Here is a 57,671-nt window from a genome sequence, read left to right on the forward strand (position 1 = left end):
TTGCAGTAGTTTTATATTATTTACAAACTTCAGATAATGCTGGATTTATTGGTATAACATTAAAAGCAGGGGGAATTTTTGCTGGGCTTTTAGTGTTTTTTCTAATTTGGAAAAGTTATCAGAGATTATCCCAGAATATTAATTTTGAAGAAATGAAAAGGGAGAATGAATTTATAAAAAGTGTATTAAATCAAATGCCTGTTGGAGTAATGACTTACGATACTGATTTAAGGGCTTCCTATTTAAATAAAAAGTACATGGAGTTTACGGGTCTTAATAAAGAACAAGTGTTAGGTTTAACGCCGGAACTGATAGCAGCTAAAATTTATGTTTCTAATAATATTAAACCTATAGTTTGTGAGCTGCATTCAATGAATAAAAGCTCAATAAAAAATAGGATTCTTCCTATAAAACATAAGTCTGGGAAAATAGTAAAACTCAAGTTTGATGGCTATAAACTAAAAGATCAGGGCTATTTAGTCTTAATTTCAGAAGCTAAAAAAGAACAAGAGTTAGAAAACCTGCAGCTTCAGACCCAAACTATTTTAGATTCAGTAGACAATCTTGTTTTATTAACTGATAAAAACGAAAAGATAATAATGTGCAACAATAAAATATCCCAGCAAAGTGGTCTAACCAAGGAAGTTATTATTGGGCAGGATCTGGAAGAGTTTTTGCAAAAACTAAAGATAAAAGTAAAAGAATTAAAAAATACCAGTGAGAAAGAATTAGAAAACTATGAAATAATCTATAGAACTGTTGATGATAAAGTTAAGGTTGCAGTCGTACATACAGCTAGCATTTGTAATGTGGATCAGGAGACTATTGGCAAAATCTTTGTGGCTTCTGACATAACTAGTTTTAAAATGGACCAGGAGAAAATCAAGCAGCAGGAAAAGCTTGCAATTATTGGCCAAATGGCTGCAGGAGTTGTTCATGAAATTAGAAATCCACTTACGTCCATTAAAGGCTTTAGTCAGCTAATAAACCATATAACAAGCGACAAGCGGATTAAAGAATATGTTGGCGTCATTGAAAGCGAGGCTAATAATCTAAATAATTTTATTACAGAGTTTTTGTTATTTACTAAACCTAGAGACCCTGTATTTAAATACATTTCAATACGTGAAATAATAGACTCAATGTATATAATGCTGGATAATCAGGCATTTATGAAAAGAATAAAGTTAGAAATAGTTTATGATGAGGAAGATAGAGTAATTAAGGTTGATGAAAACCAAATAAAGCAGGTAATCCTGAATATAGTTCAAAACGCCTTTGATGCTCTCCTGGAAAGAGAAAATCCCAAGGTAATTATTAGAACAGGCTATGTTAGTGATAGTAATGAGGTATTTATTGCAATTTCAGATAATGGAGTAGGAATGTCACAGTTTGAAATTGCCAGGTTAGGCTCACCTTTTTTTACGACAAAGGAAACAGGGACAGGCCTTGGCCTTAGTGTATGCTACCAGATAGTCAAGGAGCATGGTGGGCGCATAGTAGTGGAAAGCATGAACAATAAAGGTACGACCTTTGTAATATATCTTCCCTGTGCTAGAACTAGAGAATAAGCAGCTTGCCAGGTCCTGGAAAGCTGTTTTCTATATTTAGCTGTAGATTTGGCAATAAATATCTATCCAATTGAAGGAACTTATTAAAAAATGGAGAATACATATGTACAGTTATTCTAAATAGGGTTTAGCATTAATAAACATACAAATTTTATTTAATTGTGCAAGGCAGGCCTCTTCAGCAGCAGAAGGTGCTATATTGAAATAAGATCAAATACAAAGGGAGGATTTTTTAAAATGATGCAGAGGGTTAAAGCGGCCATAATTGGTCCCGGCAATATTGGCATTGATTTAATGTATAAAATAATGGAAAGCAAATATGTTGAGCTGGATATGATGGTAGGAATAGACCCAAATTCAGAAGGTTTAAGACTTGCTAGAGAAAATGGCTTTAGAACATCCCATGAAGGCATTTCTGCAATTCTTGGCAATGATGAAATTAAAATAGTTTTTGATTCTACTGGTGCCAGGCCACATCTAAAGCATGCTCCCTTACTAGAAAAGTCTGGGAAAATTGCCATAGATTTAACACCAGCTGCAGTTGGTCCCTATGTGGTGCCGCCTGTAAATCTGGATGAGCATATTGATAGTCCAAATATTAATCTGGTTACCTGTGGGGGCCAGGCAACCATTCCCATGGTTGCAGCAGTGAGTCAGGTAGCAGAAGTTGAATATGCTGAGATAGTAGCCACTATCAGCAGTAAAAGTGCTGGGCCTGGTACTCGTCAAAATATTGATGAATTCACCCAGACCACAGCCAGGGGAATTGAAATAGTTGGCAAGGCTAAAAAGGGCAAGGCAATTATCATTCTTAATCCAGCTGAACCACCTATTATGATGAGAGATACAATCTATACCAGAGTAAAGAATCCAGATAAAAAGGCCATTAGAGAATCAGTACTTACCATGGTGGCCAGGGTCCAGGAATATGTTCCAGGTTATAAACTAAAGATGCCCCCAATAATTGACGGGGATAAGGTTACAATTATAGTAGAGGTAGAAGGTGCCGGTCATTATCTTCCCAGGTATTCAGGCAACCTGGACATAATTACTGCGGCTGCAGCAGCTGTTGGAGACAAAATTGCCCGGAAAATCTCAAGACATATAGACAAGGAGGTAATCTAGATGCAAAAGCATATAAGAATAGTTGACACAACCCTACGTGATGGAATGCATGCTGTCAGCCATCAGTTCACACCAGAGGACATGGCACAAATAGCTGCAGCATTGGATGAGGCGGGAGTTGATACCATAGAAATTGGCCATGGAGATGGATTGGGAGGAACCTCATATCAATATGGATTTGCCATTGCTTCCGATGAGGAGTACTTAAAGGCAGTGTCAGATGTGCTAAAAAATGCCAGGCTTGATGTACTGCTATTACCAGGAATAGGCACAAAAAAGGACTTGGAATTTGCCGCTAAGTATAATACTAAAGTTGCTAGAATAGCAACCCATGTTACTGAGGCAGATGTTGGGGAACAGCATATTAAGCTGGCCAAGGAGCTGGGAATGGAAGCTATAGGATTTCTCATGATGTCCCACATGGTACCCCCTGAAAAGATTGTAGAACAAGCCAAGCTTTTTGAAAGCTATGGAGCTGATGTTGTTTATGTTACTGATTCTGCGGGAGCAATGGTTCCCCAGGAGGTGGCTGTTAAGATTAGAGCTGTTAAGGAAGCTGTGAGCATTCCAGTTGGCCATCATGCCCATAACAACTTAAGTCTAGCTCTGGCCAATACCCTGGCTGCCATTGAGGCAGGAGCGGACATGGTTGATGGTACATGCAAGGGCTTGGGAGCAGGTGCCGGCAACACACAAACTGAGGTATTGGTGGCGGTTCTGGATAAACTCGGATACAAAACTGGAGTTGACCTATATAAAATTATGGATGTGGCAGATGATATAGTTGCACCTAAAATGAAAAGACCGCAGGTTATTGATAAGAACTCCCTCAGCATAGGGTATGCTGGAGTATACGGCAGTTTTCTTTTACATGCCCTGCGTGCTTCAGAGAAGTTTGGAATTGACGCAAGGGATATCTTGGTTGAACTGGGCAGGAGAAAGACAGTTGGAGGACAAGAGGACATGATAATTGATGTGGCTTATGAATTAAGCACCAGGCAAAACAGCCTCTAAAAACCTCTCGCCATGTAATAAACCATGTAATATATAATGAGGAGGCAGGAATATGGGGGAGGACAAAAACATTATCAAATCAGTTGATAAAGCATTTCGTATCATAGAGCTCATGGCACAGGAAAGCAGACCAATGGGTGTTACAGAAATCAGCAAAAGGTTAAAAATAAACAAAAGCACAGTTCATGCAACCCTAAACACCCTGCTGGGTAAGGGTTATTTCGAACAGGATGCTGAAGGCGGCAAATATAGACTGGGGATTGCATTCGCTCAAATTGCAAATGCTTCCCTAAACAGCATGGATTTTCGAAATAAGGCAAAACCTGTTATCGCCCGTCTATCAAAACAGATCAATGAGACTGTTCATATGGTCATACTGCGCCAGGGTAAAGTAGTTTATATTGAAAAGCAGGAAAGTGTCCAGTCAATGAGAATTCATACAGAAATAGGCAAGAGTCAACCCTGTCACTGTACAGGTGTGGGAAAGGTCATGCTGGCCTGGATGGATCCTGAGGAAAGTAAGCAGTTAATTAGAGAACATGGCCTTCCCAGGCTTACAGACAAGACCATAACAGATGAAGCTGCCTTATACAAGCACCTGGAGGAGATCAGGCAAAAGGGCTATGCAATAGACGATGAGGAAAATGAGAAAGGTCTGAGATGTGTAGCGGCACCCATTATGGACTATTCTGGCAGGGTTATTGCTGCAATAAGCATTGCCGGACCAACAACCAGAATTTCCACGGATTCTCTAGAGAAAATGGCGGAGCTAGTAGTGGAGGCCGGCCTGGAGATTTCTAGCAAATTAGGGTCAGGCTTGACAAATTGACATTTTAATAGCTATAAAAACTTTTAAAAACATGCTGCAGGGTGATAATAATGAATCAAGCAATACGAAATAAAATTAACCAGATATTTGATTTAGAAATTTTAGATGAACAGCACTACGAGTGGGGAGATCTTTACTGGCTTCAGCTGGATTCTAATGGCCTAAAAACCCAGCCAACTCTTTCTTTTGCAACTGTATTTCCAGGTAAAGAGCAGGAAATTCACACCCATGCTGGTTATGTGGAAATACTGCATGGTATAGAAGGGGAAAGTATTCATATAATCAATGGAAAAGAGCTAGTTCTTACAAAAGGGAAGCTCGGCTATGTTCCTGATGGTGCCCAACATTACCTTATTAATAAATCAGATAAACCATCCCAGTTTTTAAGTATAGTTTATCCTGCCCTGCCGGCACCATTGAATGAGATGGAAACAATAGATGGCCTGGAATTATATGATATAGATCAATTAGTTAACCTTAATACAATAGCTGATAAATTTGCCCAGAGCGTTAAACTAGCTGTTACTTTGGTGGACAGCAATGGCGTTTTTTTAGCTGAACCAAAAAGCTTTCCTGATTTTTGTTCTCTTTGTATAAAGCAGAAAACGGGTAATTGTGTTCTCTGTACGGAAAAGGGTGAAAAAAAGGGTAAAGAGCTGGTAGTATTTAAATGTAAATTTAAAGTATATTCAATACAATCACCTATTATAATCAATAACAGGTTGCTGGGCTACCTGGGATGTGGTTATGGCAGGGTAGAGACGCCTGCAGATGCTGATGAACTATTGCTCAAAAACTCCTTTTCCGGAAGAGATTATCCTTTAGCCCATAAGGCTTATGTAAATCTAGGCATTATTAACAGGAACCACTTGAAATCTGTCGCAGAAACCCTTTCACTAGTTGGAGCATCTCTTGTGCAGATGATTATAGATTCGGCCAGAAGCAAGCAAATTAGTGCTTATAAGCTCAGCCTGGTAAAAGAAGAGCAGAGAAAAGCGGAACTTGAAAGTTCATTAAACGAGGCCAGGCTAAAATTTCTAGAATCCCAGGTTAACCCTCATTTCCTGTTTAATACGTTAAATACAATTGCTCAAACCTCTTTTATGGAAGGTGCTGCAACTGCATCAAATCTTACCTATGCCTTGTCTAATCTTTTAAGAAGGAGCCTGGGTAAAACACAATCTCTTATTTCAATAGAAGAAGAGATAGAGCAAATAAATGACTATTTACTGATACAAAAGACAAGATTTCCAAGGAAGTTTACCGTTAGAATGGATATCAAAGAAGAAGTTTTATCTACAAAGGTTCCAAATATGACCTTGATGGTTCTAGTTGAAAATGCTATTTTGCATGGATTTTCCAATATTAGGTGGCACGGCATGCTTGAAATCAATGGATATATGAGGAACAACAGGGTTGTTATAGATGTTATTGATAATGGAGCAGGCGTTAAAGACGAAGTGATAAATGAGGTAAGGGAGTTAACAGGTAATAGCTTTAACCCCATATCACCAATGAAGGGAATTGGCTTAAAAAATATTTACAAGCGGCTTGAATACTATTATGGAGAAAAATTCAGTTTCTGTCTTGAAAGATTAAATAAGGGCGGAACCAAAGCAACTATAGAACTGCCAGCTGAAACGGCTATAGAGAACACGTAAACATGACTTTCTATTTTCATTTTTGTTTGCAAGAACACCAATGTTTATCCATGTTAATGAGCTATTTATTATTAAAGTTTAACGAGGAGAAAAAGTATGTACAAAATTCTAATTGTTGATGATGAAACAGTTGAATTACAGTTTCTCCGACATGTGATTGAAAAGTATAATCTGCCTCTAAATATTTGTGGGGAAGCTGAGGATGGTCTTGAAGCAATAGAACTAGCTGACAAGCTTAAACCGGATTTTGTTATTATTGATATTTCCATGCCCCATAAAAATGGTTTAGAGGCAGCAGCTATTATTAAGCAAAAGCATCCATGGATTAAAATATATATTTTAACTGCTTATGAAAAATTTGATTATGCAAAAAAAGCCATTGAAATAGATGTGGAAGATTATTTAACCAAACCCATAAGCCCAGATAAATTGATTAATGTCTTGAAAAAGGGCATAAAAAGCAAACTTAAAGAAAAGCTGGAGAAGTGTAAGGCTTCAAGGCTCCATAGTAATATTAAGGCATTAGAACCAAAGATAAAGAAGCAGTTGGTGTTAGATCTAATTTCTGGCGGGGTAAAGACAGATAGGCAGAGGGCAGCTAAAAAATTACTAGGCATCAAAACTGACCAGTTTAATCAGATACTTGCAGCCCAATTTTTTGATAGAAAGAATAGGAGAGTGGTTACCAACGAAGCAACTCTGACAAATATTGGAACAGCAATTGACATGGAGTTAAAATCTGCTTTATATAGTGTCTTGGCTGATGGCAGGTTAGTATTCTTGCTGGAAGGAACAGTGCACAGGGATACCATGGAAAGTATTCAAAAATGGTGTTTAATGCATGGGTATGATGTTTTTGCTGGAGCAGCCATCCTGGAAAAGGGATGTGACATTTATTCAGCTTATAAAATTGCTGAAGAAACCGCTGAAAATGCTTTGTTCTGGCATAGATGCGGGTTCTTTTCAAAAAAAGATACTAGCAGCACAACACCCAATGTTGCGGAGGTTCAAAATAAGGTATTTACTTCCCTCCTTCAAAAAGACTACAGTCATGCAATGGAAATGATTAAGGAAATTTTATCTGAGATGAGAACCAAGGGTTTAACAAAGGAGAAAGCTGTTAAATATGTCGGGGATTTGCTTACCCTCGTGGTTTGCGAATCAGCAAAGAATATATTACTGCAGGAAGAAATGGAGTTTTTTAGAGAACAAATTTTAGCGCTAAATAGGAAATCTGCTAATGTAGATGACTTGACATTGGGTATAGGTGAGATTTTAGAGGAATTGCTTAAGAGAATGGTACCAGACAAGTTATCAGCTCCAGAGTACTATGTTAATTGGGTTATTGACTATCTTAAGAAAAATTATCATTTAGAGGTTACCTTAGATGAGGCTGCTGGAAAGCTCTTTTTAAACCCTTCTTATTTGAGCAGAATTTTTAAAAAGCAAACGGGACAAGGGTTTAATGAGTTTTTAACCAAGATACGCATAGAAAAGGCAAAGGCTTTACTTATGACAGGAAAATTCTCAGTAGGTGAGGTTGGTAGACAGGTGGGAATATATGACCCTAGCTATTTTAGCAGCATATTCAAAAAACATACAGATATTAGCCCAAGCAAATTGGTTGAAGATTCTAAAAGTAAATAATCTTATAGTCAATGTCAAAAAACTCCCAAGGTAATTTCTAATTATTATTGAACTAGATAAATACAACAAGTAATAAACAACCCTTCTCCTCTTAAAAACTATATATTACTTTTATCAATAAGTTTGTCCGGCTAACTCGGACAAACTTATGAAAAGTAAGAGAGTTGGCAGGAGCGGAATTTATTACAAAGATATATTTAAAAATATTTAAATATATCTAATTATTAGTTAAATATGGGAGGTTAGGAAATTGAAAAAAGTCTTATTATTTTGTGTTGTTGTGGTAATGATGCTAGCCTTGGCTGCATGTAACGGCAATGATAAGGCACAAGATCCCGGGAAGGATGTAGATGATCCTAAAAAAGTTGTTTTAAGGTTAGGCATGACTGCTGAAGCTGACAGTCACTATGGTAAAGGCGCAAAAGTTTTTGCAGATAAAGTAGCTGAGTACACAGGTGGTCAGGTTGAAGTGCAGATATTTCCAAGCAGCCAACTAGGAAATGAAAGAGATCTTGTTGAAGGTGTTGGTGTTGGTACAATTGAAATGTGTTTAACGTCTACCGGTCCACTACCCAATTTCTCTTCTGACTTCATGTTGTTTGATCTGCCTTTTATTGTAACCGATAGACAAAAGGCTTATGAAGTTATGGATGGTACAATTGGACAAGAGATACTTGGAAGTTTAGCCCCCATGGGAATTAAAGCTCTAGGGTTTTGGGAAAATGGGTTCCGTAACATAACAAATAACAGGGCTCCTATTGTTAGTCCAGAAGATGTGCGCGGTATGAAAATTAGAACCATGGAAAATCCAATCCACCTTGAAACATTCCGACATCTAGGTGCGCAGCCTACACCAATGGCCTGGGGTGAAGTATTTATAGCTCTGCAGCAGGGAACAATTGATGGACAAGAAAATCCGCTAGTTATTCTTTATACCGCAAAAATCTATGAAGTCCAAAAACATGTTTCTTTAACTGGTCATTTTTATTCGCCTGCTGTAATGTCAATTAACAAAAATCTTTTCGATGGTTTTTCAGCTGACATTCAAGAAGCTATCTTAAAGGCTGAAAAGGAAGCTAGAGATTGGGAAAGGCAGTATAGTGCCCAGTTAGATACTGAATTAGTTCAAACCCTTACAGATGCTGGAATGATTGTCACTGAAGTAGACAAGGACGAATGGCAAAGAGCATGTGCCCCAGTTTATGAAAAGTTCATGGATAAAATAAAGCCAGAATATATTGAAGCTTTACTAGGTCAGTAATTGAAAAGTAAATAGAGTACAGATGGACTTCTGTACTCTATTTTTTTAAAAAATGGCAAAGGAGTAAGCTAATGAATAAGATAGCAGGCTTTATAGATAATTTTGAAGAAAATCTTATTGCTATTTTACTTCCTTTAATGGTTTTACTGGTTTTTGCAGCAACCTTTTTTAGGTATACAGGTTTGTTGATTCTTCCATGGGCTGAGGAATTGGCAAGATACATGATGATATGGATTATTTATTTAGGAATAGGAACGGGAGCTAAAAAAAATTCGCACTTTGCTGTAGAGGCTTTTTATAAGCTTATGCCCCAAAAGACCCATAAATACTTTAAGATTTTAAGGACCATTATTATTATAGTTTTCTGTACCACAGTAATAGGTCTGTCAACTAAATTAATCAAGGCCCAAATGGCCATGGGTCAAAGCTCTCCCTCACTGGGCATACCAATATGGGTTGCTTATTTGGCTGTACCAATTGGCTGTACTTTAATGGCTCTAAGGTCAGTCCAATACATCATACTTCAATGGAGAGACAACCGACTAATGGATTTAGATAAGGTGGTGAAATAAATGGCCCTGGTACTCTTTGGAACGCTATTTTTTATGTTAATAATAAATGTGCCCATTGGTATTTCCATGGGTATGGCTGTTCTTGCAGCCTTGACATTTGTTGACACCACAACATCCAGCATGATAATTGCTCAAAGAATGTTCACTGCAGTTGATAACTTTCCATTTATGGCTGTTCCCTTTTTTATTCTAGCTGGGGATTTAATGGAAAGGGGGGGCATCTCAAAGAGGCTGATAAACTTTGCAAAGGCTTTACTTGGAAGACTGCCTGCCAGCTTATCAATTATCACCACAACAGCCTCTGCTTTTTTTGGAGCTATATCAGGATCAAACCCGGCTACAGTTGCTGCCATTGGCGGACTAATGATACCTGCCATGGCTAAAGCTGGGTATCCCAAGGATAAGGCTGCCGCTGTTGCTGCAGCATCAGGAACCCTTGGAGTTGTTATTCCTCCAAGTATTTCAATGATTACCTATGCTGTTGTTGCTTCTGTATCTGTAGGCACAATGTTTATTGCAGGTATTGTACCGGGGTTGTTATTGGCATGTGGAATAATATTTGTCAGTGTCCTAACATGCAGAAAATACGAAAAGGGCGGTGCAGATAGTACTGGTACTGTTCCCTTATTCAAAGCCCTTAGAGAAGCCATTTGGGCATTATTAATGCCAGTTATAATCCTGGGTGGCATATATGGTGGAGTTTTTACACCTACAGAAGCAGCTGCGGTATCTTGTGTTTACGCTTTTTTTGTAAGCAGGTTTATTTATAAGGAATTACAATACTCTGAGCTTAGGGGTATTTTTGCAAAGTCTGCAACTAGTACAGCAATTGTTTTGTTTATTGTAGCAATTTCATCATCCTTTTCATGGCTAATGACCAGTGCAGGAGTTCCAGGTCAAATTGCTAGCTTTATGTTGGATTCATTTCAGAACAAGTATATAATTTTCATAATGATAAATGTAAGCTTATTATTCCTGGGTTGCTTCCTTGAGACCCAGTCAATTATTTTATTGATGACTCCAATACTGCTGCCCCTGGCAATACAGTTAGGCATTCACCCTATTGCCCTGGGACTTATAATTATAGTTAACACCTCCGTAGGAATGATTACCCCACCCATGGCGGTGAACCTATTTGTTGCCAGTGGAATATCAAAGGTTTCCATTGAACAAATAAGCAAAAGAATTGTTCCTTACTTTCTGGTTCTAGTTGGAATTCTTCTAATGTTAACTTATTTTTCAGAAATACTAATGTGGTTACCCAATTTACTAGGTAAATAATGTAAGAATATACTCAAAAATACAAGATAGAAGGAGGAACAGTAAATGAGAAGTCACGTTACTACAAAGGGTTTAGAAAGGGCTACCCACAGGGCGTTATACTATTCCATGGGGTTGCTGCCGGAGGACTTAGATAAGCCCCTGGTTGCAATAGTAAATTCACAAAATGAAACCATGCCCGGACATATTCATTTGGACAGCATAGCTAAAGCAGTTAGAGAAGGAATAATAGCGGCAGGAGGTACACCCATTGAATTTCCCACCATTGGCATCTGTGATGGCATAGCCCAGGGAAACTATGGTATGCATTATCCCCTGGCCAGCAGGGAGTTAATAGCAGACTCCATTGAAGTCATGGTAAATGCTCACTCATATGACGCCATGGTTTTAATAACAAACTGTGACAAGATTACTCCAGGCATGTTAATGGCAGCGGTAAGACTAAATATTCCTGCCATTATGATTAGTGGTGGACCAATGGCTACTGGTTGTATAGACGGGAATGAAGTAGGCTATTCAGACCTCATGGCAGCCCAGGGGGATGTTGCCAGGGGAAATATGACAATGGAAGAGCTGGCAAGAATTGAAAGAGAAGCTCTGCCAGGATGTGGGGCCTGCAACCTGCTGGGCACTGCAAATTCAATGAATTTCTTAACAGAAGCATTAGGAATGTGTCTGCCTGGAAGCTCTATACCAGCAGTCTCAGGTCAAAGAATAGCATTGGCAAAGCAGACAGGGAAAAAGATTATGGAACTTCATAAAAAGAACATCCTGCCCAGGGATATTGTGACTGCTAAATCATTAGAAAATGCTATAGTGGTTGACCTTGCCATTGGTGGTTCAACAAATACAGTACTGCACTTGACGGCCCTAGCCCATGAAGCAGGCATTGAATTTGATATTAATTCCTTTGCTGATATGGCAAAAAAGGTTCCCCATCTTGTAAAAATGAAACCTGCAAGGGGTGGTCACTACCCAACTGACGTGCACAAGGCTGGAGGTATTACCGCAGTAATGGCCCAGCTATGTGAAGCAGGACTGCTTCATAAGGATCTCATGACAACCAGTGGAAGGATAGTTGCAGACAATGTGGAGGGTGCAAAAGTAATAGATGCAAATATAATCAAACCAATGGATAAGCCCTATTCAGCTACAGGGGGAATTCAGCTGTTATATGGAAACCTGGCCCCAGAGGGTTCAGTATGCAAAAGGGCTGCTGTAGCACCAGAAATGTTGAAACACAGGGGACCTGCCAGGGTATTTGATCAAGAGGAGCCTGCAGTTGCTGCCATTTATGGAGGAAAAATCAATCCTGGCGATATAGTGGTAGTTAGATATGAGGGCCCAAAGGGCGGTCCAGGCATGAGAGAAATGCTCACAGCAACTGCCGCAATAGTGGGTATGGGATTAGACGAGCAGGTGGGACTTATAACTGACGGAAGATTCTCCGGTGCTACCTCTGGAGCAGCAATTGGCCATATCTCCCCTGAAGCAGCTGAGGGCGGACCAATTGCCTTGATTGAAGAAGGAGACATGATTAACATTGATATACCTGGGGGAACACTAACCTTGGAAATAAGTGATGAAGAATTGACACAAAGGAAAGCAAAATGGGTTAAGAGAACTCCCAATGTCCAAAAGGGAAGCTATCTAGATAGATATGAAAAAATAGTAACTTCAGCAATGAGTGGTGCTGTATTCAAAAGGTAAAAATTAAAGGGGGCAATTGATTTGGCCAAGAAAAAAGTGACTATACCGGAAATAATGGAGATGAAAAAAACAGGCAGAAAATTTAAGATGATAACAGTTTATGACTATCCCATGGCTTCAATGGTGGATCAATCAAAGGCAGAGCTAATACTAGTGGGAGATTCACTGGGAATGGTAATCCAGGGACATGAAGGTACAGTTCCAGTTAACATTGAAGATGTAATATACCACGTTAAAGCTGTGAGAAAGGGAGCACCTAATACATTTATAGTAGGTGACATGCCGTTTTTATCATACCAGGTGAGTACAGAAGAAGCCATTAGAAATGCCGGTACTTTGCTAAAAATTGGTGCAGACTGCGTGAAGATGGAAGGCGGCATGAAGGTAGTTGAAAGGGTAAGAGCTGTTGTAGACGCCGGCATTCCTGTTATTGCTCATATTGGGTTAACTCCCCAAACAGCAGCATTAGTTGGCGGTTTTAAAGTACAGGGCAAAAGTGCAGAAGCAGCTGAAAGGCTTTTAAAGGAAGCCCTGGCCCTGGAAGAGGCTGGAGCATTTGCCATAGTCCTTGAATGCCTGCCCACAGGTCTGGCCAGGCTAATAGATGAAAAATTATCAATACCTACAATCGGCTGTGGAGCAGGACCCTACACTACAGGACAAAACTTAAATGCATATGACCTGCTGGGCATATTTGACAAATTTGTGCCCAAATTCGTCAAACAGTATGCCCAGATGGGCCAGCAGATGGTAGAAGTATTTGATACTTGGTGCACAGAAATAGATGAAGGCAAATTCCCAGAGAAAAAGCACGAATTCACAATGAATGACGAGGATCTGGAAAGGCTTTACTAGAGGGTCAGGCTTGACAAATTGACATTTCTAAAATTGCAGTAAACTTTCGTTAATTTAATAAGCAGGTGGGGCAACGCTGATTGCTCCACCTGCTTCATGCTTACTCTATTTGGATAAAACAGTTATATTCGAGCAAGATCGAAACGGTCTGCGTTCATCACCTTATTCCATGCAGCAATAAAATCCTGCACGAACTTCTCCTGGGCATCATCGCTTGCGTATACCTCAGCAATGGCCCGCAGCTCAGAATTCGAACCGAATATCAAGTCAACTCGAGTTCCAGTCCATTTTAGCTGGTCTGTCTTAAAATCTCTTCCTTCAAAGATATCGCTGTCTTCTGATGAAGCTTTCCATTTTGTACCCATGTCAAGAAGATTTACAAAAAAGTCATTAGTGAGACTTCCAGGTTTATCAGTAAAAACACCATGGGGAGAATTTTTGTAGTTAGCGTTTAATACCCGCATACCACCAATTAAAACTGTCATCTCAGGTGCTGTCAAGCCCAGGAGCTGTGCTTTATCAACAAGCATTTCCTCAGCAGTAACAGCATATTTGGCCTTACTATAGTTGCGGAAACCATCTGCTTTGGGTTCCAGTACCGAGAATGAAAATACATCGGTTTGTTCCTGCAGTGCATCTGTGCGGCCCGGTGTAAAAGGAACAGATATATCAAATCCAGCATTCTTAGCTCCCTGCTCGACACCTGCGCATCCTGCTAAAACAATCAGGTCAGCAAGGGAAACCCTTTTTTGGTCTGCCTGTTCACTGTTGAAAGCATCCCGGATTTTTTCAAGGGTTTGCAATACAGTTTGCAGTTGTTCTGGCTGGTTTACTTCCCAATCCTTCTGTGGTGCCAAGCGAATGCGGGCGCCATTGGCTCCGCCGCGCTTATCTGAGCCGCGGAAGGTCGATGCTGATGACCACGCAGTATAGACCAGCTCAGATATCGACAATCCTGATTGAAGAACCCTGCCCTTAAGATCTACAATATCCCCTTCATCAATCAGTTCATGATCAACTGCAGGCACCGGATCTTGCCAGATCAGTACCTCTGATGGAACCTCCGGGCCGAGATAGCGGGATACTGGCCCCATGTCACGGTGAGTCAACTTGAACCATGCACGGGCAAAAGCATCAGCAAATTCCTCTGGATTCTCCTGAAAACGCTTGGCTATTGGCTTATAGATGGGATCCATCCTCAAGGCAAGGTCGGCCGTGGTCATGATTGTTGAATACTTTTTAGAAGGATCATGGCCATCTGTTACAAGATCTTCATCATCAGGATTGACCGGAACCCACTGCCAGGCACCAGCAGGGCTCTTAACAAGATTCCAGTCATATTTAAACAGAATGTCTAAGTATTTGTTATCCCATATTGTCGGGGTGGGGGTCCATGCACCATTGATACCGCTTGAGATTGTATCACTTCCTTTACCGCTGCCCATGCTGTTTTTCCAACCAAGACCCTGTTCTTCAATACTGGCACCTTCGGGCTCTGGACCTACATGGGTCGGACTGCCTGCTCCGTGACATCTGCCAAATGTATGACCCCCTGCAACCAGGGCCACAGTTTCCTCATCGTTCATGGCCATACGTGCAAAAGTCTCACGTACGTCTTTAGCGGAAGCAAGAACATTCGGTTCACCATTTGGTCCTTCTGGATTCACATAAATTAGACCCATCTGCACAGCAGCCAGAGGATTCTCAAGTTCCCTTTCACCAGTATAACGTTTATCCCCAAGCCATTCATCCTCGGAACCCCAGTAAATATCTTCTTCAGGCTCCCAAACGTCCTCACGACCGCCAGCAAAACCAAAAGTTTTAAATCCCATTGACTCCAATGCGCAATTTCCTGCAAGAATCATTAAGTCTGCCCAGGAAATCTTTTTGCCATATTTTTTCTTAATAGGCCAAAGCAGCCGGCGTGCTTTATCTAGGTTGATATTATCCGGCCAGCTGTTTAGAGGAGCAAAACGCTGAGTTCCAGAGCCTGCACCACCACGGCCATCGCCCATACGGTATGTGCCGGCACTGTGCCACGCCATCCTGATGAAAAGTCCCCCATAGTGGCCATAATCTGCAGGCCACCATTCCTGAGAATCAGTCATTAAGTCATATAAGTCCTTTTTCACTGCCTCAAGGTCCAATTTTTTGAATTCTTCAGCATAATTGAATGTTTCACCCATAGGATTTCTTTTTACCGGATTCTGATGAAGCATTTTAAGATTAAGTTGATTGGGCCACCAGTCCCGATTCGTTGTGCCACCGCCGGCAGTCTTATGCCTAGCCGTTCCTGTTACCGGGCATTTGCCTTCTCCACTCATAAATATTCCCCCTTAAGTTTATTTTTATTTGAAAGGCACCTGGGACAGGTACCCTTAAAATAAACGTCTTTGCTTGCTATATGGAACTCCTTTAAATCATCAGATGTAAAATCATCAATATTGACATTAAAATTATAGATCGTTTCACAAGTGATACATTTGAAATGACCATGGCTTTCAGTGATAATATCATATCTAGCTTCTTGGTCTTCGCCAACAACTGTCTTTATTAAACCCGCTTCAAGAAATAAATTTAATATGTTATATACAGTAGATTTTGATAAAGTGGGAAGTTTACTTTTCAGATCATTGAATATTTGCTCTACCGTGGGGTGGCATTGATTTTTTACTAGATAATCTAAAACCATCATTCTTTGATGTGAGGGGCGAACATTTTTGTTTATCAATTCATTTGATAGATTTTTAAATAAAGTATTCATGGTTAAACCACATTAAGTAAGCTTTTACACGCTAAAACTGTTAAGCAATTCTTATTGAACAAAAATTCCATTTGCCTTTTGGCAAAAACACCTTAAAATGAACTGAGCAAAGATTAGATAAAGAAGTTAAGCCTAAGCCTGAAACTCTATTTATCAGCTTTTTGATATTGTAGGCTGCAACTTTAAAGCCAAACCAGAATTTTGAGCGCACTAATCCCCTAACAGGCATATAATCTACCTGGTATTTTCTTCTAAATACAGAAGGGATACCCTCGACTCCTGCTCTTTGGCTTACAAGCTTATTGTATTCAGCGTCATCCATTTTTGCACGTTGTAAATCAGTATTGTATCTCTTAGCACTAAATCTAACTACATTATCTTTTTTCTGCTCTTTCATAGGACACTTGTCCTTATGTGGACAGTCTTGACATTGCTCTTTACTAAATTTTGCTGTATATGATTTGCCTTTTTCATCATAATAAGCTTCAATTGGTTCCTGATTGTTAGGGCATCTATTTACTACATTTTTATCTTCATCAATGCTAAAGCTGCTGTAACTTAGTTTGTCTGTTGCTGGTTTTCTACCAACTAGCTCGCCTGGGATTAGCTCAATGCCTTTAGATGCTGCGTTTTCTGCTTTTTCTTGTTTATAATAGGCGCCATCTACTATCAATTGTATTTTTTCTGAACTTGTTTCTTCTAGCTTAGAAATGGTATCATCTGCAAACTTAGAGTCACTATAGGTATTTGGTTTTAGGTCGTATGAGGTTATTATACTGTTTTTTTCGTTAAAGCTCTCTGCTACATTTGCCACATATCCTGTGTTTTTCCCATATTTTTTGCGGTATGTGGCGTCTGGGTCTGTTGGATTTTGTAGGCTGTCTGGTGCTATTTCTTTTCCTGCTTTGGGAATAGATTTTCCTGTTTCATCTTGGGTTAATTGTTCTTTAAGCATCCTGGTGAGTAATTGATATTCTTCTGTTTGTGTAACAGTTTCACCAATGTGTGAGCCAGCTTGATGTAATCCTTGGGCTTGTTTTAAAAGAAATTCTAGCTTGCTTTCTGACTCAATATCTCTTGTTCGATAAATTGTTTCGTTCTTATGACCGCTTTCTAGGTAAGCTTTATATTCTTCTGCAATAGCATCACCAGCTACTTTGTTTAAGAGCTTTACAAATCTGGCATTTACTGAATAAACTAGTTCTATGCGGCTTAGCTTTTTACAGGATGAGCTAACCATAAATGAGTCCATTCGTACTTTTTTGTTATCTATTTCAAGATATTTAGCTATAATTTCAGCCTGTTCTTCTACTTCCTGCTTTATTAAGTCAATGCCGGTTTCCTTTTCGTAGTTATATAATCTAGTCCTAAAGTTAGTTAAGGTGTTAATTGAAACAGGCTGTTGTTCAAAGCTAGTGGTTCTTAATGCATATTGAAATCTGGTGTCAAAATGTAGTGAGCCTATTAGGTCCTCATCGGTTAGTCCAAATATCTCTTTTAGGATCAATAATCCTATAATGATATTTACTGGTGTGTTTGGTCTGGTAGCATGGTTATCGCTGTATAATACAGCAAACCGTTCTTCTTTTATGTTAGGAAATATATATTCTTGGAATGTATGGGCCCAGCTTTTTAGTAATATTTTCTTAAGGTATTGGGGCATTGTATTTATTGGGTCCATCATTGTAATCTGTTGTGAATTATTCCTGCAAAACATGTATTCCTCACTCCTCCAAGGGTTCTGATATTTATATTATATCAGATTTACCCTTTTCTGTAAGGGATTTCATGCTTTTTGTGGGACAATCATTCATATATTTAAACCAACTTTCATAAAAGAATGAATCAAAAGTAATAATAATTATTATTACTATATAAATTGTAACGAAAGAATTTCTACTTGTCAATATAAGTTATTATAGCAAACATATAAAAACTGGATAAAACTGGCGTTCTGCTAGCAGCACCGTTGCAAGCCAAAGCTTGTTTTATATATAACTTAAATGGCTATAATAACCTTATAATAATAAAGATGGGGTGTTTACAATGAAAGACAGGATTGCCATGGGTTTTATAGCAGGTATCATAGCAGGAGTTTTCATGAATTTAATAGACTATATTGGTGTTTATGTTGTAGGTTTTGATGATGTACTTCTCCTCGAATGGGCAGCTGTATTAATGTATGGAAGGCCTCAAGAAAACATGCTGGAGGCATCACTAGCACAGGCTGGACAGCTTGTATTTTCTGGTTTCTTGGGAATATTTTTTGCATATATTATGTTAAAGATTACAAGTGGAAACTACTTATTCAAGGGCTGGTTGTATGGAATATTGACATGGTTTTTTATATATGCACTTACCATAGTATTCCAGGTGCCTTTTTTAACTAGACATCCTTTTGAAGCTGTTGTAGTCCACATCATTGCCTCCTCTGTATACGGATTAGTTCTAGCTGAAGCACTAAAAAGGCTTGACCAGGGGGTAGGTTTGATAAACTGAAAAAAGTTATATTTGCTTAGCTACTAAAAATTTAAGCAGCTCTGTATTTATTTTGTTTTTAGTAGGCCATGGAATTACCAAGTTCCTATGGATTTTAATATTGACCTTTTATTTATAACTGTTATATTATATATATAACAGTTATATCTTTTATAACAAGCATTAAGGAGGCTAATGATGATTATAAAAATAGATCTGCAGTCGGAAATTCCAATCTACACCCAGCTTCAAAACAGCATTATTGAAGGGATTGTCACAGGTGAACTAAAACCTGGTGAAGCGCTCCCATCTGTGCGCAATATGGCCTCAGATATTGGAATAAACATGCATACAGTTAACAAGGCTTATAATTTGCTTAGACAGGAGGGGTTTATCCAGAGCCATAGGCAAAAGGGTGTTGTGATAAATCCAGATGGCATGCCCCAGGTGACTGAAGAATATCTGGAAAAGCTCAAGCAAGTACTTGGACCCATAATTGCTGAAGCCTTATGCAGGGGAATGGAAGCCGAAGACTTTAATACATTATGCAGTGGAATTTATAGTAATTTACAGGAGAAAAGGAGGCAGGTTTAAATGGACTTTATATTCTTACTGGTCACGTATAGCATCTATCTTATTTTAGGCATTCTTATGGGCTTTATGCCGTATCTTACAAGAAAAACGGAAAGCTTTGGTGTGACCATACCTGAGGATACTTATTATTGTCAGGAATTAAGAAATATGCGAAAAAAGTACTCACTACAAGCTGCTCTGATATATGTGCCATTGACAATATGTTCAATAATACTGTCATTTAATGCAGCAGAGGAACGAGCATCACTTATTTATGGAATAGGCCTTGTACTTTTAATTGGACTTCTTTTTGCTTTATATTTAAAATACCATTTTCAAATGAAAAAATTTAAGTCCCAAAAAAAGTGGGGTGAAGAAAAACCAAAGGCCATTATCATAGATACAGGCTTCCGAAATAAAAAACTAACCTATTCCAATGCCTGGTTTATAATCCCCACAATAATAATGATGGCTACACTTGCAGTAACCCTTGTTTATTTTGATAGAATCCCTGAAAGGATACCTCTGCAATATAATTTTTCCGGTGAGGTAACCAGATGGGCTGAAAAATCACCAAGATCAGTGTTTTGGATTCCTGTTCAGCAGCTTATGATGATAGGCTTATTTGCATTTATAAACTATACAATATCCAGGGCAAAGCAACAAATAGACCCAAGTAATCCCGAAAAGTCTCTTGTGCAAAATCAAATCTTTAGACTCAGATGGTCGGCATATATTATTGCCACAGGAACATTTATGGTGTTAATTTTTACAGTAGTTCAGCTATCCTTTATATTTAACATAAGTCCCCAAATAGTATGGTCTGTACCCATGGTTATAACTGCCTTACTTGTCATAGGGGCAGCTGCAATAAGCATAACCACTGGGCAGGGCGGAAGCCGAGTGGTTGTAGGCGATGGGACAAAAAGAGAAGAAATTGACAGAGATGATGACAAATATTGGAAGTTAGGACAGTTTTACTTTAACCCCAATGATCCTACCATCTTTCTGGAAAAACGTTTTGGCATAGGTTGGACTATAAATTTTGCTAGTATAAAGGCATGGTTGATACTTTTAGGAGTAATTGGCTTGATAATTGGTATCCAGTTTCTATTTAGAGTATAAGTAAAAACAGGCCTGGCTGGCTTATTGCCCTAACATTAATAAACCTTCTGCTGATTAGTTATGATAAATACATTTCTAAAGAGCCGATTATAAAGTGATTAATAAGCTATGGAATATTTCACTGGCACATTTAACCTAGAGATTTAAAGAGTCTGTCTATTTATTTTTCCCCTTTGATAAAGTACAATAAATACTTGGAGGAAATAATTATAGGGGGATAACATGAAACTACTTAAATCTAGAAAAATTGTAGCCCTTGCACTAGTAACAGCCATTGTTCTAATTTTACTGCATATAAATGCTGGAAGCTATAAAATGCCAGAGGGCTATGCTTTTGCAAAAGAAGTGTGGCAGCAAAAGGGCGTGGACGATCCTTTTGGCAGAGAAGTGGACGGATCCAATGCTAACCCTTATGACGTGATTGTCTGGGGCAGTGATCCTGAAGGCATTGCGGCAGCCCTTTCTGCAGCCAGAAATGGTCTGCATACCCTGCTCATTGACCATAGAGATAGGGTTGGAGGATTGTTTATTGTTGGTGAGCTTAACTTTATTGACATGAATTATGATGATAACAAGAATCTTGTTACTAAAGGCATCTTTGAAGAGTTTTATAAAAAGGTTGGAGGAATGGTTTTTGATATTGACAAGGGGCAAAGGGTCTTTGAGGAAATGCTGGCTGCCGAAGAATTGCTAACTGTTAAGCTCAATTACCAGCTAATCCATCCGCAAATAGATGAGCTGCAAACAAGTGTCACATCTATCAAAGTCAGAGATTCAGCAGGCAATGAAAGAGATTTTTACGGTAAAATATTTATTGATGCTTCCCAGGACGCAGACCTGGCGTATATGGCTGGTGTTCCCTTTACAATGGGCTTTGAAGATATTGGGCTTCCAGGAAAATTCCAGGCATCTACTCTGGTATTTCGAATTGTGGGAGTTAACTGGTATCGTGTAATGTGGGAGACCCTTCTGGTGGATAGAAGGTCAAGTTCAAAGGCTACCTTTAAAGCTGCCTGGGGTTATGATGACCATATTAGAAAGTATCAGCCTGAAAGTGATAGAATTAGCTTTAGAGGCTTTAATATGGCAAGGCAAAAAGATGGGCAGGTGCTAATTAATGGTCTTTTAATATATGGAGTTGACGCAGCTAACCCTCAATCAAGAGCTGATGCAAAAGAACTTGCAAAAAGTGAGGCTTACAGGTTTATAGAGTATGCCCGAAAAAACCTGCCGGGATTTGAAAAAGCCAGCATATCAGGTTTTGCAGATGAACTTTATGTTAGACAAACGAGACATATGAAGGGTTTGTACCGAATGACCATTGATGATGTCCTTGAAAACCGTGACCATTGGGATAGAATTGGTTATGGAGGGTATCCAGTAGACATCCAGGCTGTAGACAAGCATTTTCCTGGCATTGTAATTGGGGAACCCTCTAAATATGCACTGCCTTTTAGGACAATGGTTCCGCTAGATGTTAATAACCTTTTGGTGGTGGGCCGTTCTGCTAGCTATGATTCATTGGCCCATGGAAGTGCCAGGATTGTAGGTGTTGGAATGGCAGGAGCACAAGCAGCGGGTGCTGCTTCGGCCTATTCTCTGGCTACAAAAAGAAGCTTTCAGGAGATAGCAGCATCTCAAGAAGATTTAGAGTTCATTAGAGGTGTACTGGCCGATCAAGGTGCACTTGTAAAGCCATGGGAAAGCAAACCCCCTAAAGTGGCTGGGCATGAGCATTATCCTGCAATGCAGGAGTTAAGACGCTTGGGGGTTATAGTAGGCGGCTACAACAACAATTATATGCTGGACGACCCCCTATCTATTCAGGCCTTTTTAAACCTTCTTTTTAATGGAGCACTTAGAACACTTAATCTTGCAGGCCACGGGGACCTTGCTGATAAAATGTACTTCGTTATATCACAGGAACAGGGAGATGTAAATTCAGATAATATTAAAAGTGTTTTTGAGAACTTTAAGAGGTTTAATCCCCATTTAAATAGCCTCTATACAGAAGCTGATTATAATAGCTTTATTAATAACCTTCCTAAGGATGATGAAGAAAACAGTCAAATATCCAGGGGAGAACTGTATAAATATATTGCAGATTATCTTGCCATGCTTAAATGATTTTTTAAAAGTTTCCATGGGCAACCCCCTGAGCGTTCCCTAATAAAAAGGCCGTCATATGTGACGGCCTTCTGCTGAATTATATTAAATTGAAAGCAGGGCGTATATAACACCTAGTAATCCTATACCTGCTAATATGAATACAGGAAGCTTTGGCATATATCCATCCTTTTCCATTGCTTTGCCAAACATGAAGAATACGAATGGGTGAACCAAAAATGGCATGGCAAAGATAAAGGGAATCAAGCTAGCTTCTTCAGTTCCAAACATTCCACCCTGGGTTGCAGCAAATAAACCGAAGTGAGATAGGGCAGATGACTTAGCCATACCTGCGTAGCCAATTGGCATACCAAAAACACTTAATAGGACAAAACCACCAAACATTGCGGTAAGCTGCCATCCAAGCGAAAACTGCATTAAGCCTTTAACCTCTTTACTGTCTTTTCCATCAGCAGTTCTAAGAGTTTTTACAGATAATGCTGTTATTATAACACCGGCTACGAATATGGCTGCTGCAGGAGCCAGCATCAATTCTCCCTTACCAGCGCTAAGGGCTAATACTGAAAACACAAAGATGTGGGCGGCAAAGGGTACGTTAATCATAATGGGAGCCCTGTTGGCTGCTATTTTACCAAGGTCTCCTGCAGTACATGCACCTGTTAGACCAGAGTGGGATAAGGCTCCAGCCATACCAGGCGCCAGGTTGCGTGCATGAGATGTATTTGCAAGGAGCATAAGCACAGCAATACCACCAAACATCCATAAAAGCTGTCCAAAGAAACCATAAGCCAATACTGCATTCATTCCTGTTATTGCAAAGGCATCGGCAATCCTGGAACCGCCAATCATGAAGTTTCCTGCCAGCACTACTGGTATACCAGCAAATAATAATGCCCTTACAGTTGGACCAAAACACCACTTATACAGCACAGCTCCCAGACCAGCTGAAATCAGCATTGCAAAGAATATTTGAGGTAATGCAATAATAGGTCTAATCCAGGCAGCAATATAGAAGGAGATTATCAAAACAATACCAATGGTTAAGATTTCTAGAAGGCCTTTTCTGATATAAAGTCTCTTATCTTTAATTGTAGCCTTGTAGTCAATTAGAATTACAGAACCAACCAGGCCTATATAAGCTAACAGAGGATAGTATCTGCTCAAATCACCAGCATTAATACCCACAATTAACCTATATGCAGCTTCTATACCCAGCAACAGGAAAAATGCACGAATAATGAAAACAAGCTGTGTCCTGTTTGTACCTAAAACAGTTTCCTCCTGTGACGGAACTACCATGCTATCAGGTTCCAGCTCTATTCCACCAAATATTTTTCTTAACTCCTGTCCACCAACAAAAAAGGATACTGTTAGTGCAATAATTGTGGTTCTACTAATAAGATCAATAATTTGAAATTCAGGCAATCCTGGTGTAGAAACACCACTGGCAACTAATACATAACCCATGGCTAGTCCAAAAATAACGATAATTAAGATTGGTGAATACCTGGTACCTGCAACAACAGTTCTTGAAATAAGCACCATGGGAATTAATAAGAAAAGTGATAACCAAAACTGATTTAAAATTTGTAATTTAGCAAGTTGTATTAGAATGTCTTCCATTTTTATCCTCCCTCATACTTTTACATTGGAACTTAAAATTTATTAACCTTTCCTATCATAACAGGATTACCATATCACCTCCATTGCTAATTTCTACAAAAAAGAACAAAAATATTTCAAATCACAATAAAAGCTATTGTTTTTATTCAATAATAAGCTTGTGATTATTATAACATTCGCTTTACTTATAGACCATATGAAAATTTTTAATAAGTAATAGTTGTAAAATTCACATTAATTAATAGAAGAAAAAACTAAATCTGGGGACTTAAACCTGACATTAATAGTATTCATGGCAGGAATGTCCCCAAAATAATTGTTAGGTGAATCTTTACAAAGATTATTAGGTTTTTAGATTAATACAGCCACAATTATGCCGGCAATCATTAATACTGCCTGTAAGGGAAAGAGCAGTTTATAGCTTTCCAGGTAATCTGCTTTAAAATACTCATTGGAGACTATCAAACACAAATGGATTGGGGATACAACATATCCAAACATCATTCCAGTGAGTATCAATGAAAGGTATGCCACATTTTCCCCTATTAAAGGTAAAAAGATGGGATAGAGGATTGCCGAGCCTACAATGGGATGTCCGGCAGCAAAGCCAATTATAACCGAGCTTAGTATTAATATTAAAAGTAAGGGCATATTTGAATTGGTGATTATCTGGGCCAGTATGGGAATTGCTCCAGAATCCTTTACAAATGCCCCAAACAGCATGATAGCATATACTGAGAAGCCGAGCCTCCAGTTTATACCCTGGGAGAGCATGATCTTAATATCTGAAGTTTTTAGTATCTTATCCTCTTTGTAATCAAGGAGTATGGTAAGGGCAATGGCTATGACCAGGGCAATTATAAAGTTAACTTCAAGTATTATGGTAAGCACAATGGCCACTATTAAAGGAAGTCCGGTAAAGAGGACACTTTTTAAGGATGCTGCAAAGGAATTATTTATATGTGCTTCTCCCTGGTTGGTTGAAACACTGGATTCATGGGATTCATGAGGCCAAAAACGGTTTATAACTATAAGAGATATTACCAGTGTAATTATCACCGGGATAAGGTGGAATTTCATAAGAGGCAGGAAGCCCAATGTACTTAGGTCTGCTGCTATTATTAACAAGGGTGCCAGAGGATTGAAAAATACAGACAAATGCCTGTAGAAGGTATTTGCTGCTGACTTGTAACCAGCACTCATCTTAACCTTTTCTCCAAGCTGATCAATGAAAGGTGCTGACATTACTGCACCTCCAGGAACAGCAAGAAGTCCTACTAAAGCAGGAATTAATGCAATAAGCAGGTGAATGCTCTTAACCAGGTCGATTAATGACTTTAACAGCTTATTGAGCAACAAGGTTTTATACATAACTGAACTAAATAATGTGATTAACAAAACTACTATCATCAGGGAAATTGTATCCAGGTTAAAGGTTACTTTCATAAAAATAGATAGTATTAAATTAATGGGCATTGCCGAAAAGATTATAATAAATACAACTCCTAATAATAATGCATAAATAACCTCATGCCATTTAGAAGTAACTAGTACAATAGCTACTAAAGCTATAAACAAACCTAACAATTCCAAACCAAGGACCCCTTTCTCAACGTCTTATCATCATAACTGTATTATTATAACATATTAAAAAGGAGCCGCGGCCCCTTTTTTGATTTTTAAAATCACTTCATAATATATATTCTCTATATGGACTTCTCTACAAAATAAATATTTCCTCGCTTGTACTAACCTCCAACTAATAGTGGGGAAGTAATTATTATTTCTGTATATTTCTTGCCTCCAATTGGAGGTGATTTTGTTTTAAACTCGGAATAGTTTTTAGGAAGTGGCATTCGTTTGCCGTCAACAAGTATCCAAAAAATTGGTTTAAAATTATAATCCTTATCAAATATTTTATTCGATAGTGCTGTGCCATACTTGTTTATCAGGGTAGTTAATAACTGGGAAAGGTCAAAGCTGGAATTAGGCTCTATTGTAATCTCCTCTTCAAGCCTTCCCGCTGCAACTGCATAAATGGAATAATACCTTATCTTGATTGTAAAGAATTCCTTTTTCATTTTAATTCCTTTCATTTTCTATTCCTAATCTTTTAAGGGTTTCTAGAGTTGGGTATCCAGTTTCCATGCTCCAACCGCGGCGTTGGTAATACTCATCAAGCATTTTATTATAATCCTCTGCAGATAGTCTTTCACCCTTGTTTGGCCCATTGGCAATGGGTTCCTCCATGAGCCTTCTTGGCGGAAGGTCGTGTTGTCTGTTAATGCCCCTGGTACGGATACCAATTAGCCTTTCTAAATTCCATATGCGTTCCCCAATTAGCTCCAATTCTTCAATGGTCATATCCAACCCTGTACCAGCTGCTAGCAGGTCCCTGAAATGCTTGGGCTTAAGGGGTTTAAGTGCTATTCCCTCCAGCTTGCACAGCCCTAATGAATCTACTATACAGTGCCAATTTTCATGCCAGATCATCATTTTAGCTTTGGATGAGTATTCCTTCCAGTATTCTGGAGTTATTTCTATTCCCAACTCTTCCTTAATATCATCCTTATAGATTTCAGGTGCTACTTCATACAGGGGCAGGCCTTTTAAATGATCTCCACCCCTGGGTGAAACTGCAAAGGACAAGGCCATGCCCTTGGTTCCTCTAACATCAACTGCAGGGTAATCCATGCCCTTGCTGTGAATCACAAAATCCAGGCCGCCAATTTTTGTGGCTGCATGGTAGCTGCCCTCTGCAAGCAGGTCGCCAATACCCCTGCGGTGGGCAATAAGATCAATGACTTTGTTTATCATCTGGTGATTACCCCAGTTAAGACTTTCGCCATCAAGGTCAGATGTTTTGATAATGCCCTTCTCAAAACATTCCATTGCCCAGGCTATAACATTACCTGTAGAGATAGTATCTAACCCCAGCTGGTTGCACAAGGTATTGGCCTTTAGTACTGATGGCAGGTTAGAGTTGCCGCATTTTGAGGCTAGCGCTGAGATGCTTTCATATTCAGGTCCTTCGCCCACGGTGCCTGCATATTCGCCTTCAGTTACTTTATAAAATCTGCTGCAGCTGACTGCACAGTTAAAGCAGCCCTTATGTTTAGTTGCGTATTTCTGGAGAAGGATTTCTCCGCGAAGGCTTTCGGCCTCTTCAAAAGCTGATAGCTGAAAGTTTTTTGTTGGAAGAAAGCCCAGCATCTGGGCTAGACCAGTAATTGCAGTTGTTCCAAGGGTTGAAGAAACCTCATACATTGGATCATTTAGGATGTCTTCCTCGCATTTATGTACAGTTTTCAGAAACTTATCAGGGTCCTTAACTGTAATACCCCTTGTACCTTTTACTGCTATTGCCTTCAGGTTTTTTGAACCCATGACTGCACCCATGCCGGTCCTGGCTGCTGCCCTGCACAGGTTATTGATTATTGCTGCAAATTTTACCAGGTTCTCTCCTGCAGGCCCTATAGAGGCAACCTGTGCTGTATCCTGGCCCAACTGCAGTTTAATTTCCCTTTCAGTCTCCCAGGTTGTTTTGCCCCAAAGTAGTGCTGCAGATTTGATCTTAACCGTATCATCATTTATCCAGATGTAAACAGGTTCTGGGGCCTTACCGGTTATTACAAGATGATCATAGCCTGCATATTTCAATTCTGGCCCAAAGTGCCCTCCTGAATTGGAGTCACCAAATATTCCAGTTAAGGGAGAAAGGGCTGTAACTGTATACCTTCCTGAACATGGAGCTAATGTACCGCCTAGAGGGCCTACCCCAATAATTAGTGGATTATCTGGACCAAGAGGATCAGTAGCTGCATCTGTTAAATCGTAAAGAAGCTTGGCGTTTACGCCAGATTGCCCCAGGTAGGATCTTTTTAGTTCTTCGGGAAGCTTTTCATGCCTGATTTCTCCTGAAGTGAGATTAATCCATAGGATTTTACCGGCATATCCATATTGAAGTTTATTCATTTAGATCACTTCTCCTTCTAAAGTTATAGCTCCAAATAAGCAGGTTGTCACACACAGGGGAACATTATTCCCCTTTTCTTTAGGATGTGCTTTTCCACAGAAATCCTGGTAGCATGTTTGGTTGATTACCGGGTAGTCCCTGCCCTCTTCTTCAGATTTAAAGATTTTAATTCCCGCAAGGCGTGGATTAGTCATTCCTGAAGTGGTCCAAGAACAAGCTGCCTCACATCTTCTACACCCCCTGCATTTTTGTTCATTAATTTTAAACACCATCTTGTTCAATTAAACTACCTCCCATCTTTTTATAATAAAATAAAAAAGTCCTCAACTATATCAATAATAGTTGAGGACTTTGCCATCACCCTGCATACTTCTTGGATTACAGGCAGGTCTCCTGGCTTCTGGATCATCTTTGCTTATCCCTTCCCAATGCATAATGCAGAGGTGGTTGTGATAAGGTTATCCCCAGTTACAGTGGCGGGACCGCTCAGGATTTAAACCTGATTCTCTATTCTCCCTATATGGGCACCTGTTATCTGCGAGTATTTTTTAATTGTACTTCCCTAAATTTTGCTTTTTGCTTAACTTTACTTGGCATCCCTATTAGGCATCCATCAATATCCATCATATTTATCATAAAATATTATTCGACATCCACCATATAATTCCTGCTTTTAGAAGAAATATCTTATACATCATTAAAATAAGAAATGAACAAATTATTAATAAAGTTTACAAAGAGGGGAGCAGGCTATGATATCTTCTAGGGAAACACTATCACCAGAAGCCCAATTAGCTGAATGGGTGGAAATGAACAAAAAAATAACTTCACAGGGTAAGCTGGCTACTTATATACCAGCATTAGCAAGGGCAAACCCCCATGATCTGGGGGCAGCCGTAGTAGGTATAAACGGACTAGAACTGACATCCGGCCAGTGGCATGTTCCCTTCACCTTACAAAGCATTTCAAAAATACTAAGTTTACTAGTGCTCCTTATGGAGCAGAGCTTTAAGTATATATTATCAAAAGTTGACATGGAGCCTACCGGTGACCCCTTTAATTCTATTGCCAGACTGGAAACAGTTAAGCCTGGCAGGCCCTTCAACCCCTTTATTAATGCAGGTGCCATTACAGTTTGTTCTTTAATTAAGGGTAAAAATGTGGATGAAAGGCTGAATAAAATACTAGACCTGATCTATAGATGTACAGGCAGGTGGCCAGACCTTAACCATGAAGTATTATTATCAGAATGGGAGACTGCTGACCGTAACAGATCTTTAGCCTATTTTCTAAAGGACATGGGTTTTCTTGGAAATGATCTGGAGCAGACCCTGGAATTGTATTTCAAGCAGTGCTCCATAGAAATAAACAGCCTGGAGCTGGCATGGATAGGGGCGGTCCTTGCTAATAGCGGCCGTCACCCTGTTAAAAACACACAAATAGTACCTGGTGAAGCTGCCAGGATAGTTAAATCATTAATGTTTACATGTGGAATGTATGATGCATCGGGGAAATTTGCAGTTTCTGCAGGCATACCCTCAAAAAGTGGTGTGAGTGGAGGAATACTGTCAGTATACTCCTCAAATAAAGCCAGCCTGTTTAAAGAAGGATGCGGCATAGGCATTTATGGGCCGGCACTTGACGAATACGGAAACAGCATTGCAGGAATTCAGCTTCTTAAAATGATTTCTAAAGCATGGGAAATGCATGCTTTTTAAGGCAGAACACCTTAACTAACTATAAGTTGGTTAAGGTGCTGCCGCAAAAACTATACTATTATTTCACTTCTGTTTTTGGTCTTACAAGTAGGGAAATGGCCCATATACCTGCAACGCCAACCAGGGTATAAATAATTCTGCTTAAAACAGCGCCCTGGCCGCCAAAAATTGTGGCTACAAGATCAAGACCTAATACACCAACCAGCAACCAATTTAGGGCACCAATTATAACTAAAATAAGGGCTATCCTGTCTAATGACATATTATTGATTTCCTCCTTTCATGTGTTGACCTGTAATAGATAACAGGTTACAATCATAATATCTCCTAAAATATAGAAAAGTATTCACTAAATTAACCCAAAAAGTTTGACAGAACAAAGGTTTTATGCATAAAATGTAGTTGACTTAAAAGAATAAGAGAATGTGGTCAGATTTATTTTATATAAATTGGGCTTTATGCAGCAGGTATACCTGCGGGACCTTTCCTGCGGGTATTTTATTTGTTTGCTCTTGCAATTGGTGAAGGAAGGGGGGCATTGTGTGGAAACGTCTCATCCAAGTGGAACTGATAAAGATAATTTTGATAAAAATAAATATGGAGAAAGGGTTTGCCTTCATATTTTAATTCTCAATATTTTTCTATCTGTTATTAAGTTCATGGCAGGGGTACTGGGGAATAGTGTGGCTTTAATAGCAGATGCCTTCCATTCCTTGACGGATGTTTTCACTACAGCGTGTGTTATTATATGCTTGCGTATTTCCAAGCAGCCACCTGACAAGGAACACCCTTATGGACATGGGAAAATAGAATCTATAGCTGCAAAAATCATCTCCCTTGTATTAATTGGTGTGGGTTTGTTGATGCTGGTTGCTTCCGTTAGAAAGATATTAATTGGTAGTTTATTAATACCCACAGAAATTACAATCTGGGTTGCTGTCTTGTCTATCCTGGTCAAGGAATTTTCATATAGATATACCTTAATGGCCGCTAATAAAATACAAAGCACTGTTCTAGCTGCTGATGCCTGGCATCATAGGACTGATGCCTTGAGCTCAGTAGCAGCATTATTTGGTATAATAGGAGCGCGTTTTGGCTATCCCGTTTTAGACCCTGTTATGGCAGGGCTTGTCTCCCTGTTTATTGTCTGGGCAGGGTATAAACTGTTAAGAGAATCAATAGAAGAACTTATGGATACATTACCTGACAAGGATATTCCAAAACGTATTAAGGAACTATGTAATGAAGTGCCTGGTGTTAAAGGGGTCAGAAATATCAAGGTTAGAAAATATGGAGTCTTTTTAATAGTTGACTGTGTCATAGTGGTCAATCCCTTGATAACAGTAGACGAAGGACATCAGCTTGCTATTCTTTCAAAAAAAAGAATAATTGAAGACAATGACAATATCAAGGAAGTATTTATCCATGTTAGTCCCAATGAGAACCAGCCCCATGAAGAGAATGAAAATATGCTAAATAAGTAATTGTGAGGTAAAAATGCCATGGAGTTAATAATAATTGCCCTGCTAGCTGTTCTTATACTGCTCCTTATCTATTTTATTGTAAAAAAGGGAAATGAAAATACCAGAACCCTGGACCTGATTGTTAGAAATCACCTGGAAGGCTTTCGCCATGAAATTGAAGAATCAATGCTTTCTTCAAAAAAAGAAATGACTGATGCACGTGCAGATTTAAATAGACAAGCTGCAGATACCTTGAAATTTTTAGTTCAAATGCAGTCTACCATGGAGAGGGTTATTTCCCAGCAGGAGGAGGCCAACAGGCTTGGACAGTCCTTAAAGGATGTCCTGACAATGCCAAAGCTAAGGGGAAATTATGGAGAGGTCATACTTGAGGATTTGCTGGAAAAAATGCTTCCAATGGGCATGTGGCAGCGGCAGTATACAATATCCCCTGGATGTGTGGTAGACGCCATGATCAAATATAAAGACATGCTGGTACCGATAGACGCCAAATTTCCCAGGGATAACTATCTAAAATACCTTGAAAGTGAGGCAAAGCAGGACAAGGAGTATTATTGGAAATTATTTGAGAGAGATTTGCTCAATCAAATAAAAGAAACAGCCAGATATATTCAAACTGAGCATGGGACAGGGGATTTTGCCTTGATGTTTATTCCATCAGAAGCCATATACTATGAAACCATAGCAGACAAGAATTTCTATGGGCAGCCTTCCAGGATTTCTGAAGCTTTAGAAAAACATAAGGTTATTGCCGTAAGTCCAAGAAATTTTTATGCTTTTTTGCAAATTGTTTTAACCAGCATGAGAAACCTGGAAGTTTTAAATCATGCCAGGGAAGTGCAGAATAAGCTGGCTAGATTACAAAAGAAATATGCACATTTTTATAACAATTATGAGAAAATAGGCTACGAATTAAACAAGGCCTTTGAGGCCTATAAAACAGGAGACAGACATATCAGCATCTATAAAAGGGAGCTGGATGAGATAATATCCATTGGGCACATGGAAAGCGAGAGCAAAAATAATACTATTGAAGGAGAGAAGATATGAGGTTAGCTATTTTTGATTTTGATGGTACACTATTTCCCTTTGAAACCTTTCCCTTTCTTTATTCCCAGTGGAAAAAGCAAAAGCAATCTAAAATTAGATATTACAAGGGATTTGCCTCATTCATGCCAATCTACCTATTATATAAAGCAAAGTTGGTTTCATCAGAAAAAATGAGAAGAAAGGCAGTCTTTGAATTAGCCAGTCTTTTTAATGGAATGGACATGAAACAGATAGAAACATTTTTTGACGAGGCCTATAAGGACATGAAAGACCGTATAGACACTAATATGGTAAAGGAAATTAAAAAGTGTCAGGATGAGGGATTTCACCTTGTCCTGGTGTCAGGAGCACTAAAGCCCATACTGGACAGGGTGGCCCACGAGTATAAATTTAATGAGGTCATTGGGACAGAACTCACCATGAAGGGAAATAGAGCCTATTTCCATAAAAATTTCAAGTACATACAGGGAGAAGAAAAAGCTATTGCAGTAGTAAAAAAATACAAGCATCATGAAATTGACTGGAGGCACTGCAGGGCCTATGCAGACAGTTTCTCAGATCTAGCAATCATGGAATTAGTGGGTGAACCTGTTGCAGTTAGACCAGACAAGGACCTGCTGGATGTGGCCAGGGATAGAAAATGGAAGATAATTGACAGTCCTTCAATATGAGGGGCTTTGTTTTATATAGATTTTCTCCATGAAATTTTGGATTGGAATTAGTAATATTTTCTTTCTAATAGGAGAATTATAAATATAGATAGCCTTCATGGAGGAATAAATATTGTATATTACAAAATCCAAGATTTCCATAATAGGAACGGGGATGGTGGGCTCTTCCATAGCCTATGCCTTGATGATAAGTGGATTAACCTCCCGGCTTGTTCTTGTGGATATAGACGAAAAAAGGGCACAAGGGGAGGCCATGGATTTAAGTCATAGCGCTTCCTTTATCAAGCCAATCAAGATAACTGCAGGAGACTATGCAGATTGCAAGGGATCACAAATTGTCATAATTGCCGCCGGAGCTAATCAAAAACCTGGTGAAACCCGCCTTGAACTCACTAACAGAAATGTTGAAGTTTTAAATAGTATTATTAAGCCTTTATCCAAGCACTGCCCTGACAGTATTGTTCTCCTTGTCTCCAATCCTGTAGACATTTTGACCTATGTTACCCATAAATCAGGTTACTTTAAAAATGGAAGGGTTATTGGCTCAGGCACTGTTCTGGATACATCCCGGTTTAGATATTTAATTGGGCAGCATTGTCAGGTTGATCCCAGAAGTGTTCATGCATATGTTCTAGGAGAGCATGGTGATTCAGAGGTTTTAACATGGTCATCGGCAAGTATTGGGGGTATGAAGCTTTTAGATTTTTGCAGATTAGCCCCTGGAGCTAATGAAAACTGGAAAAAGGACATTGATTATAAAGTGCGCAAGGCTGCTTATGAAATAATAACAAGAAAGGGCTCCACCTATTATGCAATTGGCATGGCGACCAAGCGTATTGTAGAAGCAATTCTTAGAAATGAAAAATCTGTGCTGACAGTATCTGCAATGATAAATAATGCCTATGGGATAAGTGACGTATGCTTGAGCCTGCCAACAATAGTAGGCAGCAGGGGTATTATAAGAACCTTTGAACCAAAGCTGAGCACAGAAGAAATAACTGAATTACAAAGATCTGCAGATACTCTTAAAAAATACTTAAAAAACCTATAATTAAAAGCAGGATAATTAATGTTAAGAGCGAATAAGTCACTATAATGAACCTACTGTTCAGTGGGCGAACATATTTAAAATAATAATATTAATTTTTAGGAGGTACATAAAACCATGGCTGAAAGAAAGAAAATTACAATCCACACCTTAAGAGAAATGATGGAAAAGGGCGAACAAATAACAATGCTTACATGCTATGATTATCCAATGGCATTGATACAGGAAAGGGTTGGTATCGAGATTATACTTGTTGGTGACTCACTGGGTATGACTGTTTATGGATATGATGGAACCCTGCCAGTAACCATTGACATGTCAATTCGTCATACACAGGCAGTTCGCAAGGCCGCTCCTACCGCATTCCTGGTTGGTGACATGCCTTATATGACTTATCAGGTAAGCCCTGAAAAGGCCATTGAAAATGCAGGCAGAATGATGGCTGAAACAGGCTGCGATTGTGTGAAGCTTGAAGGTGGAGAAGAGATGGCTGATACTGTAAGAGCTTTAGTTAGAGCTACTATTCCAGTAATGGGCCACATTGGTATCACTCCACAATCAATGGCACAAATGGGTGGATTTAAAGCCCAGGGAAGAAGTGCAGAAGCAGCAATCAAGCTTATTAATGATGCAAAGGCTCTAGAAGAGGCCGGCATTTCCTTGCTGTTAGTTGAAGGTGTACCACCTGCAGTGCTTGCCGAAATAACAGAAAGAGCAAAAATTCCTGTAATTAGTTTAGGAGCTGGAGAAAAGGCCCATGGTCAATTACTAATAGTTCATGACATTTTAGGCTTCTTTGACGCTTTTGTGCCAAAGTTCGTTAAGAAATATGCCAATTTAAACGCTACCATTCATGAAGCTCTAGCAGCTTACAAGGATGAAGTTAAAACAGGGGCATATCCAGATGAAAAATATGTTTACGGCATGCCGCAAGAAGAGCTCGAAAAGATGAAGGAAATGTTGAAGAAGTAAGAGTGATAAAATAAAGCCTCCCATTACTTACACTAGTAAGTGATGGGAGGCTTTTACAAATTATTATCCCAAAAACACTTCCATCTGGTTTTAAGAACATTGGATTTTTTGGATGGGACGAAAAGGGAAACAGTAACCTTGCAGTGGCAAATTTAATTGATTCACAGGTTGTAGTATTGGATGCTCCAAATAAGACTAGATTTGACGAGTATATTGTTCCTAGTTGGGGCAGGAAATAGAGTAATCTTTTCTGCCGGTGGCAAATTATACTCAACTAATAATTAGGAGATTGGGTAAATGTATAAAAAACACTGATTACAAGTATCTTGCTTTTAGCATTGCTAGTAGTATCTCCATTAAGTGCTTATGGATATTCACATGACATTAGCTACGAAAAATTTACTTACCCTGGAGCTTATGCTGGCCAGCATTTTCTTTGGTCCCCATTTCGAGATGCTAGCAACAATGAACAATTTCGAACTGTCACAAGCAAATACAATAATCCTCGACCTCTAGTTTCTTCTCCTCATGGAGGAGTCGATTTTAGTACTAGTGGTCAAAATCTTAATCTATATAGTATTGGTAATGGAAAGGTTGTAGCTAAAAACACAAGTGATACCAGTGCACCTTTTGGTTTTTATGTAATTATTCAGTTAGATGTTAATAATGATTTGTATATCATTTTGATACAATGTCAAAAAAGATATTACTTGGACTAACATAACCCATACCTTCATAGATTTATCATAGGGTGATATTTATGAAATATATAAGAAATGTATTAAATGGGACTTCAAGAATCTTGATATTTATAATGGCAGTGATCTTATTCTTGGTCATAACAAGTGCAGCCTACCTTACTTTTATGTATAATCCCTTGATTAAAATGGAAATAACCTATGCCTGGCCTGAATACAAGGGCAAGCTGGTCATCAGGGATAAAAAAGAATTAACTGATTTTTTAAAGGTTTATAGAGAAATAGAAAGCATCCCAGGACAGCTCCGAGAAGAGGACTTTTACTATTTAGTAAAACTAGAATACAAAAGGAATCTGGAGCAGGTGGTTTTAGATAAAAAGCTTAAACTATACAATCCAGCAACAAAAAACTATGAATATTCTCCCCATGTACAGTCTTTTTTTGCCAGGCATATCACTGAACTTAATAACTCTTATTTTGGTGAGATCATAACTTGGCAGGAGATAGCTCCAAAAATACCCAAGGGAAAGGCCATAGAGCTTCGAGATATTGAGGCAGGGGTTACTTTTAGTATTAAGAGATATGGCGGGGTAAGTCATGCAGATATTGAGCCTTTAGATGTTGAGGATACACAAATTCTAAAAAATATCTATGGCAATTGGAGCTGGAAAAGGAGAGCAGTAGTAGCCACAATTGAGGGAAAGCAGTATGCAGCATCAATAAATGGAATGCCCCATGGCGGTGGTAAAATATGGGATAATGATTTCAGGGGACACTTTTGCCTGCATTTCTTATCAAGCAAAACCCATGGTAGGGGAAGAATTGACCCAGCCCACCAGCTCATGATTCACAAGGCTGGTGGAAAGCTGTCTGAGCTGCTGGATTTGGCCGAACCGGAAAACCTTACAGAATATGTTCTGGCTGCAATTGTAAGTGAGGACTTACTGCCAATTAGATATATTGTTGAAGGCCATGTAGAGGAGAATATCTGGAATGGCCTAAAAGGGATTCGCTATATTGCTGTAAATAGGGTTTACCAGAAGGAAGGCGGTGACCATGCTGCAGCAGTGGAGGTGGATGCTACATTCTACAAGGAGAACACTGCAGATTTTTCTCGCAGGGTTGTTTTTATGGAATATACCATGGATGAAGTAAGAAATAGCTGGAGGCTTAAAAGAGAAACGCTAGTTAATCTATATAATGAAGTGTTGAAAGAATAACCAACTAATGAACCAGCTAAATTAATTTTTACTTGAAGAAGTATATAAATAAATCCATAAATCCAATCTTGAATCTAAGTAAAGAATCCTTGACTTTTAGAAAAAATGCTATATCATATCAAGAAATAAGTCATTAAAAAAACAGCATACAATGAGGTGAACTAAAATGCTGCCCAAGATTGAACAAGCAAAAAATATAATAGGTGATTACAAAAGAGTTATAGTAGCATTTTCAGGGGGCGTGGATAGCTTGTACTTGCTAAAACTTGCCGTTGAAACCCTTGGAAAAGAAAATATTCTGGCAGTAACTGCAAAATCACCCCTTTCCACAGTTGGGGAAGCGGAAAATGCCAGGCATTTAAGCAATAACCTGGGAGTGGGGCATATGATTGTAGAGCTGGATGAGCTGTCTGAGCCAAAAATAGCAAATAATCCAATAGACAGATGCTACCACTGCAAGAGGTTTCGCTATGAACAATTAATGAGGCTAAAGGATGAGGGCGGTTATGATGCTATCCTGGATGGGTCAAACTTTTCGGATTTGAGTGATTACAGGCCAGGAATGCGAGCTTGTGAGGAACTGGGTATTGTAAGCCCTTTAAAGCTGGCGGGGTTTACTAAGGATGAGATAAGGCAACAGCTCAAAACCCTGGGTATTCCCCAATGGGATACTCCATCCCGAGCCTGCCTGGCATCTCGAATACCCTATGGCGACCGGCTGACCAGGGACAAGCTTGCCAGGGTTGATAATGCAGAGCAGTTTTTAATGTCACTAGGGTTTAAAAATCTGCGTGTAAGGCTCCATGGTGATATTGCCAGAATTGAACTGCCAAAGAAGGATATGCATTTAATATTTGAAAAAAACCTTACTGAAGTAATTTCCGAAGAATTAAGGAAATATGGCTGTAAATTTGTTACATTAGATTTAGAAGGGTTGCGCAGCGGCAGCCTAAACCCAGATAAGGAGGTGTTGGCAAATGAAGGTAGCAAATACAATTACTGATTTAATTGGCAGGACTCCCCTTGTGAGGCTAAATAGAATGAATAGGGGTCTTTATGGGGAAGTTGTAGTAAAGCTGGAGGCCTTTAATCCAGGTGGAAGTGTAAAAGACAGGATAGCCTTGAGCATGATCGAGAGTGCAGAAAAAGAAGGAATCCTTGGTAAGGATTCGGTTATCATAGAACCGACAAGCGGAAATACTGGAGTTGGCCTGGCTATGGTTGCAGCTGCAAAGGGCTATAAGCTTATACTTACCATGCCTGACACCATGAGCATTGAAAGAAGAAAAATATTGGCGGCCTTTGGAGCTGAACTTGTTTTAACTCCTGGTGCAGAGGGCATGAGAGGAGCCATAAAAAAAGCCGAGGAAATAAGTGCCAGCACAGAAAAAAGCTTTATGCCCCAGCAGTTTATCAATAAGGCCAATCCACAAATACATAGGGAGACTACTGCCATGGAGATATGGGAGGATACTCATGGAAAGGTGGATATTTTTGTAGCCGGGGTAGGAACAGGTGGTTCCATTACTGGAGCAGGAGAAGTATTAAAGGCTAAAAAACACTCTATCAGACTGGTTGCTGTTGAACCTTATGATTCACCAGTATTGTCAGGGGGCAATCCTGGTCCTCATAAAATCCAGGGTATAGGAGCAGGTTTTGTTCCAGAAATACTCAATGTTAAGATTATAGATGAGATATATAAGATTAAAACAGAAGAAGCCTATGAAACAGCCCGCAGGCTAGCTGCAGAGGAAGGTATTCTAGCCGGCATTTCATCAGGTGCCAACCTTTATGCGGCACTGCAGGTTGCTGCCAGGGAGGAAAACAAGGGCAAGCTAATTGTAGTAATTCTACCTGATACTGGAGAAAGATATTTGTCAACTCCTTTATTTGATAAGGATTAAACCTGCTGCCTTTTGTACAGGCTGTACAAAAGGCAGCTTATTTTTTCCTCTACTATGAACATGTCTAAAACATATATAAAAGAGTACCATATAATAGAGGGTCAAGGAAAAGGCCTTGTTATTCTATTTATTTTTAGATATTATTAAAGAGGTTGTGTTTTCATCACCTTAGGCTTAATATTTGGTTTTCCTTTTGTACAAACATTCAATACAAATCAACTTAAGGAGGGATTAATTAATATGGGTGAATTCTTTACCCGTATGGGTGATGGCTCCGGTATTTATATGAGTGCAGAAGACATTCGCTGGGACCTTGAAGAGGGTACCAGGGATGCTGCAGATCGTGGCAAAATACCTGAGCTAACCAAAGAAGAATTAGATCAGTTGTTTGAAATTATTACCATGCCTGGCAATGTTGTAGGCGTGGAAAGGGGCAATGAGGTTGTTACTACCTCTGATTCTGGAGGCTGTAAAATTACCTATCATGCCAACATAGCTATTGATAGATCAACGGCTGTTTTAATCCACGAAAAGGTACTGGGTGCCGATTCATTGGATATTGGACACATAGATTATAGCTATAAGGCAGTAAAGCCAGTAATGCATAATGAGGCAGCAGTAATGGAGCTTGCCCAGCTAAATAGTGTAATGCCAGTGCTATATGGTTCAATGCCAAATCTAGGACTATATACAAAGCCAGATGGACCAGTTGAGAACTGGGCCGAGCTTTTGCCTCAAGGAAAGATTGCAGAAGCAAGAGCCGCCCAGGAAGAAGCTGTAGAGCATGCTGTTAGAGACATAGTTTTTGTAGCAGGGGGCATGTATGAAGCTGGAGCGGATGGAATAAATCTTGACACATGTGGAGCCTCAGGTGATGCTGATGTTTTGGCTGCTTTGAAGGCGATCGAAATAATTAAGCAAAAATATCCAGACTTGGGTGTGGAAATGGGCATGGCTGGAGAGTTTGTATTGGGAATGCACGGTCAACTGGAATACCATGGTGTACGCCTGGCAGGTCTGTATCCCCACAAACAGGTTAAACTGGCTGAAAAAGCTGGTGCAAATATCTTTGGTCTTGTGGTTAATACAAATAGTAATATGAGTTTTCCCTGGAACATAGCACGTACTGTTACTTTCGTAAAAGCATGTACAGAGGCAGCAACAATTCCGGTGCATGTAAATGTAGGCATGGGTGTGGGAGCAATCCCCATGACTGAAGTTCCTCCAGTAGATGCTGTTTCCAGAGCAGACAAGGCAATTGTGGAAATTGGCAAGGCTGACGGGTTGTAGATAGGCGTAGGCGATCCCTTCGGTTTAGAGGTTACTCATGAAGTTGCCGTTGGCATGGGCGGAATTCGTACTGCCGGAGATCTGGTGTTACGTATGCAACTTGCCAAGGGCATGAAAATAAATGAGGCCAAAAAATACGTTGCAGAAAAGTTAGGAGTTTCCCCCATAGATTTAAGTGACTGCTATGTTATGAAAGAGGTAAGAGAGGATCTTAATATCGGACGCACCATACCAGTTGCAGGAATTGCCAGGGGAATGGAAGCAAAAATTAGAATTGCAAAGGTTTTAGGCATTAAGATAAATTCAGTTGAGCGTTTTATGGCAAAGTCAGGAATCTAATGTATAGGGGGTAAAAGGTTTGAGCAAAGAGCTAATTTTAGAACAGGCTAGACAATCCATACTAAAATGTGATCCCAAAAAAGCTGTTGAAGTTGCAAAGCAAGCCCTGGCTGAGGGTTTAGACCCTGTAGAGGTTTTAAGTGAAGGCTTTAGTGATGGTATTCGACAGGTGGGAGACTTATTTGGAAGAGGAGAACTGTTCCTTCCAGAGCTTATCTCAGCTTCTCAAGTTATGAAAGAGGCATCTAATGTATTAGAGGAAGCCATTGAAGCAAGTGCAAGCAAAAACAAGGGCAAAATGTTAATTGCTACTGTTGAGGGAGATGTCCATGACATAGGGAAAGGCATAGTTGTTTCACTGGTCAAGGCCCAGGGTATAGAGGTTATTGATTTGGGACGTGAGGTGCCGGTGCCAACAATTATCGAAAAGGCAGTAGCAAATAATGTAAATATTATTGGCACAAGTGCATTGCTGACAACAACAATGCCAGAGCAGAAAAAGCTTGAGGATGTTCTTCGCAAGGAAGGACTAAGAGATAGATTTAAAACCATGGTTGGCGGTGCGCCCTGCACCCAGCGCTGGGCAGATAGAATAGGCGCAGATGCCTATGCAGAAGATGCTGCTGAAGCAGTTAGGAAAGCATTGGCTCTATTAAACTAACTAATAGATTAACTAATAATGTAAAAACGGCTGTTTTATAGGCAGCCGTTTTTTCTTTTTACTTGGTCCTTTTGTACATTTTGTATAAAAGGGCCAATGTGTTTTTCTGATAATATGCATATGTGAAAAATTGGAGCCAGTTAGTATGATTAAACCAGGAAATACATCTGGAAGGGCGTTGTTTATTTATGTTTTTGGATGTCATAACCAAAAGAGGATATGAATCCATTTCCTTTGTTGGCATGGCAAAAAATGTAGGTAAGACAACAGCCTTTAATTTTTTGCTGAAGGAATGCTTTCAAAACCAATATCCTATTGGCATAGCTTCCCTGGGAAGAGATGGCGAAAAGAGAGATGTGATTTTTAATTTTGAAAAGCCAAGCATATGGATAGAAGCAGGCACCATGGCTGCAGTAGCCATGGAAACAATAACTGAAAACAGCATTCCCCTTGAGATACTTGAGGATACAGGTTACTCCAGTCCACTTGGGCAAATATATATCACCAGGGCTAAAAAATCTGGTTATCTAGAAGTTGCAACTACTCCATCAGCTCAAAGGATGAAAAACATAGTAAAGCTCATGAAGTCTCTTGGTGCAAGGCTTGTTGTAGTTGATGGCGCAATTGACAGGGTTAGTTCAGCAGCACCGGAAATAACTGATTGTACAATTCTGGCCACTGGTGCAGCTCTTCACACGAATATGGAAACAGTTGTGCGTAAGACAGCTGCCAGGGTCCAACAGCTTACCCTGCCCATGCTAAAAGATAGTGATGGTCTTTTAGCCATAGAAAAAAAATCAAGTAGTGGCCAATGGCCTTTAATAATAGGAGATAATGGAACCCATGCAATTATGCATAAAAATTTTCTGGGCTATGAAAGGCAGCTTTTATCCTTTTTAAACAACCATGAGCTTAAATACGTATATATCAATGGAGCAGTACTAGAGGGATTACTGAACTTTTTTATTAATAATAGGAAGCTGCTGCAAAATACTACCCTGGTAATAAATAATGGAGCCAAGGTTTTAGTGGATTATGTAATCTGGGAAAGGTATATGAAATATCATGGCAGCATAAGTGTAATCAAACCCATAAACCTGATGACCATTACATGCAACCCCACATCTCATAAGGGATATGCCTTTTCTCCGGAAGAGTTTGCAGGCTGTCTTGCTGACAGGATAGGAACCATGAAGGTAGTTGATGTTGTGGCAGGTATCTGTATATAAAATGTTATTGGGGGAATTAGCTCCACCATAATTGGAGGGGCAATTATACCTTGTCAAGGAGGGGAAGATGAAGAAATGAATAGGTTGAACTTAGATCAGGCTTTAATAGCTAAAGCCAGGAATGGGGCAATAAAAATTGCTAATGATATTCAAAGTCATATAGACCAAAGAACTACCACATCAGTAGAAAGAGCAGTTTTACGGCTCTTTGGCATAGATGGAATTACTGAGGATGGAATTCCCCTGCCCAATGTAATCGTTGATGGAATTTTACATTCAGGGAGGCTTGGGTTAGGTGCTGGGTATTGGTTTGCAAATGGGATTTTACATTACCAGATATCACCGCAAGACCTGGCCCAGGAGATAGCTGCTGGTAAAATCAACCTGACCAGTGTGCCAGTGAAAGATGAAGGGGCCATTAGGGAGCAAATGGAGGAGCTTTCACAGCTTGGGATTTCTAGAATTGTTGAAAAGAAACTAGAAAGAGATATGCTCATGGCAAGGCTGGGGCAGGGCATTGAACCCCTGCTGTATGTAATAGTTGCAACAGGCAATATCTATGAAGATGTAAAACAGGCTCAAGCTGCTGCACGTCAAGGGGCAGATATTATTGCTGTCATCAGGACAACTGGTCAAAGTCTTTTAGACTATGTTCCCTATGGACCTACAACTGAGGGGTTTGGAGGCACCTATGCCACCCAGGAAAACTTTAGGATTATGAGGCAGGCCCTGGATGAGGTGGGTGAAGAGGCAGGAAAATATATTAGGCTGACGAACTACTGTTCAGGCTTGTGCATGCCCGAGATGGCTGCCATGGGTGCAATGGAACGATTGGATGTTATGTTAAATGACTCCATGTATGGGATCATTTTTAGAGACATTAACATGGAGCGAACTTTTGTAGATCAGTACTTTTCCAGAATTATTAATGGCTTTGCCAATATTATCATTAACACGGGAGAGGATAACTATCTGACCACAGCTGATGCCTATGAAGCTGCACATACGGTTACAGCTTCTCAGTTTATCAATGAACAGCTGGCTCTGAAATGTGGTATGGTGCCCGAGCAGATAGCTTTAGGTCATGCATATGAGATAAATCCTGAAATGGAGAACAGTTTTGTGTATGAGTTAGCCCAGGCATTACTGGCTAGAGAGCTATTCCCCAGGTCTCCACTTAAGTACATGCCCCCAACCAAATATATGACAGGCAATATTTTCAAGGGTCATATCCAGGATTGCATGTTTAATATTGCTTCAATTATGTCAGGTCAAAGCATTCATCTTCTCGGTATGCTGACTGAAGCAATACATACTCCCCATATCAGTGATCGGTATTTAGCTGTGGAGAGTGCAAGGTATGTCTTTACTGCAATGAGGGATATAGCTCAAGAAATATATTTTAAGGAAGATGGAATTATTCAAAAAAGGGCACAGCAGGTGTTGACAGATGCTGTTAGCTTTCTTGAAAAAGTTGCTGAAGTGGGCCTTATGGAGTCTATCAGCATGGGAATGTTTGCAGATATATCCAGGGATCCTAAAGGCGGCAAGGGGCTCACAGGTGTAGTATATAAGGAGCCTGGATATTTTAATCCCTTTATTAATGCCATGCTCAAGGGAGGGAATTAAATGGAGGCCAATCTTACAAGGATTAAACCTTATGGTGATACCCTGGATGACGGGGCTGTTCAGCTGTCCTTTACACTGCCAATTGATTATTCTGATGAAGCTGTGGAGGCGGCCAGACTCCTGGTCCAAAAAATGGGCTTTGCTGATCCTAAGGTTGTTTTTTCCAGGGACATTGGCAGGGGCTTTTCCTACTTTATAGTTTACGGAAAAGCAAAGGAAAGTATTGATGTTACAAAGGTTAAGGTTCAAAAACTAAAGGTAAATGTTATGGATAAGGGAGAGATAGAGGCCTTTATTAAAAAGAACTTTGGCAGAAATCTTAATGTAGTTGGCGCCTGTATTGAAAGTGACGCCCATACAGTGGGCATAGACGCAATAATGAATATGAAGGGCTATAACGGGCATAAAGGCCTGGAAAGCTACAAGGGAATAAATGCATATAACCTTGGTTCTCAGGTTAGCTGTGAAGAGCTTGCAGGAAAGACTATTGAACTAAAGGCTGATGCAGTTCTTGTATCACAAGTGGTAACTCAAAAGGACATTCATATTGCTAATTTAACAAAGTTAGTTGAAATTTTGGAAGCAGAGTGTATTAGAGACCAGGTACTTTTAGTAGTAGGAGGCCCCAGGATAGATAACAAACTAGCCCAGGAATTGGGCTATGATGCAGGATTTGGTCCTGGCACCTATGCGGAGGATGTTGCTTCATATCTAGTACAAGAATTAAAGAGGAGAGAAAGGGAGGTAATTCAAGAATGAAAAAAGGATGCCCATATGGAACCCACAGGGTAATTGAACCAAAGGGGGTATTGCCGCAGCCAGCCTGGAAGATTGATAATAATATGGACATATATGACAACGAGATTTTAATTGATGTTAGAACTTTAAATATTGATAGTGCCAGCTTCACCCAAATAAAAAAGCAGGCCCAGGATAATGAGGAAAGTATAAAAGAAATGATGCTTGATATTGTGGGGAAAAGAGGCAAGCATCATAATCCGGTAACAGGTTCAGGTGGGATGCTTATTGGTACTGTAGAACAAATTGGAAGCTCCCTGGAAGGCAGAATGCCATTAAAGGTTGGGGACAAAATAGCTACCCTTGTATCCCTTTCATTGACACCATTAAGAATAGATGAAATCAAAACAGTTCATATGCACAAGGATCAGGTGGATATAAAGGGCAAGGCAATTTTATTTGAAAGCGGCATATATTCAAAGCTTCCAGAGGATATGTCTGAACCTTTAGCCCTGGCCATACTTGATGTTGCAGGTGCTCCTGCCCAGACAGCCAGGCTTGTAAAACCAGGTGATACAGTGTTTATCATAGGTGCAGGCGGGAAGTCAGGAATGCTTTGTGCCTATGAAGCCAAAAAACGAGCAGGTGTTACAGGCAGAATAATTGGCATGGGTTCTGGGGCCAGCAGCTGTCAAAGAATGAAAGAGTTAGGCCATGTTGATGACATACTTCAGCTTGACGCAACAGATGCACTATCTGTATATGAAGCTGTAAAAGAATTAACAAAGGGTAACATGGCAGACGTTACAATAAACTGTGTTAATATTCCCAATACAGAAATGGCTTCAATCCTTGCCACAAAAGATGGAGGTACGGTGTATTTCTTCAGCATGGCTACCAGTTTTACTGCAGCAGCGCTAGGTGCAGAAGGAGTAGGCAAGGATGTTAACATGATTGTTGGTAACGGATATACCAAGGATCATGCAGAAATTTCCCTGGCTATTGCCAGGGAAAGTCCAGATCTGTTAAATATGCTTGAGAAGCTATTTGTATAGAGTTGTATAGGGGGATCCCACAATGGACTATCAGGGAATGATAAGGGTTAGAATGAGTGATCACGATGCCCATTACGCCGGAGGATTGGTTGATGGCGCCAGGATGATGCAGCTTTTTGGTGACGTTGCTACCGAGCTGCTAATAAGGCTAGATGGAGATGAGGGATTATTTGTTGCCTATGACAATGTTGAGTTTTTAGGGCCAGTTTATGCAGGTGATTTTATTGAAGCCACAGGCAGAATTGTAAAAATCGGAAACACTTCAAGGAAAATGGAGTTTGAGGCTAAAAAGGTCATTACGGCAAAAAGAAATGGCAGGCATGAATCGGCAGCTGATGTTCTAGATGAACCTGTCCTGGTTGGCAGGGCTTCAGGAACATGTGTAGTTCCAAAGGATAAACAAAGAAAGTCAGGAGGTGAGGTCTAGGATGCAAAAGCTTATTATTACTGCGGCAATTAATGGGGCAGAAGTGACAAAGGAACAGCAGCCCGGACTGCCTATTCTTCCTGATGAGGTAGGCCAGGAAGCAGCAGAGTGTGAAAAAGCAGGTGCTTCAATTATTCATCTCCATGGAAGAGATGAGGCCGGTAGGCCTACCCAGGATAGTGAGATTTTCAGGAAGTACATTGAAGCAATTAAAGTAAAATCCAATGTTATTATTCAAACGTCTACAGGCGGAGCTGTAGGAATGGCACCAGAGGAGAGACTGCAGCCAGTATCTCTTGCACCTGAAATGGCAACCCTGACAACAGGAACAGTAAACTTTGGGGAGGAGGTTTTCTACAATGCTCCCAGGGATATTGAGAAGTTTGCTGCATATATGAAAGAAATGGGTGTAAAGCCTGAAATTGAAGTGTTTGATGTAGGCATGATAAATAATGCCATGGTTCTGGTAAAAAAGGGGTTGCTTAGTTTACCCCTTCACTTTGATTTTGTCATGGGAGTTCCAGGAGGCATTACCGGAACACCAAAGAATCTCTTGCATTTGGTAGAATCCATTCCAGAGGGATCTACCTGGTCAGTTGCTGGCATAGGCAGAGCTGAACTGCCCCTGGCTGTAATGGCAATTATTTTGGGAGGGCATGTCAGGGTAGGCTTTGAGGATAATATCTATTATTCAAAGGGTGTACTAGCAGAATCAAATGCCCAGTTGGTGCAAAGGATAGCAAGGATAGCCGGGGAGCTTGGAAGAGAAGTGGCCACACCAGATGAAGCCAGACAAATCTTAGGTATATCTGGCAAAAGCCAAAATCAGATAAGAGGCACAACCTCTTATGGCTCATCCTAAATGGGGGTGAAATCATGGTTAAAATACTGACACCGCAAGAAGCAATAAGCAAAATGCAAGACGGAATGACAGTAGCAATAGGGGGATTTCTTGGCTGCGGCTGTCCAGACATGCTAATAGACGAAGTAATCAAACAAGGCTACAAAAACCTGACCCTAATCTGCAACGACACAGGCTTTCCAGGCAGGGGAGTAGGCAAGCTGCAGGATGACAACAGACTTGCCAGAGCCTACGTATCCTATATAGGAGCACACCCGGAAACAGGCAGACAAATGCAAACAGGAGAAATGGAAGTAATCTTAACACCCCAGGGCAGTATAGCAGAAATGCTAAGAGCAGCAGGAGCAGGACTAGGGGGAGTTTTAACACCAACAGGCATAGGCACAATAGTAGAAGAAGGAAAACAAGTGCTAACCATAGAAGGAAAACAATATATACTAGAAAAACCATTAAAAGCAGATGTTGCCCTACTAAAGGCCCATAAAGCCGACAAAAGGGGAAACCTGGTCTATAGAAGAGCAGCCAGGAACTTTAACCCGGTAATGGCAACAGCAGCAGACCTGGTAATTGTTCAAGCAGAAGAACTAGTAGAAACAGGAGAAATAGACCCTGATATGGTGCATACCCCTGGAGTCTATGTAGACATTTTGGTCAATATGGAGGGGAGCCAAAATGGATAAAAATGAAAAAAGAATAATGATAGCCAAAAGAATAGCCAAAGAACTAGTAGATGGAACAGTAGTTAACCTTGGCATTGGAATGCCTACAATGTGCGCCAACTATGTACCAGAAGGCGTAGATGTAATGTTTCAATCAGAAAATGGATTTATAGGCATAGGACCGGCACCAACAGCAGCAGAAGAAATAGACAAAGACTGCGTTAACGCAGGAGCCTCGCCAGTTACAATACTCCCAGGAGGAAGCTGTTTTGACAGTGCAACCTCCTTTGGAATAATCAGGGGAGGACATATCCATACCACAGTCCTGGGAGCATTACAAGTAGACCAGGAAGGCAACCTGGCAAACTGGATGGTACCAGGAAAAATGGTACCAGGAATGGGTGGAGCAATGGACCTGGTAGTAGGGGCCAAAAGGGTCATAATTGCCATGGAACACGCAGCCAAAGACGGAAGTCCCAAAATCCTAAAAAAATGCACCCTGCCCCTTACAGCAAAAAAAGAAGTTGACCTGATAGTAACAGACATGGCCGTCATAGAAGTAACAAAAGAAGGCCTGGTACTAAAAGAAATAGCCCCAGGAACAACAGTAGAAGAAATAAAAAAAGCAACAGAAGCAGAATTAATAATACCACAAGACATTAAAACCATAACCCTTTAAACAAAATATACCAAAGAAACAAGAAAAAGGAGGCAAGACAGATGAGAAGGGCAGTAATAGTAAGTGGAGCAAGAACACCAATAGGAGCCTTTGGAGGAACCCTGGCCAACACATCAGCAGTTGAACTAGGAGCCATTGTAATCAAAGAAGCAATCAAAAGAGCCCAGATTACCCCAGAACAAGTAGACGAGGTCATAATGGGCAACATCCTGCAAGCAGGCCTTGGGCAAAACCCAGCAAGACAATCAGCCATAAAAGCCGGACTACCCTATAAAGTACCTGCCATGACAATAAACAAAGTCTGCGGCTCAGGACTAAAATCAGTTATCCTGGCAGCCCAGGCAGTTATCCTTGGCGATGCAGACATAATAGTAGCAGGAGGCATGGAAAACATGTCCATGGCACCCTATCTCCTGGACAAAGCACGCACAGGCTATAAAATGGGAGATGGAAAACTAATAGACTCCATGATAAAAGACGGCCTCTGGTGTGCCTTTGAAGACGTGCATATGGGAATTACAGCAGAAAACCTGGCTGAAAAGTGGAACATAAGCAAAGAAGAGCAAGACGACTTTGCAGCCAAAAGTCAGCAAAAAGTAGAACAGGCAAAAAAAGAAAAAAAGTTTAATGACGAAATAGTGCCAGTAATCATACCCCAGAAAAAGGGAGACCCGCTAGTATTTTCAGAAGATGAATTTCCAAGAAGCGGAGTAACAGCTGAGGGCTTAGGAAAACTTCGCCCCGCTTTTAAAAAAGATGGAACAGTATCAGCAGGGAATGCCTCGGGAATAAATGATGGAGCAGCAGCAGTGGTAGTTATGTCAGAAGAAAAGGCCAGTCAATTGGGAATAAAACCCCTGGCATATATCAAGTCCTATGCATCAACAGGAGTAGAGCCGACCATTATGGGAATAGGCCCAGTATCAGCAGTAGAAAAGGCCATAAAAAAAGCAGGAATAAAACTAGAAGACATAGATGTTATAGAAGCAAATGAAGCATTTGCAGTACAATCCTTGGCTGTATCTAAAGAGCTTGCATGGGATATGGAAAAGGTTAATAAAAATGGTGGAGCCATCAGCCTGGGACATCCCATTGGAGCCAGTGGAACCAGGATTCTAGTTACTCTACTTTATCAGATGCTAAGAGATGACAGCAAACTCGGCCTGGCAACCCTTTGCATTGGCGGAGGCCAGGGTGTTGCTGCTGTTTTGGAGAGGTAGAAAGGATGAGTATCATGGATATAAATAAAATTATGGTAGTGGGAGCAGGTCAAATGGGAGCAGGCATTGCCCAGGTGGCTGCAGCAGCTGAAATAGAGGTATATCTATATGATATAGAAGAAAGCCTTGTTCAAAAAGGGCTGAAATCCATAAACAGGTTTTTAGAAAAGTCAGTGGAAAAGGGAAAGCTTGATATAGTTAAGAAGGATGCTGTAATAAAATGTATTGTGCCATGTACTGATTTAAATGAAGCCGTCCAGGTACAATTGGTTATAGAAGCCGTTGTGGAAGACTACAATATAAAAACTGAAATTTTTAAAAACCTTGACACAATATGCCCTGAAGAAACCATACTGGCTTCAAACACCTCGTCCCTTTCCATAACAGCCCTTGCAAAAAATGTTCAACGCAGGGATAAATTCATAGGAATGCATTTTATGAACCCTGTTCCCCTTATGAATTTAGTTGAAATTATTAAAGGACTGGACACATCCCAGAAAACTTATGAAATAATTAAAAAAGCAGGAGAGAAAATGGGTAAAACCTGTGTTGAGGTTCAGGATTTCCCAGGATTTGTTTTAAATAGAGTACTTATTCCCATGATAAATGAAGCAGCGTATGCAGTTTATGAAGGGGTAGCTAGTGTTGAGGATGTGGATACGGTCATGACTTTAGGAGCAAACCATCCCATGGGGCCACTGGCCCTGGCTGACCTGATAGGCCTGGATACCTGCCTGGCAATAATGGAGGTTTTACATGGACAATATGGAGACAGCAAGTATAGACCCTGCCCTCTTTTAAGAAAATATGTAAATGCGGGCTATTTAGGCAGAAAGTCAGGCAGAGGTTTCTATAACTATCAATAAATCTATAATCTGCTCTGTTCTAATGTGGGGACATTTCCCAAAAAAACAGCCAGGAGAACCGTCCCCCTGGTTTGGAAAAGGAGGATTTTAATGTATCAAAATATAACTTATACAGTAGAAGATAATATTGGAAATTTAATTATAAATAGACCGAATTCTTTAAATAGTTTAACTAGAGATGCATTGAATGAGGTTCTTTCAGTACTTGACAGCCTTTCCAAAGATGTAAGGGTCCTTTTGGTTGCCGGAGCAGGGGAAAAAGCTTTTGCAGCAGGCGCTGACATTAAAGAAATGTCCGATTTTTCTCCTGAGGAGGCCATGGAATATGTAAAATTGGGGCACAAGGTTTTTAACGCAATTGAAGAGCTGCCAATACCTGTAATAGCTGTAATCCAGGGTTACTGCCTGGGAGGGGGCCTGGAACTGGCCATGGCCTGTGATATTAGAATTGCATCAGAAAGGGCACGTTTCGGTCAGCCAGAGGTTGGCTTGGGTATTATACCAGGCTTTGGGGGAACTCAAAGACTGCCCAGACTTGTTGGCAAGGGGATAGCATTAGAGCTAATGATTACAGGTAGTATAATTGATGCAAAAAGGGCGTATGAAATAGGCCTGGTAAACCATGTGTTTAGCCCAGACCTTTTGCTGGAAAAATCATATGAAATTGCCAATATTTTAAAAGCAAAAAGCTCCAGTGCAATTTCTTTTATAAAAGACTCTGTGAATCAAGGCTTCAATATTTCCATGAAGGAGGCCCTGTCCTATGAAACCAGGCTGTTTGGACTTTGTTTTACAAAGCAAGATTTTAGAGAAGGATTTAAGGCCTATTTTGAAAAAAGGAAGCCCAATTTTAGGTAGCTTGGGTTTGTGATTTTTATACAGATTGTATAATTATTATATTATAAAACCTTGTAGGAGTTTTGGCAGCATTGTAGAATAGTATGTATTGGGGTGAGAGCATCGTGGAGTTTCATCTGAATGAAGGTATAGAAAAACACATTTTTTTAAGCATATTAGATGCAATAGATAGTGCCATAACCGTTATAGATTGTAATGGTGTAACTATTTTTTACAATAAGGCTGCCAGTAAAATTGAGGGTTTGGACCCTGAAGAGGTCATTGGAAAGCATCTTTTATCCATATACCCCAGTCTTAATGAAAACAATAGCTCGCTTTTGACTGTTTTAAAAACCAAATGGCCGGTTGTAGAGCAGCAGCAAACTCTGGTAACACGTACTGGAAAAAAGGCAACAGTTGTCTACTCCACCTATCCTCTTTTTAAAGACGGGGTACTAATAGGTGCATTTGATATTTCCAGGGATATAACAGAGATCAAAAACCTGTCTGAAAGACTTGTTGATTTACAGGCCAAGCTCATGGACAGCAAAAAGAGCCCAATGGCTTCCTCTGCAATGGCTCCTTCCCATAATAGTAATTATGCAAGTATCTATACCCTGGATGATATTATTGGTGAAAGTCCAAGTATTGTAAAATTAAAAAAGCTTGCTCAAAGGGTTGCCTATAGCCCATCTCCCATATTAATATATGGAGAAACGGGTACTGGCAAGGAAGTTCTGGTACAGGCTATTCATAACGAGGGGACAACCAGCACTAAGCCCTTTGTTGCACAAAACTGTGCTGCGTTACCTGCTACCCTGCTAGAGAGTATTCTCATGGGTACTGTAAAGGGAAGCTTTACTGGTTCCGAGGATAGGCCAGGACTATTGGAAATAGCTCATGAGGGAACTCTCCTGCTGGATGAGATTAATTCCATGCCCCTGGACCTTCAGAGTAAAATTTTAAGAGTGCTTCAGGAAGGTTCCTTTAGAAGGATTGGTGATACAAAACTAAGATATGCCAGGCCGCGAATAGTGGCATGTACAAATGTAGATCCTGCTGAGGCTGTTAAAAATAAGCAGCTGCGCATTGACCTTTATTACAGGTTAAATGTTATTTCCTTGTACATTCCACCCTTGAGAGAAAGGAAGGAAGATATTCCCCTTCTTGTAAAGCATTTTATCAGCAGACTTAATGATAAGTTTCATATAAATATTAAGGGTGTTGACGATAGGGTTATGTCAGCTTTTCATTGCTATGACTGGCCTGGAAATGTTAGAGAATTACAGCATTGTTTGGAGCATGCAGTAAATGTCATGTCAGGCTCAACTATAAAATCGGACCATCTGCCTTTTTACTTTACAAGTCACTTTAACAAAAAAAATATTATTGAAACCAAAGCACCACAAATTTCCAATTTTCAGTCCCTGCCGGAAACATTAAATTCCATTGAAGGCACTTTAATTTTGGAGGCTTTAAAGGAAAGTAATTGGAATGTGACACAGGCTGCTCGTATGCTCAAAATTCCCAGGCAAACCCTTCAGTACAAAATGCGTAATTTAGAATTGGATAAGAATAAGGGAGGCAGCTTATGAGCCTCTTGATTATGTCCCTATTGATTGGTATTTTTTTAGGACTAAGAAAGATTCTTTCCCGAAAATTATTAAAGATTATTGGTAAGCTAACCTTTGCCAGCATACTTTTTATTATAGCTGCTTTAGGTGCAAAAATCACTTTAGATGAAGCTGTACTTAACAGTATTGGAATTCTTAGTATAAAAGCACTTATTCTCATGCTTTCAGCAGTTGCCGGCAGTGTAATTGTTGTTTGGTTAATGGAAAAAAGGCTAAACCTGTTAAAATGTGATCCAGTAAATGCTCAAGAAGACCCTTTGGTAGCTAATGATAGCTCCCCTGTTCAGGTAAGCAATTATTCCTTTGTTAAAAGGGTGCTGATCACACTACTAATTGGAGGCATTTTAGGTAAAATAGCACCCCTTGAATTGCAAACATTGGATTTGACAATTACAACATCTTTATATATTTTATGTTTTGGGGTTGGCACAGAAATAGGAAGTGATGACAATCTGTTAAAAAGCCTCAAAGGCTTAAGCTGGAAATGTATTCTTGTGCCCTTTGGAGTTTTATTAGGAAGCTCATTAGGTGGTTTTCTAGCCAGCCTGTTTATATCAGTGGATGCTAAAAGTGCCATTGCCATTGGGGCTGCATGTGGGTTTTATAGTGTTGCAGGGGGAGTTTTGGCAAGTCTGGTGGGGTCTGATGTTGGTACAATTGCCTTTTTAACCAATTTTTTTAGAGAGATTGGCTCCTTTCTAATAATTCCCCTTTTAGCCACAAGAGTTAGCCCAATTTCAGCCAGCACGCCTGGGGGGGCAACTGCCATGGATACCACCCTGCCATTAATATTTAAATCTTTAGGGACAAGGGTAGCTCTTATTGCCATGATAAGTGGTGTAGTTTTAACGATTATTGTTCCAATTTTGCTGCCAATTATCCTATCTTTTTAGATGCATATATGGTTGGCTTATTAGTGAGGGTTGGCACTTAGCTGATACTGCAAAAAGCACATAGGAGGTGACATATATAGACAATAATGCCAAATAATGAGAATTGTCAGAAAAAAGGTAATGGCCATTACAAAAATTGAAAACAGGAGGTATGTTTGTGGAACATTATGGTTGGATTTCATTGTTACCACCAGTGGTAGCTATAATTTTAGCGATTGTAACTAGAGAAGTTTTACTATCCTTGACCATAGGTATTATGGTAGGAACATTTATTATTTTTGATGGCAACCTTATGGCGAGCTTTACTGGTGCTTTTAACTTTGTTTTTGAAAGTGCCGGAGACCCTGAATGGAATATGCGTACTATTATGTATACATTGTTTTTAGGCAGCGTACTTGGCATGATGACAAAGGCCGGGGGAGCAAGGGCCTTTGCTGACTGGTCAACTAGAAGGATTAAGTCTAGGAAAGGTGCTCAGGGAATAACTTTTGGAACAGGCCTTGTACTATTCTTTGATGATTACTTTAATTCCTTAACGGTTGGTTCTGTTATGAGACCTGTTACTGATAAATTTAGAATCTCCAGGGAGAAGCTTGCTTATATTACCGACTCTACTGCAGCACCTGTAGTTATCTTAATGCCTATTTCTACCTGGGTTGCTTATATAGTAGGGATGATGGGAGATCAGTTTAACCAGCTTGGTATCGAAGGAAACCCGTTTATGGAGTTTATATACACAATTCCATATAACTTTTATGCATGGCTGACCATAATAATGGTGGCAGTAATAATTTTCACCAATCTAGAGTATGGCCCAATGGCTAAAGCCGAGAAAAGAACACTCACAAAGGGGGTCCTATATGAAGAGGGCAGCGTAGCTCCTCCAGGTGACGATCTTAGAAGGGTTGAACCGTCAGAAAATGGAAAAGTAGCAGATATGTTCGTGCCTATTTTTGTTTTGGTCCTTTCTAGTGTAGTGTTCATGCTTTATACAGGTGGATTTTTTGATGGAGGAATTAGTCTGGTACAGGCAATTCAGGATACAGATTCGGTAACAGCCCTAGTTTATGGAACCTTCCTAACCATTGTAATTTCAGCAATATGGTTTAAGGTAAGAAGTGTCATAGGTATTTTTGAAAGCGTTGAGGCAGTTATCGCAGGAATGAAGGCCATGCTTCCAGGCATATTGATTCTTGTATTGGCATGGAGTATTGGTTCTGTGACAGGTGAGCTTGGTACCGGGTTATTCCTTGCAGAGGTTGTAACTGAAGCCCTACCAGGATGGACCCTGCCAATGGTAATCTTCTTTACAGCCTGCTTCATGGCTTTTGCAACAGGTACTTCCTGGGGAACCTTTGCAATTATGATACCTATTGCTATTCCTCTGGCAGTTTTCTCTGATACATCCATAGCTCTTTGCATGGCAGCTTTATTAAGTGGTGCTGTATGGGGTGACCACAGCTCACCATTGTCTGACACCACAATTTTGTCATCCACTGGTGCAGGATGTCCAGTTGTAGATCACGTAAGAACACAAATCCCTTATTCTGCTACTGGTGCTGCTGCAGCGTTAGTTGGTTTTATTGTAGCAGGCATAACCCAAAGTGTGATTATTCCCCTAATTGTTTCAGTAGCTGTATTAATAGGTTTAATTTACATCTTCCACAAGTTTAATAAGGATGAAATTGATAAACTGGATCAGCATATAGAAAAGGTAGATGCAAAAATGTAAAACCAACCTTTTAAATAAAGACTCATACAGCCAAACAAGCTGCATGGGTCTTTTTTTATCTGCAAACTAGCGCGGCCATAGCAGAAACTGGTATAAAATTTGCATATAATTATTAGTCATAGATCTATAGATAGATTATTTTTTATTGTACGTAAATCAAATGGGAGGAAAGCAAATGAGACATTATAAAGAGATATCCTTATGGGAAAACATTTCTGATGAACAGTGGAATGACTGGAAATGGCAGGTCACCAACCGGATTACTACTGTTGATGAGCTAAAACAAATTATTCCTTTAAGTGAAGCTGAAGAAGAGGGTGTGAAAAACTGCCTCAAAACCTTTAGGATGGCAATAACACCATACTATGCTTTGCTAATAGACAGGGATAATCCCAATTGCCCCATTAGGAAGCAAGCAGTTCCCACTTATCATGAGTTAAGTGGATCTAAATATGATTTGGATGATCCCCTTGATGAAGATGTTGACTCGCCAGTATCCTGTATAACCCACAGGTATCCTGATAGAGTTTTGTTCCTGGTGACTGATCAGTGTTCCATGTACTGTCGTCACTGCACAAGAAGGAGAATGGCGGGAACCAATGACAAGGCAAGAAACAGCCAGCAGCTAGCAGCTGCAATTGATTATATTAGAAAAAATAAGGTTATTAGGGATGTAATCATTTCAGGCGGAGATGGTTTGCTGATCTCAGATAGTCTCCTGGAGGATATTTTAAAAGAATTAAGGGCCATTTCCCATGTTGAGATTATCAGGATTGGCACTAGAACGCCTGTTGTTATGCCCCAAAGAATAACAGCAGAACTTTGCAGCATGATTAGAAAATACCATCCAGTATGGGTTAATGTGCACTTTAACCATCCTAATGAGATAACTCCAGAAGCCAAGAGAGCCTGTGACATGCTAAGTGATGCAGGTATTCCCCTTGGAAATCAAAGTGTTTTATTAAAATCAGTCAATGATTGTCCTCTGTTAATGAAGAAACTGCTTCATGGGCTTCTTAAAATGAGGGTAAGGCCTTACTATGTCTACCAATGTGATCTTGCAAGGGGTATTGAACATTTTAGAACTCCAGTTAGTGCAGGAATTCATATGATGGAATACTTGAGGGGCCATACATCAGGACTTGCAGTCCCAGTCTTTGTTGTTGATGCTCCCAGGGGAGGAGGAAAGATACCAGTAATGCCCCAGTATTTAATATCCCAATCTCCTTCCAAAGTCATTGTAAGGAACTTTGAAGGCGGTTTATATACTTATACACAGCCCAAGCATGAAGTTGATCCTGATAAGCCCTGTGAGCATTGTGGTGAGCATCATAATGATTACGATATGGGGCTCGCAAAAATGCTAAATGGGCATACTGTAGCCATGGAACCTGTAATCAAGGGTTAGAACAAGCATATACGCCCAATTATAGGCAATGCTGAGAAATGGGCATCAGAATAAATATTCAAAAAACGTTGTAAATACAGAAAATTTTACATTCAATTGCTATAGCGCCTATAATTGGGCAGCTCAGGGCATTTAATAATATAAAACTAACCTGGCTTTGTATGTTTATGCTTTTTTAGGTCTTGATAGTACAAGGTATATAGTATAAGCAGGAAAATGACGCAGAAGGAAGAAAAGTATAGAGTGCATAATTTAACTATCATAGCTTAGTATTTTGTAATTGCAAACAAGCACAATCAAGGAGGAAATGTAGTGGCAAAATTTACTTTTGAGGGGCAACCTCGTTTAAGACTATTATCTAATGAAGAAATTGAAAAAATCCATGATCAAGCCCTTGGTATTCTTGAAAAAACTGGAGTGAAATTTGATTCAGAAGAAGCCTTGAAAATCCTGGAAAATCATGGGGCGGTTGTAGACTATACCAAGAAGGTTGCTAAAATACCTGGAAAATTAGTTGAAAAGGCAATTAAGTCAGCTCCTGAGGAGATTAAATTAT

At 39.8% G+C, this 57,671-nt stretch carries 50 protein-coding genes, 1 pseudogene and 1 riboswitch (2 of these 52 only partly in view); of the genes and pseudogenes, 42 read left to right on the forward strand and 9 right to left on the reverse strand.

What is annotated here, in order from left to right; genetic code table 11:
- The 11 genes from K364_RS25930 to panB (K364_RS0121325) form a co-directional block, all read left to right on the forward strand.
- Window positions 1–1,571, forward strand: the 3' portion of a protein-coding gene (locus tag K364_RS25930; protein ID WP_051534305.1) for an ATP-binding protein. Its footprint begins 94 nt before the window's first position; the window shows 1,571 of its 1,665 coding nt (coding positions 95–1,665); its start codon lies beyond the left edge, outside the window; its stop codon occupies window positions 1,569–1,571.
- Window positions 1,572–1,811: 240 nt separating this feature from the next.
- Window positions 1,812–2,696 carry an acetaldehyde dehydrogenase (acetylating) gene (locus tag K364_RS0121280; protein WP_028309673.1) on the forward strand — a complete coding sequence of 295 codons (885 nt, stop codon included), beginning with the start codon at window positions 1,812–1,814 and terminating at the stop codon, window positions 2,694–2,696.
- A complete protein-coding gene (gene dmpG, locus K364_RS0121285; RefSeq protein ID WP_028309674.1) occupies window positions 2,697–3,710 on the forward strand; it encodes a 4-hydroxy-2-oxovalerate aldolase in 1,014 nt (337 codons plus the stop codon).
- Between the two features lie 52 nt (window positions 3,711–3,762).
- Window positions 3,763–4,539, forward strand: coding sequence for an IclR family transcriptional regulator (locus tag K364_RS0121290; protein ID WP_028309675.1), 777 nt, complete (start codon window positions 3,763–3,765; stop codon window positions 4,537–4,539).
- A 50-nt stretch (window positions 4,540–4,589) separates the two neighbouring features.
- Entirely contained in the window at window positions 4,590–6,200 is a 1,611-nt protein-coding gene (locus tag K364_RS0121295) for a histidine kinase (protein ID WP_028309676.1), read from the forward strand.
- A gap of 96 nt (window positions 6,201–6,296) precedes the next feature.
- Window positions 6,297–7,847 (forward strand): response regulator transcription factor, encoded by a 1,551-nt coding sequence (locus tag K364_RS0121300; RefSeq protein WP_028309677.1) that lies wholly within the window; start codon window positions 6,297–6,299, stop codon window positions 7,845–7,847.
- Window positions 7,848–8,097: 250 nt separating this feature from the next.
- Window positions 8,098–9,108, forward strand: a complete 1,011-nt coding sequence (locus tag K364_RS0121305) for a TRAP transporter substrate-binding protein (protein ID WP_028309678.1) — start codon at window positions 8,098–8,100, stop codon at window positions 9,106–9,108.
- A gap of 71 nt (window positions 9,109–9,179) precedes the next feature.
- The gene (locus K364_RS25185) at window positions 9,180–9,680 is read left to right on the forward strand and encodes a TRAP transporter small permease (protein ID WP_051534306.1); all 501 of its coding nucleotides are present in this window, start codon (window positions 9,180–9,182) and stop codon (window positions 9,678–9,680) included.
- Window positions 9,681–10,961 (forward strand): TRAP transporter large permease, encoded by a 1,281-nt coding sequence (locus K364_RS0121315; protein WP_028309679.1) that lies wholly within the window; start codon window positions 9,681–9,683, stop codon window positions 10,959–10,961. It begins immediately after the preceding gene.
- A 45-nt stretch (window positions 10,962–11,006) separates the two neighbouring features.
- A complete protein-coding gene (ilvD, locus tag K364_RS0121320) occupies window positions 11,007–12,671 on the forward strand; it encodes a dihydroxy-acid dehydratase (RefSeq protein ID WP_028309680.1) in 1,665 nt (554 codons plus the stop codon).
- Between the two features lie 21 nt (window positions 12,672–12,692).
- On the forward strand, window positions 12,693–13,526 hold the full coding sequence (gene panB / locus K364_RS0121325; protein WP_028309681.1) for a 3-methyl-2-oxobutanoate hydroxymethyltransferase: 834 nt from the start codon (window positions 12,693–12,695) through the stop codon (window positions 13,524–13,526).
- A 122-nt stretch (window positions 13,527–13,648) separates the two neighbouring features.
- Here the strand turns inward: panB (K364_RS0121325) and katG are convergent, their stop codons facing one another.
- Genes katG through K364_RS25190 form a run of 3 tightly spaced genes read right to left on the reverse strand, consistent with a single transcriptional unit; the run spans window position 13,649 to window position 18,007 of the window.
- Complete coding sequence (gene katG, locus K364_RS0121330; RefSeq protein WP_028309682.1) at window positions 13,649–15,850, reverse strand: catalase/peroxidase HPI; 2,202 nt, start codon at window positions 15,848–15,850, stop codon at window positions 13,649–13,651.
- Entirely contained in the window at window positions 15,847–16,290 is a 444-nt protein-coding gene (locus K364_RS0121335) for a Fur family transcriptional regulator (RefSeq protein ID WP_028309683.1), read from the reverse strand. Before K364_RS0121335 ends, katG begins: the two co-directional genes overlap by 4 nt.
- Before the next feature lie 40 nt (window positions 16,291–16,330).
- The gene (locus K364_RS25190; RefSeq protein ID WP_051533993.1) at window positions 16,331–18,007 is read right to left on the reverse strand and encodes a transposase; all 1,677 of its coding nucleotides are present in this window, start codon (window positions 18,005–18,007) and stop codon (window positions 16,331–16,333) included.
- Window positions 18,008–18,336: 329 nt separating this feature from the next.
- Between K364_RS25190 and K364_RS0121345 the strand changes: the two genes are divergently transcribed.
- The 4 genes from K364_RS0121345 (at window position 18,337) to K364_RS25195 (ending at window position 22,593) form a co-directional block, all read left to right on the forward strand.
- A complete protein-coding gene (locus K364_RS0121345; protein ID WP_028309684.1) occupies window positions 18,337–18,789 on the forward strand; it encodes a hypothetical protein in 453 nt (150 codons plus the stop codon).
- A 177-nt stretch (window positions 18,790–18,966) separates the two neighbouring features.
- Window positions 18,967–19,362: a GntR family transcriptional regulator gene (locus K364_RS0121350; RefSeq protein WP_028309685.1), complete on the forward strand. Its 396-nt coding sequence runs from the start codon at window positions 18,967–18,969 to the stop codon at window positions 19,360–19,362.
- Window positions 19,363–20,466: a DUF1648 domain-containing protein gene (locus K364_RS0121355; RefSeq protein WP_028309686.1), complete on the forward strand. Its 1,104-nt coding sequence runs from the start codon at window positions 19,363–19,365 to the stop codon at window positions 20,464–20,466.
- Between the two features lie 222 nt (window positions 20,467–20,688).
- Entirely contained in the window at window positions 20,689–22,593 is a 1,905-nt protein-coding gene (locus tag K364_RS25195) for an FAD-dependent oxidoreductase (RefSeq protein WP_051534307.1), read from the forward strand.
- A gap of 84 nt (window positions 22,594–22,677) precedes the next feature.
- Here K364_RS25195 and K364_RS0121365 read toward each other — a convergent pair whose 3' ends face one another.
- From K364_RS0121365 to K364_RS0121385, 5 genes are all read right to left on the reverse strand, one after another.
- A complete protein-coding gene (locus K364_RS0121365) occupies window positions 22,678–24,216 on the reverse strand; it encodes a hypothetical protein (protein WP_028309687.1) in 1,539 nt (512 codons plus the stop codon).
- A gap of 351 nt (window positions 24,217–24,567) precedes the next feature.
- Complete coding sequence (locus tag K364_RS0121370) at window positions 24,568–25,809, reverse strand: DUF401 family protein (RefSeq protein WP_028309688.1); 1,242 nt, start codon at window positions 25,807–25,809, stop codon at window positions 24,568–24,570.
- A 155-nt stretch (window positions 25,810–25,964) separates the two neighbouring features.
- A complete protein-coding gene (locus tag K364_RS0121375) occupies window positions 25,965–26,312 on the reverse strand; it encodes a MoaD/ThiS family protein (protein WP_028309689.1) in 348 nt (115 codons plus the stop codon).
- A complete protein-coding gene (locus K364_RS0121380) occupies window positions 26,299–28,191 on the reverse strand; it encodes an aldehyde ferredoxin oxidoreductase family protein (RefSeq protein ID WP_028309690.1) in 1,893 nt (630 codons plus the stop codon). The genes K364_RS0121375 and K364_RS0121380 overlap by 14 nt, the downstream gene beginning before the upstream one ends.
- On the reverse strand, window positions 28,192–28,473 hold the full coding sequence (locus K364_RS0121385) for a 4Fe-4S dicluster domain-containing protein (RefSeq protein WP_028309691.1): 282 nt from the start codon (window positions 28,471–28,473) through the stop codon (window positions 28,192–28,194). It abuts the gene before it with no gap.
- Between the two features lie 85 nt (window positions 28,474–28,558).
- Window positions 28,559–28,739: riboswitch (cobalamin riboswitch) on the reverse strand.
- A 205-nt stretch (window positions 28,740–28,944) separates the two neighbouring features.
- Here K364_RS0121385 and glsA point away from each other — a divergent pair.
- The gene (gene glsA, locus K364_RS0121395; RefSeq protein WP_028309692.1) at window positions 28,945–29,910 is read left to right on the forward strand and encodes a glutaminase A; all 966 of its coding nucleotides are present in this window, start codon (window positions 28,945–28,947) and stop codon (window positions 29,908–29,910) included.
- Window positions 29,911–29,968: 58 nt separating this feature from the next.
- Here the strand turns inward: glsA and K364_RS0121400 are convergent, their stop codons facing one another.
- Window positions 29,969–30,172: a DUF378 domain-containing protein gene (locus K364_RS0121400; RefSeq protein WP_035270631.1), complete on the reverse strand. Its 204-nt coding sequence runs from the start codon at window positions 30,170–30,172 to the stop codon at window positions 29,969–29,971.
- 280 nt (window positions 30,173–30,452) lie between these two features.
- Here K364_RS0121400 and K364_RS0121405 point away from each other — a divergent pair, with 280 nt between their 5' ends.
- The 26 genes and pseudogenes from K364_RS0121405 to K364_RS0121535 all read left to right on the forward strand — a co-directional run.
- Window positions 30,453–31,394 (forward strand): cation diffusion facilitator family transporter, encoded by a 942-nt coding sequence (locus tag K364_RS0121405; RefSeq protein ID WP_028309694.1) that lies wholly within the window; start codon window positions 30,453–30,455, stop codon window positions 31,392–31,394.
- A gap of 18 nt (window positions 31,395–31,412) precedes the next feature.
- A complete protein-coding gene (locus K364_RS25935) occupies window positions 31,413–32,444 on the forward strand; it encodes a DNA recombination protein RmuC (protein ID WP_028309695.1) in 1,032 nt (343 codons plus the stop codon).
- Window positions 32,441–33,115 (forward strand): HAD-IB family hydrolase, encoded by a 675-nt coding sequence (locus K364_RS0121415; protein ID WP_028309696.1) that lies wholly within the window; start codon window positions 32,441–32,443, stop codon window positions 33,113–33,115. The genes K364_RS25935 and K364_RS0121415 overlap by 4 nt, the downstream gene beginning before the upstream one ends.
- A gap of 112 nt (window positions 33,116–33,227) precedes the next feature.
- The gene (locus tag K364_RS0121420; RefSeq protein WP_277995633.1) at window positions 33,228–34,166 is read left to right on the forward strand and encodes an L-lactate dehydrogenase; all 939 of its coding nucleotides are present in this window, start codon (window positions 33,228–33,230) and stop codon (window positions 34,164–34,166) included.
- Window positions 34,167–34,280: 114 nt separating this feature from the next.
- On the forward strand, window positions 34,281–35,135 hold the full coding sequence (gene panB, locus K364_RS0121425) for a 3-methyl-2-oxobutanoate hydroxymethyltransferase (protein ID WP_028309698.1): 855 nt from the start codon (window positions 34,281–34,283) through the stop codon (window positions 35,133–35,135).
- 760 nt (window positions 35,136–35,895) lie between these two features.
- Window positions 35,896–37,053 (forward strand): hypothetical protein, encoded by a 1,158-nt coding sequence (locus K364_RS25940; RefSeq protein WP_051534308.1) that lies wholly within the window; start codon window positions 35,896–35,898, stop codon window positions 37,051–37,053.
- Window positions 37,054–37,219: 166 nt separating this feature from the next.
- Window positions 37,220–38,056, forward strand: a complete 837-nt coding sequence (gene larE / locus K364_RS0121435) for an ATP-dependent sacrificial sulfur transferase LarE (protein ID WP_028309699.1) — start codon at window positions 37,220–37,222, stop codon at window positions 38,054–38,056.
- A complete protein-coding gene (gene cysK / locus K364_RS0121440; RefSeq protein ID WP_028309700.1) occupies window positions 38,031–38,957 on the forward strand; it encodes a cysteine synthase A in 927 nt (308 codons plus the stop codon). The genes larE and cysK overlap by 26 nt, the downstream gene beginning before the upstream one ends.
- 240 nt (window positions 38,958–39,197) lie before the next feature.
- Window positions 39,198–40,586, forward strand: a pseudogene (gene mtbB, locus K364_RS0121445) ([dimethylamine--corrinoid protein] Co-methyltransferase).
- A 19-nt stretch (window positions 40,587–40,605) separates the two neighbouring features.
- Window positions 40,606–41,247, forward strand: coding sequence for a methyltransferase cognate corrinoid protein (locus tag K364_RS0121455; RefSeq protein ID WP_028309703.1), 642 nt, complete (start codon window positions 40,606–40,608; stop codon window positions 41,245–41,247).
- Window positions 41,248–41,435: 188 nt separating this feature from the next.
- Complete coding sequence (gene kamB, locus K364_RS0121460; RefSeq protein ID WP_028309704.1) at window positions 41,436–42,476, forward strand: lysine 5,6-aminomutase reactivase subunit KamB; 1,041 nt, start codon at window positions 41,436–41,438, stop codon at window positions 42,474–42,476.
- 75 nt (window positions 42,477–42,551) lie between these two features.
- Window positions 42,552–44,105: a lysine 5,6-aminomutase subunit alpha gene (gene kamD, locus K364_RS0121465; RefSeq protein WP_028309705.1), complete on the forward strand. Its 1,554-nt coding sequence runs from the start codon at window positions 42,552–42,554 to the stop codon at window positions 44,103–44,105.
- A complete protein-coding gene (gene kamE, locus K364_RS0121470) occupies window positions 44,106–44,864 on the forward strand; it encodes a lysine 5,6-aminomutase subunit beta (protein WP_028309706.1) in 759 nt (252 codons plus the stop codon).
- The gene (kdd, locus tag K364_RS0121475) at window positions 44,861–45,898 is read left to right on the forward strand and encodes an L-erythro-3,5-diaminohexanoate dehydrogenase (protein WP_028309707.1); all 1,038 of its coding nucleotides are present in this window, start codon (window positions 44,861–44,863) and stop codon (window positions 45,896–45,898) included. The genes kamE and kdd overlap by 4 nt, the downstream gene beginning before the upstream one ends.
- A gap of 22 nt (window positions 45,899–45,920) precedes the next feature.
- The gene (gene kal, locus K364_RS0121480; RefSeq protein WP_028309708.1) at window positions 45,921–46,325 is read left to right on the forward strand and encodes a 3-aminobutyryl-CoA ammonia lyase; all 405 of its coding nucleotides are present in this window, start codon (window positions 45,921–45,923) and stop codon (window positions 46,323–46,325) included.
- Window position 46,326: 1 nt separating this feature from the next.
- The gene (kce, locus tag K364_RS25210; RefSeq protein WP_051534310.1) at window positions 46,327–47,187 is read left to right on the forward strand and encodes a 3-keto-5-aminohexanoate cleavage enzyme; all 861 of its coding nucleotides are present in this window, start codon (window positions 46,327–46,329) and stop codon (window positions 47,185–47,187) included.
- A gap of 14 nt (window positions 47,188–47,201) precedes the next feature.
- Entirely contained in the window at window positions 47,202–47,867 is a 666-nt protein-coding gene (locus tag K364_RS0121490) for a CoA transferase subunit A (protein WP_028309709.1), read from the forward strand.
- Window positions 47,860–48,525, forward strand: a complete 666-nt coding sequence (locus tag K364_RS0121495) for a 3-oxoacid CoA-transferase subunit B (protein WP_028309710.1) — start codon at window positions 47,860–47,862, stop codon at window positions 48,523–48,525. Before K364_RS0121490 ends, K364_RS0121495 begins: the two co-directional genes overlap by 8 nt.
- A 41-nt stretch (window positions 48,526–48,566) precedes the next feature.
- Window positions 48,567–49,745 (forward strand): acetyl-CoA C-acetyltransferase, encoded by a 1,179-nt coding sequence (locus tag K364_RS0121500; protein WP_028309711.1) that lies wholly within the window; start codon window positions 48,567–48,569, stop codon window positions 49,743–49,745.
- A 14-nt stretch (window positions 49,746–49,759) separates the two neighbouring features.
- A complete protein-coding gene (locus K364_RS0121505) occupies window positions 49,760–50,611 on the forward strand; it encodes a 3-hydroxybutyryl-CoA dehydrogenase (protein ID WP_028309712.1) in 852 nt (283 codons plus the stop codon).
- A 90-nt stretch (window positions 50,612–50,701) separates the two neighbouring features.
- Window positions 50,702–51,469: an enoyl-CoA hydratase/isomerase family protein gene (locus tag K364_RS0121510; protein WP_035270634.1), complete on the forward strand. Its 768-nt coding sequence runs from the start codon at window positions 50,702–50,704 to the stop codon at window positions 51,467–51,469.
- 104 nt (window positions 51,470–51,573) lie between these two features.
- A complete protein-coding gene (locus tag K364_RS0121515; RefSeq protein WP_028309714.1) occupies window positions 51,574–53,043 on the forward strand; it encodes a sigma-54 interaction domain-containing protein in 1,470 nt (489 codons plus the stop codon).
- The gene (locus tag K364_RS25945; protein WP_051534311.1) at window positions 53,040–53,975 is read left to right on the forward strand and encodes a LysO family transporter; all 936 of its coding nucleotides are present in this window, start codon (window positions 53,040–53,042) and stop codon (window positions 53,973–53,975) included. The genes K364_RS0121515 and K364_RS25945 overlap by 4 nt, the downstream gene beginning before the upstream one ends.
- 157 nt (window positions 53,976–54,132) lie before the next feature.
- Window positions 54,133–55,707 (forward strand): Na+/H+ antiporter NhaC family protein, encoded by a 1,575-nt coding sequence (locus K364_RS25215; protein ID WP_051534312.1) that lies wholly within the window; start codon window positions 54,133–54,135, stop codon window positions 55,705–55,707.
- A 175-nt stretch (window positions 55,708–55,882) separates the two neighbouring features.
- Window positions 55,883–57,115 carry a lysine 2,3-aminomutase gene (gene kamA, locus K364_RS0121530; RefSeq protein WP_028309716.1) on the forward strand — a complete coding sequence of 411 codons (1,233 nt, stop codon included), beginning with the start codon at window positions 55,883–55,885 and terminating at the stop codon, window positions 57,113–57,115.
- A gap of 312 nt (window positions 57,116–57,427) precedes the next feature.
- Window positions 57,428–57,671, forward strand: partial view of a trimethylamine methyltransferase family protein gene (locus K364_RS0121535; RefSeq protein WP_028309717.1) — the beginning only. 1,241 nt of this gene lie beyond the right edge of the window; the window shows 244 of its 1,485 coding nt (coding positions 1–244); its start codon is at window positions 57,428–57,430; the stop codon falls past the right edge of the window.

Origin of the sequence: Desulfitibacter alkalitolerans DSM 16504, assembly GCF_000620305.1 — a bacterium.
In the GTDB taxonomy this organism is placed as follows: Bacteria; Bacillota; DSM-16504; order Desulfitibacterales; family Desulfitibacteraceae; genus Desulfitibacter; species Desulfitibacter alkalitolerans.

Bases quoted from the DNA above. Each gene is read 5' to 3' on its own strand.
- K364_RS0121280 (WP_028309673.1), top strand. From the start codon at position 1,812: ATGCAGAGGGTTAAAGCGGCCATAATTGGTCCCGGCAATATTGGCATT.
- dmpG (WP_028309674.1), top strand. From the start codon at position 2,697: ATGCAAAAGCATATAAGAATAGTTGACACAACCCTACGTGATGGAATG.
- K364_RS0121290 (WP_028309675.1), top strand. From the start codon at position 3,763: ATGGGGGAGGACAAAAACATTATCAAATCAGTTGATAAAGCATTTCGT.
- K364_RS0121295 (WP_028309676.1), top strand. From the start codon at position 4,590: ATGAATCAAGCAATACGAAATAAAATTAACCAGATATTTGATTTAGAA.
- K364_RS0121300 (WP_028309677.1), top strand. From the start codon at position 6,297: ATGTACAAAATTCTAATTGTTGATGATGAAACAGTTGAATTACAGTTT.
- K364_RS25185 (WP_051534306.1), top strand. From the start codon at position 9,180: ATGAATAAGATAGCAGGCTTTATAGATAATTTTGAAGAAAATCTTATT.
- K364_RS0121315 (WP_028309679.1), top strand. From the start codon at position 9,681: ATGGCCCTGGTACTCTTTGGAACGCTATTTTTTATGTTAATAATAAAT.
- ilvD (WP_028309680.1), top strand. From the start codon at position 11,007: ATGAGAAGTCACGTTACTACAAAGGGTTTAGAAAGGGCTACCCACAGG.
- katG (WP_028309682.1), bottom strand. From the start codon at position 15,850: ATGAGTGGAGAAGGCAAATGCCCGGTAACAGGAACGGCTAGGCATAAG.
- K364_RS0121335 (WP_028309683.1), bottom strand. From the start codon at position 16,290: ATGAATACTTTATTTAAAAATCTATCAAATGAATTGATAAACAAAAAT.
- K364_RS25190 (WP_051533993.1), bottom strand. From the start codon at position 18,007: ATGTTTTGCAGGAATAATTCACAACAGATTACAATGATGGACCCAATA.
- K364_RS0121345 (WP_028309684.1), top strand. From the start codon at position 18,337: ATGAAAGACAGGATTGCCATGGGTTTTATAGCAGGTATCATAGCAGGA.
- K364_RS0121350 (WP_028309685.1), top strand. From the start codon at position 18,967: ATGATTATAAAAATAGATCTGCAGTCGGAAATTCCAATCTACACCCAG.
- K364_RS0121355 (WP_028309686.1), top strand. From the start codon at position 19,363: ATGGACTTTATATTCTTACTGGTCACGTATAGCATCTATCTTATTTTA.
- K364_RS25195 (WP_051534307.1), top strand. From the start codon at position 20,689: ATGAAACTACTTAAATCTAGAAAAATTGTAGCCCTTGCACTAGTAACA.
- K364_RS0121365 (WP_028309687.1), bottom strand. From the start codon at position 24,216: ATGGAAGACATTCTAATACAACTTGCTAAATTACAAATTTTAAATCAG.
- K364_RS0121375 (WP_028309689.1), bottom strand. From the start codon at position 26,312: ATGAAAGGAATTAAAATGAAAAAGGAATTCTTTACAATCAAGATAAGG.
- K364_RS0121380 (WP_028309690.1), bottom strand. From the start codon at position 28,191: ATGAATAAACTTCAATATGGATATGCCGGTAAAATCCTATGGATTAAT.
- glsA (WP_028309692.1), top strand. From the start codon at position 28,945: ATGATATCTTCTAGGGAAACACTATCACCAGAAGCCCAATTAGCTGAA.
- K364_RS0121400 (WP_035270631.1), bottom strand. From the start codon at position 30,172: ATGTCATTAGACAGGATAGCCCTTATTTTAGTTATAATTGGTGCCCTA.
- K364_RS25935 (WP_028309695.1), top strand. From the start codon at position 31,413: ATGGAGTTAATAATAATTGCCCTGCTAGCTGTTCTTATACTGCTCCTT.
- K364_RS0121415 (WP_028309696.1), top strand. From the start codon at position 32,441: ATGAGGTTAGCTATTTTTGATTTTGATGGTACACTATTTCCCTTTGAA.
- panB (WP_028309698.1), top strand. From the start codon at position 34,281: ATGGCTGAAAGAAAGAAAATTACAATCCACACCTTAAGAGAAATGATG.
- K364_RS25940 (WP_051534308.1), top strand. From the start codon at position 35,896: ATGAAATATATAAGAAATGTATTAAATGGGACTTCAAGAATCTTGATA.
- larE (WP_028309699.1), top strand. From the start codon at position 37,220: ATGCTGCCCAAGATTGAACAAGCAAAAAATATAATAGGTGATTACAAA.
- cysK (WP_028309700.1), top strand. From the start codon at position 38,031: ATGAAGGTAGCAAATACAATTACTGATTTAATTGGCAGGACTCCCCTT.
- kamB (WP_028309704.1), top strand. From the start codon at position 41,436: ATGTTTTTGGATGTCATAACCAAAAGAGGATATGAATCCATTTCCTTT.
- kamD (WP_028309705.1), top strand. From the start codon at position 42,552: ATGAATAGGTTGAACTTAGATCAGGCTTTAATAGCTAAAGCCAGGAAT.
- kamE (WP_028309706.1), top strand. From the start codon at position 44,106: ATGGAGGCCAATCTTACAAGGATTAAACCTTATGGTGATACCCTGGAT.
- kdd (WP_028309707.1), top strand. From the start codon at position 44,861: ATGAAAAAAGGATGCCCATATGGAACCCACAGGGTAATTGAACCAAAG.
- kal (WP_028309708.1), top strand. From the start codon at position 45,921: ATGGACTATCAGGGAATGATAAGGGTTAGAATGAGTGATCACGATGCC.
- kce (WP_051534310.1), top strand. From the start codon at position 46,327: ATGCAAAAGCTTATTATTACTGCGGCAATTAATGGGGCAGAAGTGACA.
- K364_RS0121490 (WP_028309709.1), top strand. From the start codon at position 47,202: ATGGTTAAAATACTGACACCGCAAGAAGCAATAAGCAAAATGCAAGAC.
- K364_RS0121495 (WP_028309710.1), top strand. From the start codon at position 47,860: ATGGATAAAAATGAAAAAAGAATAATGATAGCCAAAAGAATAGCCAAA.
- K364_RS0121500 (WP_028309711.1), top strand. From the start codon at position 48,567: ATGAGAAGGGCAGTAATAGTAAGTGGAGCAAGAACACCAATAGGAGCC.
- K364_RS0121505 (WP_028309712.1), top strand. From the start codon at position 49,760: ATGGATATAAATAAAATTATGGTAGTGGGAGCAGGTCAAATGGGAGCA.
- K364_RS0121510 (WP_035270634.1), top strand. From the start codon at position 50,702: ATGTATCAAAATATAACTTATACAGTAGAAGATAATATTGGAAATTTA.
- K364_RS25945 (WP_051534311.1), top strand. From the start codon at position 53,040: ATGAGCCTCTTGATTATGTCCCTATTGATTGGTATTTTTTTAGGACTA.
- kamA (WP_028309716.1), top strand. From the start codon at position 55,883: ATGAGACATTATAAAGAGATATCCTTATGGGAAAACATTTCTGATGAA.